The organism is Photobacterium alginatilyticum (genome assembly GCF_009910675.1).
Classification (GTDB): Bacteria; Pseudomonadota; Gammaproteobacteria; order Enterobacterales; family Vibrionaceae; genus Photobacterium; species Photobacterium alginatilyticum.
The window spans coordinates 173,014-230,684 of record NZ_RSEJ01000003.1; the positions used below are offsets into that span (position 1 = coordinate 173,014).

Consider the following 57,671-nt stretch of genomic DNA (forward strand, 5'->3'; position numbering starts at 1 on the left):
CCAAGCCGTTGTCAGTCCGTACAGCAGGCCTCCCACCAGAGCTGTAATTGTGGTTTCCGTTAGTGATTTCCCGCTTGCTTGCCAACCAAAAAAGTACATCAGTACTCCCCACACCGGTGTGAAAAATACAAATGAAGTGAAAAAATTTGATTGGAAGTTTCGATAGTAAGGAGGAGGAGATTCAACGCCTAGCTTTCTTAAAACCCGGAATAACGGAGAATTAAAGTTTGATTTCCAGATGCCCGCTTGCTCCAACTCTTTATGTGCTGCTATAAGCTTACCGTGATAAGACATTGAATCACCTGATGTATATTAGTATTGATAATGATTGGGTAAATATGTATGACAAAACATATCCCATCTCATCCTCAACAGTTTATGAGCTCAGTCACAAGTTTTTGATGCGGCATATGCCTGTGTGGGATATGTGGTGGATATAGTTACCTTTATTCAAGGCTCTTCATCCAGCGGATCACTTCGGCAACAGGTTCAAATAAGTGGGACGGGATCGATTCGTACAGTTCAGCCTCGGCATGAAGGGTGCGGGCAAGGGGAATGTTTTCCAGTACCGGGATACCTTGTTTTTCGGCCAACTTTCTGAGTTTTCTTGCCTGAACGCCACGATATTTAAGAGATACGGCGGGGATTTTACAGTCTTGGTCGTCGTACCACAGGCCGACGACCAGGTGGGTTGGGTTGGCTACCACGACCGATGTTTTCTTTAACTGCTTGGGCATTGTGTTGGCCTGTAGCTCGCGATGAAACTCTTTGCGTTTGCCTTTAATCTCCGGATTTCCTTCGCTGTCTTTGTATTCCCGTTTCACCTCGTCTTTGCTCATTTTAAGTTCTTTTTCGTGGTTGTAGCGCTGGTAGAGCAGATCCAGCATAGCGATCAAAATTAACGGTGTTATCACGAACAGGCACAGCAACAGAAATAGCTGCCCGGCAACAGGGAGCAATGCCTGAATCGGGTTGTAGGGCAGCAGCAATATATCCCGGAGATGAAAGCGCAGTACTAATGTCACCATGAGCCCGAGGATCAAGATTTTCAGCAGAGATATGACAAATTCGACGACATTCTTGACCGAAAAAATTCGTTTTGCCCCAGATGCGGGATTGAGCTTGTTCAGGTCGATCTTTAGGGCTTCCGGGGCAAATACGGGGCCGAACTGGCCGATATTGGCAATGATCCCGACAACGGCAATTGCTATTAGAAAGGGGGCGAGTAACTCGAAGATCAAGGTAAAAGTGTGTTCAAGAGCGATCTCGGCAGCTTTATTGAATGGCAGATCCAGCAGGTGGGTAGGAAGTGTGAACAAGGCCTTGAGCTTGCCCATGATCCTGCCATGGTCAATGACCAGCCACATCATAGTGACCAGCATGATTGCCAGCGATGGAATTTCCTTGCTCTTGGCAACCTGTCCTTTCTTTCGGGCGTCGCGAATTTTTTTGGGAGTCGGTTTCTCTGTTTTTTCACTCATGGTAGCCAGGCCTTAAGTTGCTCAGTAAGCAGGAAGATATCGGCCAGTTCGAGCAAGAAGGCATCAAAAAACAGGCTGATGTAGAGCAGCAGAACCAGCAGGGCAATCCCGCTTTTGATTGGCATCGCAAGAAAGAAGACATTCATTTGTGGTGTGAACCGGTTCATTAGGCCAAGGCCGAACTCACTCAGGAACATAGTGATGACAGCCGGTGCGGCCAATCGCCAGGTGATATTCATTAGCTCTGAGAAACTCTCGAAAACCAGTGTGACAGAGTGAAAAACCAGCTGTGGCGGGAAGTCGGTCATGGGCCAGAGCAGAAAGGTTTTGTAAAAAGCGCTGAGCCACAATAAGACACTGCCAGTGATGAAAAACAAACTGGTACCGGCATGGTTGAAAAGGATACCCAGCGGTGAGGTTTGGTCCCCCGAAAGCGGGTTAAGGGTGCTGGCCATCGAGGCGCCTCGTTGGTTGTCGATAACAAAGCCGGCACTTTCAATGGCCCAAAACGGTATCGCACTGATAAACCCGATAAAGAGGCCAATAATGGCTTCTTTGGCGATGAGTCCGATCAATATGGTGCCTGATTGTACCTCGTCAAGATGGGGGATCACGCTTGGCAGCAGCGGGAGGGCAAGTGCTGCGGCAATACTGTTACGTATAACGGCCCCACCGAGCAGTTGTTTGGCAAAGCCGGGTATTAGGATCAGGGCAACAAAGAAACGTGGCAGGCAGAGGCTGAAAGCCAGGATCAGATCGGAGAGTCCATTCATAGCCGACAATCCCTAGAGCACATCAGGAAGGGAGTCAAAGAGATGGAGGCTGTACTGATAGAGCTGTCCGCCGAGCCAGTGTGCCGTGAAGAACAACACCATGATCACTGCGATCAACTTGATCACAAACGACAGCGTCTGTTCCTGTACCTGAGTCAGCGCCTGAAGGAGGGCGACCAAGGTGCCCACTAATGCGGCTGCCACAATAGGAGGCAGTGAGAGCAGCAATACCAGCTGAATAGCCTGCGCCGTCATTGCAACTAATTCAGCTTGTCCCATGTTTTTCTCCTCGCATGATTAACATCAACTCAACTGATAGCTCAAAACAATGCCGTGAGTCAGGCGGGGCCAGCCGTCGAGCAACACAAACAGCAGTAGCTTAAAGGGTAGCGAGATGGTCATCGGGGAGACCATCATCATGCCCATTGCCAGCAGGATGTTCGAGACGATTAAATCGATGGCAATAAAAGGCAGATAGAGCAGGAAACCAGCCTTGAAGGCGGCGGTTAGCTCGCCGACGGTATAGGCCGGGATCAGCACCAGAAAGTTTTGTTCGGTGATCACATCTTGTTGATTGGCAGGCCACAGCTGCTTGGCGGTATCGGCGAAGAAGCTGACTTCCGACGGACTGACTTTATTGAGGAGGAACTGACGGTAGGGCTCGAGTATGGTGCCAATGGCACCTAAGGCCTGTTCGGTATTCTCCCAGTCGACAGTGAGATCTAACGCTTCGTAATAACACTGGTAGCCGACCGGCGCCATAATGAAGATAGTCAGGATCAGGGCCAGACCGTGCAGGGCCATGTTAGGCGGGACCTGCTGCACCCCCAGCGCGTTGCGGATCAACGAAAAGATGACAACCAGTTTGACAAAGGAGGTGGCCATCATGGCGATGAACGGAACCAACCCAAGCATTGCCAACCCGGCAATCAGAGTAAAGGGATCAGGTATATTGAGCATCTGTCAGCTCCTTGTTGTTCTGGTCAGTGGGTACCATTGGATGAGTTGCAGAGCTAGCTGACCGTTATACTCGACGATTTCGCCCTGCCCGCAGCATTGCTTATTGGTGCCTGAAACCAGATATAAATCCACGACGGTATTTGGACGCGAGTGATTGTTATTAAGAGGAGATGTTTCTCTTGTTTCTGATGTTAAGTGCTCAGCTTGCTTGGCTGTTAACAGCAATGGCGCTGACTCCATGAGCAGCCAGTAGCTGTCTGGCTCCGGGGGGCTCATTGAGAGATGAGAGAGATCGAGTACTTGTATGTTTGAGCTGCCAGACTGCTCTGACACTAAGTAGCCCTCTGAAACTAAGTACCCCTTGTAATTCCTTTCGCTGTTGTTCTTATTATTGTCTTCTATGCAAATAAGTGGCTGCGGGTAGAAGTACACTCCTTGGCACAATATGGCTCCGGCGTGTAGCTGCTCACACTCATGCTGTGTGAGCCATTGATATCCGGCCAGCAAGTTGGCCCGAACAGGAGGCTGAGGTTGATCTGCGATTGGTCGAGGCGGCCAACCTGAAAACAGCGCCGACAACAACGGGTTGGAGCTTACCTCGTCAGGCAAAAAGAAAAACTTCGCGGTGCTCGTTTGTACATTAACCGAAGTGTCTGTATTCAGTAGGGTTGCAGACAGGCAGAGAAGTGAATCTGTTGTGTGATCGCTGAGAGGCTGGCATGTTTCGACGATGACAGACTGTGGCTCCGATTGGGCTGGGACTGAGGCAGGGTTAGTAACGGTGGCAGTTGCAGTGGCACTAAACCAAATCTCGCAAGCTTGCTGTACCAGTAACATCTGAAATGCTGTCGGCAAGGCAGTGAACACATCATGAGTGACGGCGGGCTTGATAAAGCTGAGCAACGCTTGCGGATCGCAATGAATTTCAAAGGCTGCGTTATTGGCTGATCCGCTGACCAACCAGCATGGTGATTGCTTTGCTAACGAGAGCTGCCAATGCCATTGGGAGCCACTTGCTGTGATTTCGCTGCGATGGTTTTGGGCATATTGCGCGATCCACTGTTTGAGGTGCTGTTGGTTATTGCACTGAGATAGCCGACTCATACCTGTATTTCCTCAATATTACCTTCTGACGATAGCGAAGAATCATAGGCAGGCGGCTGTTGGTCTAGCTCTTGGTATCTAATGCTGGTTCTGACATGTTGGAGACTGGGCTTGCGATCCAAATGACGTTTTTCTGCTCGCATTTTGTCGGTGAATGTCGGATCGGCACAGTAAATCGTAATATTGACTAGGCCTTGCTCAACGGCTGATTTGACCGTGACTGGTGCCGAGCCAATCGATGTTGTCAAAATCAAATTATCCCGCTGGGCACTGAGCCACAGGCGATCAGCCCACTGCCTGATCTGTTGAATACCCTGATTTTCTCTTACCGCTTGATTGGCCGTTAGCGTGGTCTCTGCTTCACTTGGTGCGTTTACCACTGGCGCTATTGACTGTGGTGTCGTCACGCCTTCCGGACTATTGAGCAGCCGCGAAAAAAGGCCGATATCGGCAGGGTGATTGTCCATTGCCTCAATCTTTTTATCGCCCCGATTCTCATTATGTTGCTTGGCATCACATTGCTTTTGGTTATATTGCTTTCCCGTTTTTTTGCAGGCTGCTTTTTGATTAGAGCTCGAAGCCTGCTGAGCGTCGTCGAAAGGGGATCTCGTCGAGGGCGTTGTCTTCCTGCTGGCGTTGCTGGGCAATATCGGCATGTTCATATAGCTGTTTGATCTCTTTTGATTTCTCTAGCTTAAATTGTGCTTGTTGGTAATCAGCCCGACGCTGGTCTAACTGTGTTTGTAACCGGGAAATCTGCTGATGCTGTTCACTTATCTGCTGGGTAAGCGCATTAATATGTTGTTGCTCAATCGCCAGTTGCTGTCGCCAGTTATCAAGGGCATGTTGCGACATCAAGGCTTGTTCGCTGAACGGGGCAGCGGCCAGTGCCTGATAGCTCTGCAGTACTTGTGATTTCTGTTGCTCAAGTACTGCGAGGTTCGCCTGGGCCTCCGTGAGTTGGGAGAACGCTTGGCTAACCAGTAACTTGGCGGCTTGTTTGCGTCGGTCTTTGATATCAACAAGGGTTTGCCACATGGTTAGCGGCTCACATTGAGTAGTTGCTGCAGGCTATCGCTGAATGGAGTGCGCTCATGGGTGGCCTGGCATAACAAGCTCCGAATATCGGGTTGTTTGCTTATCGCTATATCGGTAGCAGGATCGGTACCGCGTTGATATTCACCCAGTCGAATTAATAGCTCGCTCTTTTCATAAGTCGCCATCCAGTTTCGAATTTTCTCGGTTGCCAGGCGGTGCTCTGGCGTGGTGATTTGGTTGATCACCCGGCTGGCACTTCGTAGTACATCAATGGCCGGGTAATGGGCTGCGGCGGCGAGTTCGCGAGATAAGATAATATGTCCGTCAAGGATGGAGCGTGTTTCGTCAGCAACGGGCTCTGTCATGTCGTCGCCTTCGACCAGCACGGTATACAGCGCGCTGATTGAACCTTGTTCAGTGTTGCCCGGACGCTCCAACAGCAGTGGCAACTGTTCAAAGACTGAAGGCGGAAAGCCACGTCGTGTCGGGGGCTCGCCTGCTGCTAATCCCATTTCACGCATTGCCCGGGCAAATCGGGTGAGTGAATCCATCATCAATAAGACTTTTCGCCCTTGCTCGCGGTAGTGTTCAGCAATGGTTGTTGCAACAAGCGCAGCCCGGGCTCGCTCCATAGAAGGGCGATCTGAGGTCGCAATCACCAATACCGCTTTCTTTCGTACCTCTTCACTCATGTGTAACTCGACGAACTCACGGACCTCACGGCCACGTTCCCCAATTAAAGCCAGTACGATGATGTCGGCTTCGGTGTTGGCAAGAATCATCGAGAGCAGCGTACTTTTACCCCCACCGGCAGCAGCAAACAGCCCCATTCGTTGTCCTTCGCCCATGGTGAGCATGGCATCAATCGCCCTGACTCCTAAGGCGAGTGGTGCTTTGATTGGGGGCCTTGCCATCGGATTGGGCGCGGCATTAAAAACCGGGCGCCATTGGCCGTTGGCATTGAGGTTTGAAGGGGCATGATGAAGTGAGCTGCCGTCCATCGGCATGCCTAGCCCATTGAGCATTTTTCCCAGTACGGCATCGCTGACCCAAATTTCATGCTGGCGTTTTTCATTGATGACCAGGGTTTGATTCGATATCCCTCGTGATTCACCTAGTGGGGTCAGCAGGGCATAAGGGGATTGGATCCCGACAACCTCGGCATACAGGGTTGGTTGGTGCGGTGTTTCAAGACGGCACATATGACCGATGGCTGCACCGGGCAGCACCGAGCGGATGATATTGCCGGTTACCCCCGTTACTTTGCCTGCACTTTGGCAAGAGTAGGGACGCGTAACAATGTGACGAAGAGATGTAAGTTGTTCAGCCAGCGTCTTTGGAAGTTTGTCTGCGCTTGGCCGATCACTCGGTATTGAGTCTGTGGGGTTCTGGTGGTTTGGCAATCGGTGATCCCATCAACAAAACGTGGTTCTTGGGCGCGATTGTGGCCCAGTTGGAAAATAGAGTCTTAATAAAACTGTGAATCACTCCTGAAGCGCAATAACAGTGATTTTTGAGGTTTTTTTTAGGCTTTTTACCTGCTTATTTCATACAACATGGAAGTTATGTAGAGGATATTGTGTAGATTGAGCAAGGGGTTGGCGTGGCAGACATTTCAGGACACATGCCGGGTAATTTTTCTGTTGCTGGCGGTGTACAGGCCGGGCAGCAAAGGGCTGTTTCTGGTAATCAGGCATCTGCTGGCAGTGTCGCAGTGTTAGCAAACACTAGCCTGGCTGACTCGGCCGAAGAGTTGAGCTTTGCTCTGGCGGAAAAACGCCCCAAGTCGATGGCGGAAAGAAAGTCGGATAAAAACGATCAGGCGCGTCTGGCTTGGATACAGAAAATTCAGCAGTATCTGGAACAAGCCCCCGATCTGCAAAAGCAGCATAAGTTGGTGGATTTTGTTTCTGCCAATCTGGGCCGTTCGCAAACGACAGAATCTTTCATTCAAAGTCTCAAGTCATTCAGCCAAGATGAATCGCTGCAGTATTTGGCCGGTCAGGTGCTGGTCGAGGCCAGTGATCCTCAAGATAAAGAGCATTATGAAAATGCCCTCAGTGATTTCAAGGCTAAAAATGCCAAAACCATCTTGGCTGGCCTGAATACCTCCCATGTTTTCGCCGATGCCCTACCTGTGGAGCAGCTGTCATCTGCGAGGCAGTCGTATCGGGATCTTATTGATTACCAGAGCCACGGTAAGGTGTGGCGTCAGCTTGTCGGTATGGTGAAGCAGCACGGTACCTTTGACAATGCTGTCGATATTCAGCAACGGGCCCTGTCGGCAGACTACCATGCACTGGAACCCAGCCAGGAGCGAGGTGTGCTGGCAATGGTAATGCAGAACCTTAATCAGCTTAAACAGCTAAAGGGGATTTTTGAGCAGGTGAATGATTTGGCTCGCCAGATACAAAATCAGTTTTTTTCTCCCGTAGAAGCCGAGCAGCTTATGGAGCAGGTGCTTTCTATTCCTGATAGCCAGTTTGTAACAACCCGTCAGATGGATCAGACGATGCAGCGTCTGAATGTTGCCTCTTTATCTGCACAGGTCGTGATGCAACAAGGTATCAAAACACTCGCCGCTGAATTGCCGGATGCCCTCTATCCCTCGCAAGAACAGCGGAGTCGGGTTATGGACAGTTTACAGCAGTGCATCGACGAGACCATAGATAAAGAAGAGATGTGGTTGGATGGACAGTAACGCTCAGCTTGCAGTTAAGGAGTTTCTGGCAGTATTGGAAAATGTTATTCCGGATCACCAGTCTGCACTATTCGACCAGCCCTCGGGCGTTCTTAGTATCACACTGCCTGATAGCTACTCGACTTGCCCTTCGGTCAATAATCATATCGAACTGCGTTGGGAGCAAAATTGGCTGTCTCTGGTGGCTCCCGTCAATAACAGCGGACCGGAAAAGAAAGCGGCAGATTTACTGCTCTTGCTTGCCGCTTCACCTCTGCCTGTCCAGGTTGTGATCGACAGGCAGGAGCGACTGTGGCTGGTAAGCCAACTTCCCTTAAAAAACTTGCGTACCAGCTTCCTTTGTCGCCATTTTAAATGGCTGGCCGAGAAGGCTGCCATTTTACAGAACAGGTCACACACGACGTATGGTTAACTTGCCTCTCCGGTTCCGCCTTTTCCGTTCAGATGCGCCTGGGCAAGTCGGACAAGGTGCGCCATCTGGCCAAGGTGTTACAGCAGGACACGATCGAATCAAGACGTTACCTGTTTCCCGCACGCCGTCTGCAGTACGCATCACTTCGATTCAAACTCAGGGCCAAGTTCAAAACCAGGCTCAACACCAGACTCAAAACCGGGTCAAAGCCAAAGCCCTCTCTCCGTTGTCCAGTATTGCTTTGGGCCAATGGTACCGGGCAGAGCAAGGCACAACCCCTGCCACGATAAGTGCTTTGCATTGCCAGCAGCTTGGTCAGTTTCTGACAGCCCAGACCACGCCAGAGGCCAAGCAGGCGCTTGAGGTTGTTCAGGCATTATGGCTTGTGCAACGAGAAATCCACTTGATCAAATCTGGCTTGATGGGGCCTTAGCTAATGGGAGTTAACGTGGTCACCAGTCAAATGGACTCTGAACAAGCAAAGTCTGCGATGCAAACCTTGCTGACAAACTTTCTCGAGCAGCAGCAATGGACGTTGGCGATGCCTGTTGCGCATTGGTTAGCCGCCAATGGTGATGACATGGCCTGTGCCTTGCGTCCACAGCTCCATAACTATCTTGATGAGTATGAGTCGGCGCTGGAAGCCTTGTCAGTGGTACCTGTTGTCTTGCGGCACAACCTTGTGGTTCGCAGGGCTGAAGCTTCTGCCCTATACGCACTGGGATATCACCAGTTGGCCAGAGAGGTATTGCTTCGTTGTCCCCCTGAGGAGCTGTTGTGAAAATGTTGCTTAGCCGCCTGACCGGCCGTAATGATCTGCTGTTGGCACTGCTGTTGATAGCCGTAGTCTTTATGATGATCCTGCCAATGCCAACGGAGCTGGTGGACGTACTCATTGCTATCAACCTGGGCATTGCAGTTATCTTGATGATGATGGCGATCTACATCCACACCCCGTTGGAATTTACTGTCTTTCCATCACTGCTGTTGCTGACCACATTGTTTCGCCTGTCGCTTTCAATTACCACCACGCGACTGATTCTGCTACAGGCGGATGCCGGGCAGATAGTCTATACCTTTGGCAACTTTGTGGTGGGTGGCAATCTGGTCGTGGGCGCTGTGATCTTTTTGATCATCACGATTGTACAGTTTCTGGTGATCACCAAAGGGGCGGAGCGGGTTGCCGAGGTGTCGGCACGTTTCAGTCTGGATGCCATGCCGGGCAAGCAGATGAGTATCGATGGCGATATGCGCGCCGGGGTTATTGATATGGAAGAGGCCCAGCTTCGGCGCAATCGAGTGGAGAAAGAATCGCAGTTATACGGTGCTATGGACGGTGCCATGAAGTTTGTTAAAGGGGATGCGATTGCCGGTTTGATTATTATCGTGGTGAACTTGCTGGGCGGGATCACGATTGGTGTCGTGCAGCGCGGTTTGCCTGCTGGGGAAGCCCTGTCTATTTATGCCATTTTGACCATTGGTGATGGTTTGATTTCACAGATCCCGGCGCTGTTTATTGCGATTACCTCCGGCATGATTGTGACTCGGGTATCGGCTGAGGTGTCGGCCGATTTGGGTAAAGATATCGGTAGCCAGATCACCAATCAACCCAATGCCTTGATGATTGCCAGTATCATCTTGCTGTTGTTTGCGTTGGTGCCCGGTTTTCCTACCGTCACGTTTCTGGTACTGGCGGCCGGGTTGGGAGTGGCGTCACAATGGCTAAAAAAACAATCAAAAAATGCTCAAAAGAGTGGCCAACACTTATCCTCTTCAGCGCCAGATTCACCGGCCAATGAAGGTGGCCAAGAAGGCTTCTCCCTGACCGTGCCACTGTCGCTATCTATTGTTGAGCTTGAGAGCCATGGATTTCAAGCTGAGGCTTTGTCGGCCTCTTTGGCTGAGCTGCGTCAAAACCTGACCCGGGAACTCGGCGTTCCTTATCCGACCATTCACTTGTATTGCCAGCCCGGCATGGCCGCCGATGATTCCTCTGAACAAAGTGTGAGGCCAAAAGGCGAGTTTCAACTGCATGTGCATGAGATCCCCGTTTTGTCGGGAGAGTTACTAGGCGATGCGGTGCTGGTGCATGCTGAAGAACAGCAATTGCAGATCCTCGGCCTGAATTATGAGCAGGCGCTGTTTAACCGCCGGCAGCTATTCTGGATAAAAGGAAAAACAGAGCAAGAAGTGGCAGGCCTCGGGTTAGTTTGTATGCCTGTTGTTGATGCTGTGCTGACTGATATTCACCAGGTGTTGATCAAGCATGCGCAGGACTTTATTGGCGTTCAGGAAACGCGTCAGTTGCTTGAGCACATGGAAGGCGAATTTGAGGAATTGGTTCGCGAGGTACAGCGACAGTTGCCGGTATTCAAGCTGACCGAGATCCTGCAGCGGCTGGTGTCAGAACAAATTTCGATCCGTAACCTGCGGGCTATATTGGAAGCTGTGGTCGAATGGAGTCAAAAAGAGAAGTCGGTGATACAGCTTACCGAGTATGTCCGTATTTCACTGAAGCGCTATATCAGCCATAAATACAGCAATGAACAAAATATGCTCCCCGCCTTTATGCTTACACCGGAAGCTGAGGAAACCATTCGCGCGGCGATCCGCCAAACCTCTGCCGGGAGTTATCTCGCGATGGATCCTGCCCAGTCTGAAACTCTTACCAATAACCTTGTGACAATTATCGGTGATCTTCAATCCCGTCCTCACATGCCGGTGGTCATCACAGCGATGGATATTCGCCGCTACGTGAAGAAACTGATTGAACCTAAGGCCTATGAGCTGCCAGTGCTGTCGTTTCAGGAGCTCAGCGATAGCGTCAATGTTCAGGCTTTAAACCGAATAGGGTTGTGAGCAGATTAATTCCTTAAATTTGCTTTTTTTCATGTTTTTCATTTCCCGATTCTGCACTGTTTTCGTGACTAAATATCTTTTGCTTTCTTGATAAATGAATCCAGATAAGCAAATCCAATTGATTTCAGGGAGGCCGAGAATGCCAATTGATGGGGCTAATTTTGAACCCGAACCGCTGGCTTCCACCTTAACCAGTAGCGAGAACTTGCTTGTTGAAGCTGCCCAACAGCTGAGACAAGGGGGAAGGGTTGTGGCGAATTGTCCGGTGACAGTTTCGCGTGCAACCCAACTACTAAACACTCACACCGCTTCGAACGACTTGCAACAGGCGACAGCACAGGTTGATGCAATGGCTGGTACTGAACCTGTCAGCGCAATGCAGCAAAAGACAGATCAGCAAAAGCCGGTTCGTCAACGCATTGGGCGAAGTGGCGCGCGAGTGTTTATCTAATTTTTCCATCCATAAAAAGGAGCACGAAATGGCAACTGTAAATGCCCTTGCTGGGGCGCAGTCCGTCAGCATGTATGCGAATGATCACAAACCGGAACTGAATGATTTGATGATGGCGGTGATGATTGACCGGACCAACATCTTGGACGGTCAGATTCGCGACGGGATCAGCAATATCAACGATCAGAACCAGAAAATGCGTGATCTGCAACAGCATATGGCTGAAGCACGTCAGGCTCAACAAGGTACCAACATTGTTGAAAACCCGACATGGTCGGTTGATGACAAAACCATCAAGCTGGATAACGGCTATGAAATTTCCCTAAGTGGATCCAGCCAGGAATGGACAATCAAAGATTCGGCAGGTAACTCGACCCGGATATGGGGCGACCCGCATGTGGCTGAAAAAGATGGCGGTACTTGGGACTTTAAGGACGGTGTGACGTTTGCCTTGGGTGACGGCACCAAGATTAGCGTTGGTACCACGGGCAATAATAATGGTATGACCTATTCGGATACGCTGACGATCACCAAGGGCAACCAGCATATTCAGGTGACAGGCATTGCTAATGATACCCCAAAAATATCGGGCCCTAGTCTTGACGGATTGAGTGTCGACAGAAATACCAATGACGGAACTGTCTTCTATGAAGCCGGTAATGCCAGTGATTGGAATACCAAAGCTGGTACGGAAATTACGTCGGATCAGGCTATGGCCGGGCGTACTGTCATTAATGAGGACACGACAATCGGGGCATCGCCGAAAATGAGCGAAGCAATGAAGAGCTTCCTCGAGGCGAACAATATTGAGATCCCGACCAATGAAGATGGCTACCTGAGCAAAGATGACTGGAAAAATGTCCTGAGCTCCATGCAGTCATTCGGTGACAGCCTGACCTCTGTATCACAGCTGGATATGGCCAAGCTGCAATCCTCGATGAACAAGTATAACCAGTCCTACGACATGCTTTCTAACTTCACCAGCAAGTACGCTTCAAGCATTGATTCACTGGTTGGTAATCTTCGTTAAGGTCACAACATGATGGAAGAAACACGTTCAATCGACGCTTTTCTCGCCGAACAAGATGCCCAATTAGCCGAGATAGCCGATACCTTGCAACAACACCAGACTCTGGTTGAACGGTACAAGCTGGATCGCCTCCAGGTCATTCTTGACGGGCAGTTGACAGCCAAGCAGAAAAAGCAGCGAGAGACCGAGCAACGTCAGTTCCTGCAGCAACTTGAAACGACAACGGTTATTTCAAGTACTCAATCTACAAACCATTTACCGCGTCGTATGCGTGGTATTTCAATTTAAGGAAGAAACATTATGTCTGCGATTACACCCACGTCGGGCGTTACCGGCAATACATTCAACCCGTCCGAAGCCTCGTTGGATTCTTTGATGATGATGGTAATGATGGATCGTTCGAACCTGCTCGATGCCCAGGTACGTGAAAAAATCGAGAACATTAACTCGAAGAACAAAGATCTTCAGGGCCTGAACGGCATCATGACCAAACTTCGCAACGATATGAGCAAGGTTGGCACCAAGGACGACGATACCGGCTCAATGAGCCCGGAAGTTGTGTCGTACCTGGAAAATAACTTCGCTAAGTTTGAAACCAAGGGAAGTTATACCCGTAAGGATATGGAGCTGCAGCTTTCTAACCTGAAAGACAAGGCCGAGAGTCTGACATCATCGTCTCAGCTTGATATGGCTCAGCTGCAATCGACAATGGGCAAGTACAACAATAGCTTCGAAATGCTATCGAACTTTGTGTCTAAGTATGGCTCTTCTATCGATTCTATTGTCGGTAACTTGCGTTAATTCGAGGTGAGTGAGATGACGACAGCAGCTGAAACAAATCAGGCTCTGCTTGGCGAGATCGAAAAGTACCTGAGCGGAGGTGGCACCTTCGGTGAGATATATGACCTGAGTCCGGAAACTATCGAGACGTTTTATCAGGTGGGCTATGGCCTGTATCAAGGAGGAAGCTATGCAGAGGCGGAAAAAGTCTTTCGTTTCCTGTGTCTCTTTGATCATTACGGCTTGCGCCACTTTATCGCGTTGGGCTCATGCCTTCAGATGCAGAAAGAGTATCAGTTGGCTATTGAGTCATATAGTTATGCCGGTTTGCTGGATGGCAAAGATCCAAGATCACCGTATCACGCAGCCGAATGCTATCTGGCGCTTGGGCAGCGGGAGAAGGCAAGCAGTGGTTTCTATGCGGCTAGTCAGTTATCAGAAAAGCACTCGAAATTTGATGAATTGTGCAACAAGGCTGCCACGATATACCAGCAGCTAAGTGCATCACTTCAGGAGACAGAGAATGAATCCAATGAATCCGCTGAGTGACAAGTTTGCGGCTCCGGGTTTGCAAACCAATCAACAAGCATTGGTTGAAAACCTCAAGCAAGCGGTGACTCAAGCATCTGTACCCCAGGCCGTTGAGGTGAGTCGGGGGACGGACAAGGCGCAGACACCCTCTGCGACTCGGCCGCCCATACTCGACATGCCGCTCGCCGATCAGGAAGACGTCAGCCGCGCGCTGATGGAAGTGCAGATGAAACTGCAAGATCAACAACTTAAACTCAGTACCAACGACATCAAAGGTATGCAGGCCAAGAACAAGGCCATGCACGAGCAACGCATTGAAAAGCTTCAAGAATCCATTGACAAAATGGCTGAAGCGAAGAAAGGCGGTCTTTTCGCCAAGATTTTCGGCTGGATTGCAACAATTGCAACAGTCATTGCTTCGGTTGCCCTGATTGCAACGGGAGTGGGTGCCCCTGCAGCGGCGATGATGCTGGCAGGTGCGGCACTGATGCTGACGCAGCAAATTTCCTCAGAGACAGGGAATTGGATGAACGATGCTGTGGCAGAGGTATTTCAGGCGTTTGGTATGGATGAGAAATCGGCGCAAATTGCGGCCAATGTGGCAATTATGGTTGCTGGTATTGCCCTGAGTCTTGGCGCGGGGGCCACGACAGCGGCGGCTGCAGCCACGACGACGGCGATGAAAGTTGCCAAAATTGTCAGCCAGGGGGCCAAGATTGCCGCCGGGGTGTCGGCTATCGGGCAAGGGACGGCGCAGGCTGTTTCGACAGAGGCAAAATACCAGTCCGATATGAGCAGAGCCGATGCCAAAGAGATGAGTGCCTACCTCAAGCGTTTGCAGCTTATGATGCAAGAGGAAATGGACCGGGTGCAGGAACTCCTTCAGAAAATGCAGGATAACGTTTCTGACGTGATGGCGATTCTATCCAGTGGTCAGGATTCACGCTCACAGATGGCGCGTTATATCAACGCTTAAGGAGGAAGGAATGATAACACCAGTAAATACACAGAGCCCAAGTCTCCATCAGCAGGGTTTGACTCTTGACGAAACAGCCTCCTTAACTGGGAGTAATGCGGCTAAGAAGGTTAATACCGTGCCTGTTCTGGTGCAGCAGGCGAGCACTGGGACGGCCAACCGGCCAGCTGGGGCTGTGTCGTTGGAGTTGCCAGTAGCGAGAAACGATGCTGACTACTCGCTGGCCATGAAGGACATAAGCAAACTGGATCATGAAGATACGATGGTCCAGATCAGTGATATCTTGACCTTGATGCACCAACTTGCGACGACGCAGCGCCAGCAGGCACGCGAAAGCAGGATGACTGAACGAGAGGCCGCTGTCGGTAGTATTCTGGGGCAGGCTGATAAGATACGCGAACAGGCTGAATTAGAGCGCCTGTCAGGCTGGATCTCAGCCGGTATTTCGATTGCTTCTGGGGCAATGCAGGTGAGCGGAGGGGTGAAAGCGCTGAAGATGAACATCTCTGATGCCAAGCTGCAGACGGTGAATAGTATTCAGCAGGCCAAAGCTCAGATCCTGACAGGTGTTGGCCAGTTACTGACGACGCAGATCGATTACCATGCCAAGCAGAAACAGGCTGACGGCAAGGTGCTGGAGGCTGATCAGAAGGTGCATGAGACGGCAATGGAAGACGAAGGCCAGCAAATGCAGTTCTATCTTGATGTCATTCGGGACGCCCGCCAAAAGCTGGAAGAAGTTATGCGAAGCCAGCAGGAATCGATGAAGAGTATCGTCAGAGCCTAAAGGGATTACTCACCAAGTTGTTGGTGAGTAGTTTTTGGCTAATAAGAGTGACAATGTTTCGTGACAGCGTCACATAAAAGACACCTCATTAGAGGTGTCTCGTTTTTTAGGCAGAATATTCACCTAGTTGATTTGGTAGCGATTCAGTGCCATTAAGTACCCGTCACCATGGTTGGTCGCAATTACAATGTAGTTATCTGTCGAGTCCACCACTTTCCATTTATTGTGGCCTGGAAGCTTCCTCGCTGCACTGAGTAAGTCATTGTACATACGGATGTCGCTTGCAGAGGCAATCAACCCTTTGCTGTAGTTTTCATCGATAATGTTCATTGAGTACTGACCATTGTTGTCCTTTTGGATGGTTCCCTTCGTATGCACTTCTACGATGTTTTTTAGCCCTGATTCTGAGAATATAGTTGTAATATCGATATTTTGATCTTCAATGAACACTTCGAGGTTTTTTTTACCGTGGTAAGAGCTTCCTGTTGTTTTTAAATCATAGGTACCACTATATGCCATCGCTGGTTTCTTATTCATGAAGTCCCAACTACTGACACTAAATACAGCCATTGAACTAACGAGAAATAAACTTTTAAGATACAAAACGACCGACCTCTTTAATTGTTAGCTTTTCTATTTCGGATATGGATTCATTGTTTTCAAGAAGGATAATCATATTGTGTGGTAATTTGTTACTATCAATAATTACGATTGATAGAGAGTCTTTTTTCAACATCAAATAAATTGATTTTGGCCTTTTTTTATTTGATGTTGAAATTAACACATTATTAATAGAGTCTGAAATACTATCAGTGAACTCATCATTATCTGAATAGATCTTTAATATGCTATCCGAGTAAACTTGTTCAGGTGTAATTGATTTACTAGGCTTAACTTCACGAATATATGGTAAGTATGGAGCATCTCCTATTAAATAAAATGAAATCATAAAAATTAGAGAACCAGAAAAATATGGCCACTTTTTCTTTGCAATATGAAGTGGCTCAATATTTATCTGTGATGAGGATGCCTTTATAGGTGAAGCAATGGCTGCACTATCGTTATTCTTATCTTCGCAAGTATCTTCTTTTGAGATGTCTTTGACTATTTCGCTCTCGAGTTTATAACCTACTTTTGCGATGGTTTTAAGCCACTTTTGCTCCTTGCCGTTGTCACCTATTAGAGTACGTATATTACTGATAGCCTGAGTAATAGAGCTGTCAGAGACTATCTTCCCTGGCCATGCCTTTTCAAGGATTGTTTCTTTAGAAACAACCATTCCAGCTTCAGAACAGAGTGCCAATAAGACGAGAAAGTCATGGCTACCAATACGCTTTTCTTCATTGGTCTCGGAATGGCGCAAAAGTGATGCATCTTTGATGAGAATCCAATCTTTTATTTTATACATTAAAGCTCTCACTTCTTGTTCAAGTCGCAACGTAAGAGTTACTTTTTGTTGCTTTATTAATCGTATGCCAACTGACTTGTTCGATAACAAGAGTGCCCAACATTACCATTATTAAATTAGTTTGATTGCTCCTTGAATCATAATTGTTAATTTTATCATGTTTTTTTGATACAAATAGGAGTAGAGTAAAAGCTTCATCTCGTTAGGTGTCATTGTTATTTGAGCTTTCTTATTCATAAATTTGAATTGTTCAAACATTTTAGTTTGAAGTTGTGGTAACTGTGATGCATATAAAGTAGATTCAAAAGTCTAACTCGGTGTTCAATGAAAGTGCTGTTTTTTTGAATGAGTGTCTTATATTAGCAATTGCAAATATTAGCGTTTCATCATTTATATAGCACAGACAGTTACCGCTGATAAGTGAAGTGGAATAGCACTATCGTTCTTTTATGTAGAAAATGAGTTTATTTATAAAAGTTGGATTTATTAAATGAAGCAAATAATAATATAATTTTTTTATGTCAACGTGATTTTTAACTTGGTAATATTTTTAACTTTTAATTCTTTAATACCATTTTGTTGTACTTAAATGTATATGCTTTAGCTCAAATATATTGATGAAATGTGTGTTATATTCACAACGTTTCTGTGATTTAAATCCGTCTCAATAGTTGAGTTGAAATTAGTCGGATATGCGTATTGAGAGTAATTGTCGCACGTCATCACGACGATGGATAATGGCACACGACCTATGCGCAATCGGAATATATTTATACTCAAGTTGCAGTGCTCTATGTTGCTTCGATGGAAATAAATTAATCAATGCACATTTATCCTGGCATATCCATACCTTGAAGCTATGAATCCAAAAAATTGTCTGGTCAGCGGAATTAATTTGAAGTCTGAATTAATTATAACGTGCATATCATTTAAATGTTTATGTCTGATAAATCAGGCTAATTTACCTTTGGTTAAGCTCTTGTAGTTAATAATTGAGCCGTGATTTTCTGTTTAATTGATTTTCATTGGCTAATGTTAGTGATGGGAATTGATATCAAAGAAAAATCTTACTTGTTAGCTGTTATCAACTAGATGCGAATTAGGGTGGGTGAGTAATGGAAATGGACTGGGCCAATGGGGTCTTAAAGCTAAGTTCTTTTTTTGCAGTGACGATAGGTATTCTTGTTCTTTTTGTCGGTCGTCGCCTCAACAAGATGTTCGCGTTGCTGCGCGAGTTTAGTATTCCCGAACCAGTTACTGGCGGGATCCTTTTTTCAATTTTGATCGCGCTAGTTTACGTCGTCGCTGGTATTGAAATTGAATTTGATCTGATGGCAAGGGATATCCTGCTGGTGTACTTTTTTACCACTATCGGTATCAATGCCAGCCTCAAGGATCTGCTTAAGGGCGGGATCCCTCTGGTAGTACTGCTAGCTATCACAATCGGTTACATGCTGGTCCAGAACTTTACCGGGATCAGTGTTGCCGCTATGTTTGGTCTGGATTCTGCCGTTGGTATGCTGGGAGGTAGTGTTTCTCTGATCGGCGGTCATGGAACGGCAATAGCCTGGGCTCCCCGCATTTCGGAGGGGTTTGGCATTAGCAACGCTATGGAGATTGGTATTGCCTGTGCGACCTTTGGTCTGATCCTTGCCAGTTTGATGGGGGGGCCCATCGCGAAATTCCTGATCACTCGCTACGATCTCAAGCCTGATCACAAAGAGCAGCTGGATGTCGGTGTTGCTGACGAGTCGCAAAACGGTGACGGAACAATAACCGGTTTCGATTTTCTCGATGCGATTTTTGCTATCCATGTCTGTGCGATCCTGGGTTTTATACTCAACGAAGCCATTGCTGAACTAGGTCTGCAGCTGCCATTGTTTGTCACCTGCTTGTTTGCCGGAATTGTGATCACCAATCTTATTCCTGATGCCTACCCCCGGATCTCCGGCACTAAGTGGCCATCACGTAAACCAGCAATAGCCCTAATTGCTGATGTGTCACTGGGTACATTCCTGGCAATGTCGCTTATGAGTATGCAGTTGTGGACTTTGGTGGACTTGGCAGGACCGATCTTTGCGATTCTCGGTGCGCAGTTCATTGTGGCGATTGTGGTTAATATCTTTATCGTATTCCCTGTTATGGGTAAAAACTATGATGCCGCTGTTGTGTGCGCGGGCTTTGGTGGTATTTCGCTTGGTTCGACCCCGACGGCAATGGCCAACATGTCTGCGGTATCTCAGCGTTACGGTAACTCGCATCAGGCGTTTATTATCGTGCCTTTGGTGTGTGCATTCTTTATCGATTTAGCCAATGCGCTGATCATTCCGTACTTCCTGGCGAACTTCTAATTTTGCTTTAGAAAGATAAGGTAAACAGCCACTCCATTATTGATGGGGTGGCTGTGTGTATAATTTTTATTACTTTTAAGATAAGGTCTGATGCTATTTTTTGTCAGATATATATGACAGAAATGAGATAATCAACACTGAATCAACAAATGTAGTTAAAACAAGATTGCAATTTAATTTTTATAATATTTAATTTGTATAACAATAATAATGAAAGCGGAGGCACTGAATACTTCAACTTACACTCCTATTTAATAACTCTGTTCTTGGCATGGAATTAAACTTATCTGTAGCCTGCTTCTAATATTCGATACGGTGCTTTTTAAAGTGAATCTTGAGATTATGTCAGTCCACTAGCTGGTAAGGGGTTGAACTAAGGTGTCGGTATAATAGTGTAAACAAACGGGTGGTTGTTATTTTTATTTTTGTAAGTGACTAATAAATAAGGGTAAAATCATATTCACCAATTTGCATTGATATGGTTGCATATATTGTGGCGGAAATTTAACGAGTTGATAGGATTAATTCGAATATTACTAAAAGCTTTATAAGTAATAGCTAAAGTTTAAAGAGAATTATATTTGTATACATAGTGTGATGCTTATCTTATTACTGTCGTATTAACATATACATGCGATTATTTGCTGTTATATTTCTGAAATCTACTATTTATGGCTGGTTTGAATGATTTCCTCGAAGATATAACCAACTAATAATTTATAAAGTTTATCGAACTGACTTGTAGCATATCTAAATTCCTGGTGCCTTCGATTTTGGGGGGTAATAGCTACTTGAAAAATACCCTTATAGTTGAGGTATCACATTTCAATCGCTGTATTGATAGCTTGCACAACAACCTTACATCACGAAAGTGATGTGAGGTGATTTATAAATTATAAGTATATATACAAATGAAAACGTTATTTGGATCATCGCATGACTCAGAATGTTTATATTCTGCTTTAGCTTGTAGTCGAATGTTGATACTGCTTTCTGGTGGGACTCCTTCAGATGTTGTACTTGATAATTCTCAGGCGAAAATACGAAAAGCAATAAATGAATATGGGAAAGACAACGGTGTTGAGCTTACATTAGGCCAACTTAAGCTGAGTCAGCTAACACCAGACAAATTACCGCTTGCCTATAAAAACAAACAGGGTGAATTTGTTATTGCTGCACGTATTTCTGGGCGAGAGGTGTTGGTTCAGGAGACCGAAAGTGCTTCACCGAAAATCCTTTCTCTAACAGAGCTTGAGGGGCAGTGGTGTGGTGAAGTGATCCGTATGCAGGGACCGTCACTTCGGTTTGATGTCTCCTGGTTTATTCCTGAGTTTGTTCGTCACCGTCGCTTGTTTACCGAAGTGTTGTTGTTTTCCCTGATGTTGCAATTGTTGGCGCTGGCAACGCCACTATTCTTCCAGGTGGTGATGGATAAGGTTCTGGTGCATCAGGCGTTGTCGACCCTGGATGTGCTCGTGGTGGTGTTGGTCGTCGTTGGGATATTTGAAGTTGTGCTCAAGGGGCTTCGCGAATACCTGTTTGCACACACCTCCAACCGGATTGATATCGGCCTAGGTATCAAGTTATTTCGCCATCTGCTGGGCCTGCCGTTGCTCTATTTCAAACACCGGCAGGTCGGCGCCATTATTACTCGGGTGCAGGAGCTCGATAGCATTCGTGAATTCTTGACCGGTTCAATGCTGACCTTGTGTGTTGATGTAGCGTTTACTTTTGTGTTCTTCGGAGTCATGGCCTGGTTGTCGCTGCCACTGACTTGCCTTGTTCTTGCGGTGCTTCCGTTTTACTTCCTTCTGGCATGGCGCAGTACAGGTCGGTTGCAGGCATGTATTGAAAAACAGTTTCAAACCTCGGCGCTGAATACGTCTTTTCTGAATGAGTCTGTCAGCGGAGCTGAAACGATTAAAAGCCTGGCTGTTGAACCTCGTATGCAGCGTCGCTGGGAAGCTCAGACAAGTGACATGGTGGAGGCGGGCTTTAACACCCAGAGCATTAATAATCTGATCAGCCACGGAGTTATGCTCCTGCAGAAGATCACCAGTGTTGGGGTGATCTGGTTAGGGGCAAACATGGTGATGTCACTGGAACTAACCATAGGTCAGCTGATCGCCTTTAATATGATGGTTTCCCATGTCAGCCAGCCTATCACCAAGTTAATAGAGCTGTGGCAGCAGTTTGTCCAGGTACGTGTTGCGGTCGACAAGCTAGGCGATATGCTCAACCTGCCTGTTGAGCAAGAGCAGGGCAATGTTTTTCCGGCTTCCCCGCTTAAAGGCGACTTAAAAATTCGTAATTTGCTATTTCGTTATCAGCCGAACTTAAATCCTGTTCTTCAGGGCGTCAACCTGCATATCAAGCCCGGCGAAACCCTCGGGATCGTCGGCCCTTCCGGCTCGGGGAAAAGTACCCTGACCCGGATCCTGCAAAAGCTGTACACCCCGGATGAAGGGGAAGTGCTTATCGACGGTAATTCGCTCTATAGCCTGGATCCCGGTTATCTGCGCAGCCAAATCGGCGTGGTACTGCAGGAGAATTACATGTTCAACCGCAGTGTGCGCAATAACATCGCGATTAAAGATACCACTGTACCGTTAGAGGCCGTCGTTGAGGCTGCCAAACTGGCCGGTGCCCATGACTTCATCCTTCAGCTCCCCCTTGGTTACGACACCGTATTGGCAGAAGGCGGCAGCTCATTGTCTGGCGGTCAGCGTCAGCGTATTGCCATCGCCCGTGCGTTGATGGCTGATCCGAGGATCCTGATCTTCGATGAAGCAACCAGTGCGCTGGATGACGAATCCCAGGCGCTGATCCAGGCCAATATGGCGAAGATCGCCCACGGCCGAACTGTCATCACCATTGCCCATCGTCTGTCAACCGTCCGTCATTGCGATCGGATTATTACCCTGGAGCAGGGGCGGATAACTGAATCAGGCAGCCATTCGCAGTTATTGGCCCTGAAAGGCTGTTATGCCCGCCTCTGGCAGCTACAGCAGGAATTACGTAAGGAGTCTGCCGCATGTTAATCAAGCATTTCAAAACGGCCCGGAAGGCATTGCAGCAGGAGCGTCAGGCACCGTCGGCCTTGAAGCGTTCGCGGGACGAATATGAGTTTCAGCCCGGGTATCTTGAAATCGTCGAACGCCCGCCAGCTCCGTGGACCCGGCGGACGGCGATGGCATTGACGCTTCTGTTGGTTATAGCGTTGCTCTGGTCTGTTATCGGCCGGCTCGATATCCATGCAAGGTCCGCAGGACGGTTGATTGTTTCCAGCCATTCCAAGGTGATCCAGTCGCTGGAGTCAGGGGAAATTTCGGCGATTAATGTCCGGGATGGCCAGCGAGTTAGGGCCGGCGACATCCTTATCACCCTCAATCCCATCGGCGTCGAGGCCGAAGTGCGCGAGCTACAGGAGAAACTGGTTTTCCGCCAGCTCGAGCAGTCACGGCTGCAGGCTCTGCTGACAAGCGATCCGCTCGCGTCATTCAAATTACCGAACGGTGTTTCTCCGGTTCAGGCGCTTACTGCTCATGAACACCTTCAGAGCGAGTGGCTGGAGGTTACCAATAACCTCGACAGCCTCAATGGTGAAATGAGTGTCAACCTGGCCAACCAGCAGGCTCGGCGTGCCGATATCGCGGGGTTGGAGATGCTGATGACAAATATCCGTGCTCGCCTTCACGCTCGCCAGACTTTGGCGGCCAACAAGCTGATCCCCCGAATGGAGCTTCTGGAGCAGGAACGTGAGCAACTGGAAACAGATCGCGCCCTTTCCAAGCAACATGCAGAGATTGATGTGTTGAAAGCGCAATACCTGAGCCTGAAGGAGCAACGTGAAAGCTATCTGTCCAAAATCCGCCGAGAGTACTACGACAAACTGAACCAGGCGCAGGGGGCGATAGCCGAGATCCGGCAGGAACTGGTCAAGGCGAACGAGAAACACCGGCTGCAAACCCTGCGATCGCCAGTGGATGGTGTGGTTCAGCAGTTGTCAGTTCATACCCTCGGGGGCGTTATTCAGGCTGCTCAGCAATTGCTGGTGATTGTACCGGATGATGCCGCGCTTGAGGCAGAAGTGATGATATTGAACAAGGATGTCGGTTTTGTTCAGGCCGGGCAGCCAGTGGAAATCAAGGTGGATTCGTTTCCATATACCCGCTACGGCACGATTAGCGGAGAAGTGGCCCATGTGTCGCGAGATTCAGTGGAAGATGAGCAGATGGGGCTGGTCTTTCCTGCCCGGGTACAAATAGATCGCCATACGATTGCTGTAGATGACAAAGAAGTCCCGCTACAGGCGGGGATGAGCATCACCGCAGAAATTCGTACCGGTGACCGGCGAGTGATTGACTACCTGCTGAGTCCTTTGCAGCAGTATCAGTCTGAAGCCATGAGGGAGCGATAATGGCTGTAGCAGAAGCGATTGAGACAGAAGCTCTGGCTGTGAATGTTGACCGAGCTACAGGGGATCCGGCGCTACTTGCCTTGGTGCGGGCTGCACGTTGCTTTGATTTAGCGGTAGAGCCCGAGCAGTTGGTACACCAGCTTGGCCGTAGCGAGGGGGCGGTGGACAGCCTTGATCTTTGCCGGTGTGCGCGCTGGATAGGGCTTCGGGCGCGGTGTATCTCCACGCAGTTGGAACGCTTGTCGGCGCTGCCGTTACCGGCGTTGCTCAATACAGAGCAGGGTTGGGTGGTGCTGGAAGCTGTTACAGACGATATGGTTACCCTGTATCACCCTTCTACCGAGAACAGTCGGAGCTACCCGATTGGTGTGTTTGGTCAGCACTGGCACGGTGAAGCCCTGTTGCTGGCCGATACCGAGGAGCGGCCCAAAAAGCAAAAGTTTGGTTTCGGATGGTTTGTCCCCTCCATTCGCAAACATGTGATCCAGTTTCGACGGGTGTTGCTGGTGTCGCTGATGTTGCAGCTGATCGCCCTGGTGACTCCGATATTGTTTGAGAACGTGATTGACAGGGTACTGGTCAGCAGAAGCCTTTCCAGCCTTCAGGTGCTGGGGATTGCGATGCTGGCGCTGGCCGTGTTCGAGCCCATTTACGGCTTCCTCCGATCCTGGCTGTTTGCCAACCTTGCCAGCAAGGTCAATTCAGAGCTGTCCAGCCGTTTGTACGAGCATTTAGTCGCCCTTCCTCTCGGTTATTTCCAGCAGCGACAAACCGGGCAAATTATCGCCCGAGTGAGAGAGATGGGCCAGATCCGTCAGTTCCTTACCGGGTCGGCATTAACCATGGTGCTGGATCTGGCTTTCATCAGCTTATTTCTTGCCGTGATGTTTGGCTATGCCCCGAAGCTGACTTGGCTGGTACTCGGTTCGTTGCTGGTTTATTTCTTTTTCTGGCTGGCTGTCGGCCCGGTACTGCGAGCTCGCGTGACCCGGGAGTACGAACTGGGTGCCGACAATACCGCCTTTCTGGCCGAGTCTGTTACCGGGATTGAAACCATCAAGACAACCGCTACTGAGTCCGGCTTTCTCCATCAGTGGGAGCGCCAGCTGGCAAGTTTCGTGAAAGCCTCGTTCCGGGCCAAGGTGGTTGGGGTTTGGGCCGGACAGGGAATCGGATTGATCCAGAAGCTGACGTCGGCACTGCTGCTGTGGTGGGGCGTCACGCTAGTGATGGACGGCCTGCTGAGTCCGGGCGAGCTGGTTGCGTTCAATATGCTGTCGGGTCATGTTACTCAACCTATTCTGAGGCTGGCACAGGTCTGGCAGGATTTTCAGCACACCCTTATTTCCTTGCGCCGGATTGGCGACATTCTTGACGAGGATGATGAGGACGGCAACGGCGGATTGGCCTCCGTTCCCAAGCTGCGCGGTGGTGTGTGTTTTAGCGGCGTGCGTTTTCGCTACAGCGAAGACAGTCAGGAAGTGCTGCGCAACTTGAATCTGGAGATAAAGCCCGGTGAGTTTGTGGGGATCACCGGCCCTTCTGGGTCGGGCAAATCAACGCTTACCCGTTTGTTGCAGCGCCTGTATGTGCCCCAGCACGGGCAAGTGTTGGTGGATGGTATCGATTTGGCCATCGCCGATCCGGTGGCATTGCGCCGTAACATGAGCGTAGTGCTGCAAGAAAGTCTTTTGTTCTCGGGTACCGTAGCCGAGAACATCCGTCTGTGTTGTCCGCAGGCGACTGATACCGAGGTGGCCGAGGCCGCAGCCCTGTCAGGGGCCGATGAGTTTATCCGCGAATTGCCGCAGGGCTATGAGACCCAGGTGGGTGAAAAGGGCGGGCGACTATCTGGCGGCCAGCGCCAGCGTATTGCCCTTGCCCGGGCGCTATTGACTGATCCCGGTATTTTGCTGCTGGATGAGGCCACCAGTGCATTGGATTACGAGTCGGAAGCGGCGGTGATGGCAAATATGGAGGCTATCACCCAAGGCCGCACGGTGATCAGTATTGCCCATCGACTCAATACCTTGCGTCATGCTGATCGCATCCTGGTGATCGATGGCGGACAGATTGTCGAGCAGGGAACCCATGATTGGCTATTGGAGCAAGGAGGCACCTATGCCCGGCTCTGGAAGCTGCAGGTAGCTTCATAGCTGCTCTGTTGATGTGGGTGCCTGATCTCGCATCCATTTCGTCTACTGAATGTTCTCATCACTGTGTATATCTGTGATGGGCCATGCCTTGCCTTGGTTTTAAGGCGAGGATCACCTGCCTCAGGTTGAAGAACAGGAAGCAACCGGGGTGCAAACTTAACAATAAGAGGATTGAGCACGATGGAGCAAGTTACTTCATTCGGTAATGCAATCAACAATACAGGCGACAGTATAAATACCGCGATGCAGGCCAACTTCATGGAGGGCTTTACTGAGTACCTGACAACGGCAATTCGGGGAATGGTATCAGGCCAGGGAGACAGCTCATCGCTGAGCCCGACAGATATGGCTGATGTGGTGGCGGAGGCTGCCCGAAAGTCAGGCGCAGATCCTGAGGTTGTCAGCCAACTTAAGAGCCTGGCAACGGATCCTGAGATCTTGTCTGCGCTGACGGCTTTTGATCAGGGGCTGGAGGGTACAGCTGATATGGCTGATGTCGGTGCATCTGGTGAGCTGCTTCCTGATTTTGAGTCGGCGATGCCGAATCCAAATCCAGGTCCTACCATTGATCCCGGCCTGAACGGCAACGTCAAGACCCTCAACCAATACAGCGATTATATCTCCGGAGCAGGCTCGACCTTCGGAGGAACTATGGTTGGGCTGCCTTCCGATCTGAATGATGGCGCTTCCATTGTACTCAATGGAATGCTGCTGAAGCACGATAACCTGGTCAATGAACTGGACGGGCACCTGAAGAAGTACCCTACGTCAGTAACGGCTCATAATTTGCTGAAAAACGCTGTCAACGAAAGTACCGAGTTAAATAGCAGTCGTCTTTCAGCCCGAGGTGTATTAAACAACATCGGTACCGGTACCACGGTTGCCGGCTCCTTGTTCAGCGTGGTGCATGGCGGCATTAATATTGCGGCCGGGGCAGATATGGGAAAGGACCTGCGTATTGCCGGTGGGACGATCGGCATGGCAAAGGGGCTTTACTCCTTAACCAACGTTGTTGCGACTCAGGTTGCTAAGCGAGCAGGAGGAGGGACGGCGAAAAATGTAGCGACCTTCCTGAGTAAGACCATGGTGGCGAAGGAAGTGGCAGACGTGGGACTGGATGCTGCTTCTGGTCTGACTAAAGCCGGTGTCGGTTTTGCTATTGGTGTTGGTAGTGCGTTGGCTATCGGTATGGGGGCTGTCAGTATTGCAAAGAATGCGATGGTCGCCGATGAGGCACGTCGTGGCGGGAATCATGGCCGTGCCGCGATGTATGGTGTGATGGCCGCGCTCGACGGCGTTGGCATGGTCCTCGATGTCGTTAGCTTGGTGTGTGATTTTATCCCTGTGATCGGTAACTTGGCCTCCTTGGTGTTGGATGTTGTTAATTTCGGTTTGAGTCTGATTAACACCGTGTTGGGATTCTTTGCGGACATGGTCGATACCCGTACGCCAGAGGAGAAACTGCAAGCGGACTTCGACAGCTATCTGGACTCCGATGCCTTCAAGGAGTTTATGACCAAGCAAGGTGAGTTCTACAAAGAAAAAGGCTACGACATCTTTAAGTATATGGTGGATGCCGAATCGGCTGGTCTCGGAGAGGAAGGTGTTGATGGTTCAAGCATCTGGAAGGAAGAGACACGTGCGCTGACTGATCAGGCTAAGAAAAACCTGGAAGATCAACAACTGAGAATAGCCTTGATTGATGGCTCGAGCATTGGTCGTACCTTAAATGGCCGGGAAAATGACGATTACCTGGATGGGCGCAGTGGCAATGACATCATCAATGGGCATGGCGGCAATGATATCCTGATGGGTGGAGCCGGGAATGATGAGCTTAATGGTGGCGACGGTAACGACAACTCCAATGGTGGCAGCGGTGACGATACGATCAACGGCGGAGAGGGTAACGATACTGGACGCGGTGGTCTTGGTGCTGATGTGATCAATATGGGACCAGGTGATGACGATGTCATCGGGTTGCTGGGTAGCGATAGTATCGATGGTGGTGATGATACAGATACTTTGTATACGGAAGATTTGTTCAAGAACCTTGAGTCCCGCGAGCTGAATCCGGATTGGAAGTCTTCTCAGGATCAGCTTGCCGAAAAGGTGGCAAATCAATCCAACTGGTCGGCCTATGCGCCGGACCATGAGCCCGCAATTGGCTATAACGTTGATCTACAGGCCGGAACAGCGTCGGGAAATCCGAATCAACAAGCGATCAGTGCGTTGGATGCCGGGCTGTATAACACTTCTGTCTTTGCGAAGAAGGATGGTGCCTGGAATGATTATCACCGTGATTTTTCCAGCCACTATCTACTGGACAGCCTGCCAGATATTTCTGTGATGACCCAGCTCCGGGAAAACTCGGTCGACAGCTATATCGCCTATAACCATCATGACAGCTGGAATACCTACTTATTCTCCAATAACCCAGATCCGCAGATTAAGTCCGCTTATGACAGTTTTGTGCGTCAGGCGAAAGAACAAGGGCGTGAGGTTTATCTGCTAGGGGAGGCTCTGACTAAATTTGATCCAACCTTCGGTTACATGAAAATGGAAGTGCTGACCGATGGTAAAGAGGTGATGCTTTTTGATCCTGTTATGGGTTATGTGAAGCTCGATGCATCCAATTTGCAGCAGATGTTGGGGGGCGAAGAAGGCAATTACCGTTCAGCAGCAGGGTTCTTCCTTTATTTGATGGAGAAAGTCGGCGCGAATGCAACGCTGACGGGAATGGAGAATGTCGCTGGGTCGGAGTTCGACGATGTGTTGAAGGGAGACGACAACAATAACCAGTTGTTTAGTCGAAACGGTAACGACAAGTTGTATGGCCGCGGTGGTAACGATTTGCTGGATGGCAGCGGTACCGGCAACAATACCCTCGATGGTGGTGAAGGTACTGATACTGCAAGTTATGCTGTTCATAACCAGGGAGTAACAGCGAACTTGCAAAGCGGCCAGGCTCTCAAAGGCAATAATAATACCGATACTCTGGCAGGGATTGAAAATCTGATTGGCTCTGCACATGGCGATACGTTGACAGGTAATGACTCAAACAATCAAATTTTTGCCCAGGACGGAAATGACACGGTACGCGGTGGTGGCGGCAACGATCTGATTGATGGCGGTAAAGGTGCCGATGACTTAGATGGCGGTGCCGGAGTCGATACGTTGGCCTATACGGATCGTGACGGAGTAACCGTTGATCTTGAAACCGGTGAAAACAGCGATGGTGATAGCCTTAAGGGGTTTGAAAACCTCATGGGAAGTAACGGTGCCGATACCCTCAAGGGAGATAATGAGAGCAATATTCTGTTTGGCAACGCTGGTCAGGATACCCTAGAAGGACGAGGAGGTAATGATACTCTGATTGGCGGTGATGGCGCGGATACGTTAAGAGGTGGCAGCGGCAATGATCGTATCTCGGCGGGTGAAGGGGTGGATGTTATCGATGGCGGCGAAGGCGCTGATATTCTGGACTATAGCCTGAATGGTCAAGACAGTAAGAACGCCCTATATGTCGATCTTGCAGAAGGGATCTCTTATGCCGTTAAAGATGGACAGAAAACCGTGCTAGACCGTTTCAGTCATATTGAAGGGCTGGTCGGTGGCGAGATGGAAGATACTCTCATTGGTGATGACGGCAAAAATGTGCTCTATGGCGGCAAAGGAAACGATATTCTGCGCGGTGGTGGTGATAACGATGTGCTGGTGGCGGATGGAGATGTAGATCACTTGTTTGGCGGGACCGGTAAGGATATCTACCAAATCAAAGTATCAGAGGGTGGCAGCGCGATCATTGATGACGCGGACGAAGGGAATGCCATTATTCTTGAAGGCATCAGTAAGGCCGATGTTGGTTTGAGGTTTGACGGGCAATCACACCGGATTCAGTTGTTTGACCGCCGCAATGGTCAAACGTTGGTGGAAGATGTTGCCTCCGGCGACCAATTAGCAGAGTGGGGTGGCCAAGCGTCCAGCGAACAGACGGTCGAGTTACTGAGTGGTTTCATTCGTCGCTTCTCTACAATCCGTATTGGCGATCGGGTACTTTCGAGCCAGCAAACGATTGACTGGTTGAGCAGCCAGTTGGTTGAAGCACATGCCGGGCAAGCGGATTCCACCCTTCGTGGTAACGAGCTGTCGAATATACTGACTGCTGGCGTTGCCCTGACGAGTATCAATGCCGGCGGTGGAGATGATCAGCTGCTAATTGGTGCGGGAACGCCGGAGGTTCATACTGGTAGTGGCAACGATTACGTTGATTTCAGCGGTAATACTGATCTGGCATCTGCGCCGCAGACGGGAGAGCGCTTTATCGAACTGCTAGATGATCCTAATTCACTGAACGGCTGGCAGGTTCAAAATGGTGGTAATGGTTTTGCGGTTGATGCCAACGGCCTGACATCTTCTTATGGTTGGTGTAGTCGGACTCGCCGTTTCGATATTTCTAATCTGGTTAGTGCTTATGGTAACAATGCCATCAATATCAAGGAGACTTTCCGTAAGGTCGGTTATACCGCCGATAGCTATAAGTTGACGGTTAGGCTACTGGACAGTGACGGTAATGAGTTACATCAATGGAGCACCGGGGAGCAGACGGTTACCGATGTTGCCGAGGTGAGTCACACATTGCAAAACTACAGCAGCCAGACTCACTATGTTGAAGTGACGGATGCTGGTAAAGATCAGGAATATTGGGCTGGTCAGTGGGGAGCACGTCTCGAAGGGCTGTCATTGCAATTTGATTCAGGTGCCACTAATCAGGCAAAAGTTTATATTGAAGGTTTCGATGCTATCGAAGTGGATGCAGGAGCGAACCTGGAGGTGCTTAAATCAAAGCCTGATGCAACTTTCTCCTTGGTACTCAATGCCGATCTTAACGAATGGACGCCGGGACAAGATGGCCTGTCACTGATCCATCAAGACGGCGGTCAACTGACGTTGCCGCAAAAACCAGAGAGTCTGATCTTCGAAGATAACGGACGCCGAATATTAGTTAAGGATGTGAATGCTTACTATGCGGCAAGAACAAAGGGCGAGGCGTTTACTCACCGCTGGGAACTGACGCCGGATAATAGTGCGATCCTGAACTTAGCTGGCGTCGATGCAGCATCGGTGACTGTTCATCAAGACATTGTGGAGGGTAAAAAGTATGTCCGTCTGCAGGCCGGAAGTGACGTGCTTTTCTCTGAAGCGATACCTACAACCAGTGACGGTACCTCACAAACTGCGGGTCAATACCTGTCAGGCATCCTCGCAGGAGTTCGCTTTGGTGATGTCGGGCTTCACGGCGATGATCTGGCTAACTTTATCGACCATGGTGAGTTACCTGGTAATGAAGAGGTTAGCAGTAATGCCTTGCTCTCTGAGCAGAGCGCGAGCGTAGCGAATAGCGATGCTGATAGCATTCGTCTGGCCAAACTGACTGGAGCTATGGCTGCCTTTGATAGCAGCAATGACGGGACATCGAGTGGCAACGAAGCGCTGGATGGCCGTTATATTTTGCAGCCGGAACTAACCGCTGCAGTTGTATAACTAGCCTATAGGATAATGGGGAGGCTTGCCTCCCCTGTATTTCAGCGAATGAAATTTGGTTTTCCCTCCAGATCCCTTGACTATCTCCACCGGATCGAGACAATCATCTTAAACACCGTTATCTATAGAGAATTTATGAGAATTGTTGCGGTTACAGCTTGCCCGACCGGGATTGCCCATACTTACATGGCAGCTGCAGAGCTAAAGAAGGCGGCGCAGCCATTGGGTATCCAGATCATGGTTGAAACACAAGGCGCGATGGGGATAGAAAATCAACTGAGCTTTCAGGATATTGGCCGGGCCGATGTGGTGCTGATTGCCTCCGACATCGAAATTGAACACCGTGCCCGCTTTACCGGCAGCAAGATCCACTGCGTTACCATTGAAGAAGTGCTGACCGATCCGGCGAGCGTGTTGCGCCGTTGCCAAGAACTTTGATTCAAACTCCTGACTAACAAGTTATGACTTAATCGCTATGATCGAACGTCGTATTACCTTCATTATTGGTGATGAAGGTATTCCTTCCTGGAAACTCAATCAGCTGAAAACATTGGCTGGGTACTTTCGTGCCGTGGTGGTGATGCAAAATGTCACTCGTTTGTGCCAGGCTAATGCCGAGCAGCCGGTTCGGATCATGAGTTTGGGTTGTATGCCGGGAGATTTGTGCCAGCTGGTTATTGAGGGCTCTGATGCCGAACTGGCCTACATGGTGCTAACTGACTTTGTCGCCGAGCAATTCCTGTTGGTGAAAACCAGCGGTAAGAAAAAGAACCGTAATGCCTGCAGTGTCGATAGCTGCGATAAGACCAATACGGCCTTTTATTTGCCGTTTGAACTGGTAATTTCAACTCGTGATTTGTCAGTTAAGGAGTTAGGCCTCGTACAGTCAACAGAAGCAAAAGAGATGGTTATGGCCCGTCTTTGCAGGATGCTTAATCCGGAAAATCCAGACTTGTTGCTTCAATTGATGCAAGAGCGTGAGCGCGTCTCGTCGACCTGCATGGGAAACGGGATTGCATTGCCTCATATCATGTCATCAGAAATTAAGCAGCCTGCAATGGCGTTGATTCAGTTACCACATGCCATTGAGTGGGGCTCAAATCGTGGCCCGGTGACGAGAGTGATCGCCATGGCCTTGCCTTTTCCTGCTCAGCGCCCACATATCGAGGCGTTTGCGCATTTCTCACAGGCGTTATTGGCCCCCGAGTATTGTCGTTTGCTGACGGAAAATATTCAGGCCGAGGCGTTGAAAGCACTGTTGCTGCATACCTTGTCTCGCCCGTTTACAGCGAACTGCGATACTCCGAAGGAGTAAGTCCTGTTTTGTTCTTAAATACCCGGTAGAAATAGTTCACATCCTGAAATCCGCATCGGGTCGCCACTTCGTGCAATCGGAAGGTGTATTTCTTTAGCATGAACTTGGCTCGTTCGATCCGTACCCAGGTAATGTAATCGGCCAGTCGCATGTGTCCCTGTTGACGAAACAGCCGCGAGAGGTGATTGGGGCTGATATTGAATCTTGTGGCAATGCTGTCACGGCTGATTGCCCGGTGAAAGTTTTCCTGGATGTAAATGCAGATCCCCTGATAGAGATCCTCGCTACGCTTTTTAGTTGAATTTTCCGGTACCGACAGCATGCTCTGGCAATAACTCATCAGGGCCAATAGCAGATGCTCGTCCATTGGTTGCTGGAGTGGCTCTTTGGACAGGGCATTAAGTGCCGACAGTATATGGTCAATGGCATGACCGGTACGTGTCTGGATGCTGTGCTTTTGAATATCATGAAAGTTGGTTTGATCTTTTGCCTTACTAACCAAGCTAAAACCTAGCTGGCGACGACCGAATAATAGACTCAATACTGAACAATCCGTATCCCAATTGGGCTTGTTCCAGCTGTTTGGCGGGATATAGATCGCATCACCAGCCATGATTTTGACTTCTGTGATCCCAAGTTCCGGATCTTCCAGCTCGTTAATGTACTCACCGTTGATCACCAGTTCCAGGCGCGGGAAGTTAACCTGATAGCTAAACGGAGGCGGCGTGACCTGATCCCCGGCAAACCAAATGCGGTTGAAGTGCTCCCGTTCGGAAAGCAGGGTATCGATAAGGTCATGGAATACCTTGCCCATGGTAATGGTACCTCCTGATGGGATTGGCTCAGCGAATAGGTTAGATCATTGTCGGCATTATTATTCATTGTCCGGTATAGAGTTACTACCCGGAAAATAGAATTGAATATTATCCGTGAGCTAGGTCACGTAAATTATCCGGTTGCCCTCGTTTTTATGGTTACCACTGTCTAGTGTTTCACTGTTTTTGAAGTAATCGAAATTGGCGTTTTCGTTGTGAAAAGTGGAAGAAATATGCCTTTAACCCACTAATTAATAACAAATATCATGCTATTTCCATTTGTGTTGAACTGAGGTAGGTGAGGTGAGGGTTAGATCACAAAATGGTTTTGATGTTACAAATATCCAGTAAATGCCTCTCTGGTACACTATAAGAGTGGAGCCGGATCGCTGAAAATATCCCCAACGGCAACACGAATGCTGAACTTAAAAGTATAAATACAGGGGGAACACTCATGATCACCAACTTGATTAATGAGCAGTTGATTTGCCTGAACCTTCAGGCGACGACCAAAGAAGAGGTTTTTGTCGAAATGATCGACTTGCTGCACAAGCAAGGCCGAGTGAACGACAAGGACCAGTTTTTAGCGGATATCCATGCTCGTGAAGAGCTGGGGAATACCGGTTTTGAAGAAGGTGTTGCGCTGCCTCATGCCAAAAGTGGTGCAGTGTCCGAACCTGCGGTAGCCATTGGTATCAGCCGCAGCGGTATTGAATACGGTGCGGAAGACGGCCTGCCATCCAAACTCTTTTTCATGATTGCCTCTCCAGACGGCGGCGCAAATCACCATATTGAAGTGCTGGCCGAATTGTCTTCGAAGCTGATTGAGGACGGTTTTATTGATGAATTTATGTCGGCGAAAAGCGCGCAGGAGGCACTTGGTCTGTTGCTGGCAAAAACAGAGCCGAGTGAAACAACACCGGTAGCTGACAAAGGGTTGCTGATTGGTGTGACTGGCTGCCCTGCAGGCGTTGCCCATACTTACCTTGCTGCGGAGGCGTTGGAAAAAGCGGCTGCCGAGCTTGGTTACGAGATGAAAGTCGAAACTAATGGCTCAATTGGTGTAAAGAACAGCCCAACAGCGGAAGAAATCGAGCGCGCAGAAGCGATTATCGTCAGCTGCGACAAGCAGGTAGATATGAGCCGGTTCGCTGGCAAAAAGCTGGTTAAAACCGGAGTGAAAGCGCCGATCAAAGATGGCAAGGGGCTCATCAACCAGGCTCTGCAGGCTGCGACTTACCAAGTGTTTGGCGACGATGCGCCTGCACAGACTGAGAGTAAAGTCTCTCAGGCCCGCTCAGATCTATACCGCTATCTGATGAACGGCGTATCGCACATGATCCCGTTCGTGGTTACCGGTGGTCTGCTTATTGCCTTGGCGTTGGCCTTGGGCGGGCAGCCATCTGAAGCGGGAATGGCTATTCCTGAAGGCAGCATGTGGCAGAAAGTGCTCGATGTCGGTGTGGTGGCCTTTACGCTGATGATCCCTATCCTGGCCGGCTATATTGCCTATGCGATTGCCGACCGACCTGCACTGGCACCGGGCCTGATTGGTGGCTGGATTGCCAATAACGGTTCGTTCTACGGTGCCGAAGCGGGTACCGGATTTATCGGTGCGATAGTCGCTGGTCTGCTGGTGGGCTACTTTGTTAAGTGGCTGGTGAGTATCAACTATCACAAGTTTATCCAGCCTTTGGTGCCAATCATGATTGCGCCGATTGCAGGTAGCCTGTTTATCTCCAGCTTGTTTATCTTTGTTATCGGCGCCCCGATTGCCAGCTTGATGGATGGTCTGAACGCCATGCTAACCAGCATGAGCACAGGTAACGTGGTTCTGCTGGGTATCGTACTGGGTGGTATGGCCGGTTTTGATATGGGCGGTCCGTTTAACAAGGTGGCCTTCCTGTTCTCGGTCGGCATGATTGCCAGCGGCCAAACACAATTCATGGGTGCGATGGCGTGTGCTATCCCGGTTGCACCGTTGGGTATGGGTCTGGCAACTATTATTGGCCGTAAGCTTAACCTGTTCGAAGAGTCTGAGCTTGAAGCCGGTAAAGCGGCAAGTGCCATGGGCTTGGTAGGTATCTCCGAAGGTGCAATTCCGTTTGCTGCACAAGACCCGATGTCTGTGATCCCGGCCAACGTACTGGGCTCGATGGTAGCTGCAGTAATGGCATTCTCTTTCGGTATTACCAACAGTGTGGCGCACGGTGGTCCGGTTGTGGCCCTGCTGGGTGCGATGAATAAACCGCTAATGGCCATCGTATGTATGATTGCGGGCTCTGTGGTAACGGCACTGGTAGCAATTTCTCTGAAGAAAATGCGTCAGGCCAAAGCGCAGGCAGCTCTGGCCTAAGTCAAGATTCGCTTAAGTCAATAAAGAGCAAACCATAAAAGTGTAATAAGAGCATGCCAGTACACTGAGTGAACTGTACTTAACCCCCACGCTGGCATGTATGCTCCCTTCTTTCCTCTCTTAATGGGGCAAGAAGGGCGTTTTTTATCTGGTAATTTACTCGGTATGAGTGCTCAACAATTGACAGACAAATCCCATTTCAAAATCATCAGATTCTGCTAGAATTTCGCGTTGCTTAATAGCGCTGTAGAATAGCGACTGATACTGATCCCATGAGTAATTGTACTGATGAAATCAGTATTTAACGTAAGGTAAAACAATGACCGTTTCCACATCTCCTTGTTTTTTCCGCATGCACAATGTTATCCAAGATTATGCATGGGGAAGCACGACATCCATTGAATCCCTGTTTGGGATTGCCAATCCTGAGGGTAATCCACAGGCAGAAATCTGGATGGGTGCCCATCCAAACGGTTGTTCCCAGATAGACGTTGAGGGTGAGATTACCCGCCTTGCCGATTTTATCGCAGCAGATAAAGCCGCGACTATTGGCGTGGAGACCGATAACCAGTTTGGTGAGCTGCCGTACCTGTTTAAGGTGCTGGCTGCCGAGAAAGCGCTGTCGATCCAGGTTCACCCAAGCAAGGCACAAGCCGAGGTCGGTTTTGCCAAAGAGCAAGACGCAGGCATCCCCCTGAGCGCAGGTCACCGTAATTACAAAGATCCTAACCACAAACCTGAGCTGGTCTATGCGCTAACTCCTTATCAGGCAATGAATGGCTTCCGCGAGATTGGTCAGATTGTTAGCCTGTTCCGTTGTCTGGAAATTGCTGACTTGCACGAGTTGGTTGTTGCACTGGAAGAAAACCAGAATGAAACAGGTTTGCGCCAGTTCTTCGAGGCAATGCTCTCGCTTCAGGGGGAAGTGAAAGAAACTGCTTTAGCCGGGCTTCTGGCATACGCCGAGCAGCATAAAGACGATGAACTGTTTGCTTTAATCTTGGAACTTGCCGGGCAGTACCCGGGCGATATCGGCCTGTTCTCGCCGCTAATGCTCAATGTATTGACCCTGCAACCGGGTGAGGCTATGTTCCTGCATGCCTGTACGCCGCATGCTTATATCAATGGCACGGGCCTGGAGATCATGGCGAACTCCGACAACGTATTGCGAGCAGGGCTAACCCCTAAGCACATCGACATTGCCGAGTTAGTGGCAAGTACGCGTTTCGTACCGATGCTGGAAGATAAACTGTTGCTCGCTCCGGACGTATCGGAAGGTGGTTTGCATTACCCGATCCCGGTTCCTGATTTTAAATTCAGTGTTTATCACAGCCAGCAGGATATTGCGTTGACAACTACCAGCGCTGAAATACTGTTCGCGATTGATGGGGCGGTAACTGTTACACATGCAAGCGGTGAGACTCTGACTTTCGAGAAAGGGGAGTCTGTGTTTATTCCGGCGAATGCTCAGGGTTATACAGTGCATTCAACGGGACGATTTGCCCGTGCTTACAATTGATTTTTAGAAGATATTACTCTTAATAATCGATTGTTTTTTATATAGAAACCGATTCAAAGCCAGTCAAAGTGACTGGCTTTCTTTAGCTTGTCGTTCAGGTGTTTCTTACTGACTTATCCATACCGATACGGACCCACCGTTGACTGGGAAATACGCCCAGCCATCGCTATTGGTCCAGACACTTTCCGTTCTGTTCGAAAGGTGATCTTTGAATTCGGTACTTGGCTTGCCGGCATACATCCACTTGCCGCCCCCTGCTGCATCCGTCATGATAACTGCCATCGATTTAGGATGTTCAGCATCGCCTTCACGGGTCCAGCCAATGATGTTTGGATCATCCATGTAGCTATGTTGTTTGCCGTACGCATAATTCTTCCTGGCCGTGATGAGCTCTTTTAAGTGACGTACCGGGGCCATATTAATGTCGTGTCCCTTGTCGGAGTATTGCGCACCGTAATAATCGGCGTAGAAGACATTCGGGTATCCTTCCTCCCTTAGCAGGATGAAGGCGTAGGCTAATGGTTTGAACCACCAGTCAACCGGTGACTCTAGTGCTTGTAGTGGCTGGGTATCATGGTTTTCTACAATTGTGACAGCTTTGACGGGGTTGTCTTTCATCAGGGTGCCATCCATCAGGCGTCTCATATCGTAGTGACCACCAGAACGTGACGCCTGATAAAAGTTCATGTGTAATGGTGCATCAAATAACGACATCGTGCCCTGGGTTTTACTGATGAAGTTGTGCAGGTTGTTGACGTCATAGTTCCAATATTCACCGACGGTGAACAACTCTTTACCCGTCTTGCCTCTGAGGTATTGGATCCACTCCTGTAGATACTGATATTTAATGTGCTTCACGGCATCTAGTCTAAAGCCGTCGACGCCCGTCGTAGTGAGATACCACTCTCCCCAGTCTTTAAGCTCTTGTTTTACTTCTGGATGGTCCATATCTAAATCAGCATACATGAGGTAATCATAATTGCCTTTTTCGGAACTGACATCCCAGTCCCATGCCTTGCCGATGCCTTTAAATTTGAAGATGGCTTTCTCTTTACCGGCATCATCCCAGTCTACGCCGTCAAAGTGATACCAGGTCCAGTGGAAACTTGAGTATTTGTCGTTTCTTCCCGGGAAGGTAAAGTCGACCCAGGCCTCGATCCATTTATCGCCTAGCTCTTTGTTTCTGTCATCCCAGTCGACCCTGACGGTATCAACCCAAAGCTTTTTGTCTGCGCCACCACGGTGGTTGAAAACAACGTCACCATAGATTTGAACATTGTTTTTGTGTGCTTCGTTAATTGCAGCAAGGTATTGTGCCTTGGTGCCGTACTTGGTGCGTACCGACCCTTTTTGGTCGAACTCTCCAAGGTCATACATATCGTAGACCCCGTAGCCAACATCATTACTACCGCCTGCGCCTTTGTATGCCGGTGGGAGCCAAAGTGAAGTAATACCATTTTCAGAGAGTGAAGCGGCATTGTCTTTAACCTCGTTCCACAAGCTACCGTCATTGCTGTTGTACCAATGGAAGTACTGCATCATGGTGCCATTTTGTGATGCACAGGCGTCATGGATATTAAGCGATAACAGTAGAGTGACGGATAGGGTGAGGCCGTGTTTTATTTTAAAGCATGTCATGTTCTATACCTTTGTTTTTTATTATTAAGGCGCTTTATAAGTCATTGTTTTTTTCTTTCATATATCGCCGTGGGAAATGCTTGATAGATCAAACATTCGGTGAGGGGATTGAAAGCAAGTTTTTGATCTTAGTGCAAATTTTGACCAATGTGCGGTAGGGCTACGGAATGTGATGTCAGTGTGAAATATAGTCATTTGCACACTTGCCGTGGACAGGCTTTGAGCGTCTATCTGGGATGTTGCTAAAATTCATTTCAAATAGATCTTGATCACACTTTTAAGCTCGTATATAGTTATTGTGTAATTTAATTACGGAATTGAGTTACATAATCGAACTGTTAAGAAAGAATGCCAATCAGTTTGAACTATTAGTTACAGATTAATACTAGGAGCTTAAAATGAAAAAACTACGTAACTTCATGTCACTGTTTTCAACTCAGCTTAACTTTGACCGTAGCCAGTTTGCGGTTCGTGCGAACAGTACATTTCAGCAATAGTATCCCGTTGTATTTCTACTGTTTCTGATTGAACACAGAAATAGTAAGCCGTCAGGTCAGTGAAAACTTGATTCAGTAAATGCCCAGCATAGAAGTGGGGGATTTATGATCAAGGTTTTCATAGACTTGATGAAAAAGCGTTCTTTCCCCTATCTCAATTTCTCCTTTATCTGATCCCAGATAATCTATCCCCAGCTTCTGTTGATAACTCACGAAAGCCACGAGTTTCGGGTCGGTATAACTTTTACCGCTCAAAGTCTAAGTGGATAACGTTATGCCTTTAATAGGCTATGTTTGACCTAAGATAAGAGGTCGTTATTCATGGTCTATCGCATATTGGCTGATCTGGTTGTTATCTTTCATCTCGTATTTATCGTCTTCGCGTTATTGGGTGGGTTGCTGGTGATCTGGCGAGGCTACCTGTTACTTTTTCATATTCCTGCCGCGCTGTGGGTTGCAGTGATCAGCTTCAAAGGGTGGATTTGCCCATTAACGCCGTTGGAAAACCGGTTAAGGCACTTAGCTGGTGGCGAGGGATATTCTGGAGGCTTTGTCGAACATTATTTGATCCCCATTATCTACCCGGTCGGGCTGCGTATTGATGTTCAGGTTGTACTGGGTGTTGTGGCTGTCGGGATCAATATTGCAATCTACTTGCTCGTCTATTATTGCTATATGAACAGGCGAGCAGGGTAGGGGAATGAAAAGTATATTGGTAACCGTTGTGGTGCTCTATGCACTTTTCGCTCTCACTTTCTGTTCCCTGCAACGGAAATTTCTGTATTTTCCTCAGCCTGCCAGCAATGTATATGGTGAGATGAATGTCAGCTTTGTCGTAGATGGGGTACAACTCAGTGGCTGGGCGTTAAACAAGGGGCAACCGAAGGCGTTAATCTATTATGGCGGCAATGCCGAAAGCATAGAAGCGAACATCCCCTTCTTCGAGGCAGTGGTGCCCGACTATACCGTTTACCTTATCCCCTATCGAGGCTACGGCAGCAATGCAGGAAATCCTACTGAGCAGGTGCTATACAGTGATGCTGTTCATATTTATAAGACAATAAAGAGTCAGCATGATTCGATATCCCTGATGGGACGAAGTCTTGGTTCCGGTGTGGCGACTTATGTGGCGGCAAACCGGAACGTGGATACGCTTATTTTGGTGACCCCGTTCGACAGTATTGAGAATGTGGCAAAGGATATTTACTGGATGTTTCCTGTCTCTCTGATGCTCAAGGATACATTTCGTTCAGCGGATCGGGTTAAGGATATAACTGCCCAAACCTACATTTTCATAGCCGAAAATGATCGGGTGATCCCGCGAGCCAGAACCGACCAGCTAATCGCTCACTTTGGCGATCAGCTGGTGGAGGTAGTTATTGTGGACAATGCAGGCCACAACACAATTTCTCAGTTCCCTGATTATGTATCAGGGCTTAAGCGGGCGCTGGACTAGCATTCGGCTTTTTCTGGAGCTTCGGTGTCAGGTGCAGCCTTTTCCGGTGTCACAACAAGAAACTGCTTTAGCAACTGTTCGCACTGACTTTGGCTCAAGTAACCCGGAACAGGGTAGGTACCATGGGCTTCAGCCAGTGCCCGTTGACTGATAAGTGTTATATCTTCGGCTTTTAATTCAGGAAATCCATTCGAAATGTTGAGTTTTTTATTGAGCTCAACCACCGCTTCAATGAACTCACTGCCGCTGCTTAGGCCAATGACATTCGCCAACTCTTCCAAGCGCACCTTACAGTATGGGTGCAGCAAGCGTAGTACTTCGGGCAGTAGGATCGCGTTCGCCTGTCCGTGCGGGATATGGTACATACCGCCGAGCTGGTGGGCGATAGCGTGAACATAGCCAACAAATGCGCGGGTAAAGGCGCAGCCAGCCTCATAAGATGCCATCGCCATTTGCTCTCGCGCTTCGAGATCTTGGCCATTGCTATAGGCTTTCGGTAGGAATTCGAAGATTTTCTCTATAGCCTGCTTGGCATATTTGTCACTCAGTGGCGTGTTATACGTACCGATGAATGCTTCTACTGCGTGGGTGAGTGCATCCATACCGGTTGCTGCTGTCATATCTTGCGGTAGCCCAATCATCAGCTTGGGATCGATGATCGCATAATCAGGCAGCAAGGCAGGATCGACGATCGCAAACTTTTGCCGTGCTGCCGGATCGGAAATAACTGCAGCGACAGTGGCTTCCGAGCCGGTACCGGCCGTGGTTGGAATCGCAAGAAATGGCGGTAGTTTTCTTCTGATTTTGAGTTTTCCGGCCATGGTTCTCACTGGCCTGTCTCTGACCACTTTAGCTCCGATCACTTTGGCGCAATCGATGGGTGATCCACCGCCGAGGGCGATAATTGAATCGCAGTGAAATTGCTTATAGAAATCGGCACCGGTTGCCACTGTTGCGATTGTCGGGTCGGGCATCACTTGGTTGAAGATAGCGTAGTCGATGCCATGTTCATCCAGTGAATCGCAAAGTGCAGGAATGATGGCTGCAGAACTGCTCCTGCCGGTAACAATCATGGCCTTCTTCGCCCCGGCCGATGCCATCAGTTCGCCCGCTTTTTCGAGGCTGTTTATCCCAGCCTCAAGATGAGGGAAGGGGATGGTAACGAGTTTGTTGAGCTGTTTGTTGACGCTTACCATTGCTTTATATATCAACATATCAAAATCCTTTTAAACAGACGTTTGAATTATAGGGAGTAAGCATATCTTTGTATTGGAGCTGGTTCATATAATTGAGCAATGGCAATAACGAAAGTCACCTGGGGTCGATACAGTGCCAGAGGAACTGGCATTTATAATGAACATTGGCTGGCACTCATAAAAGCGTGATTAAGCGCGCTGATTTTTATGCTGAATTGTTATATAAGGTTTTGAAAGTAGAGTGTTTTTAAAATCAGTTAGTTTAGGCGTTATTTATAATGAAGTGTACAAGCTGCAAAGTCGGTGTTTTATCTCCAAGCTTTATTGATGATTTATTCCGTGCTCATACCTGCACGCATTGTGGCGGTAACTGGGTACTTGTTGAAGACTACGTGTCTTGGAAGGAAAACAACCCCGAGTTTAAATTCTCTGACAGTGTTACTTGTGAAGCCGAGGATACCGAGTCTGCGTTGCTTTGCCCGCAGTCGGGTAAAATTATGCGTAAGTTCCGTATCACATCGGAGAGTGCTCACCGCCTGGATTATAGCGCCAGTGTTGGCGGTGTATGGCTGGACAAAGGTGAGTGGGACCTGATGAAAAAGAGTGGACTTGCCGGCTCATTGAATGCCGTGCTGACTGCTCAGTGGCAGAAAAACATCCGGATGAACACGGCTAAAGACAATTTTGCCGATCTGTATGCTGACAAGTTTGGCAAGGAATCTTATGAGAAGGTGAAAGAGATCCGCCAATGGCTCAGTGAGCAACCGAACAAGGCCGATCTGAGAGCCTATCTTTTGGCAGAAGACCCGTATTCGGCTGAGCGGTAACCTCGAGAAATATCTGTCTTGAACAGTTCTTTAATGAAACCACATAGGGCAGTTGTACTATTATGTGGTTTCATTCCTTTCTAAAAGGCATTCTATGATTTTAATTACAGGCGCAAGTAGCGGCTTGGGAGCGGCATTGGCTCAGCTGTATAGTGCTGAAGGAACCCCGCTGGTACTGACTGGCCGTAATGAGCAGCGACTCTCCTCCGTGGTTGACAATTTGCCGGGGCCAGTGCAGGCGACACCGGTTGATCTTACCGCTTCGGAAAAAGTGGCTGAGTTATTCGACTCACTGGATCAAGTGCCAGATACCGTTATTCACTGCGCAGGCAGCGGGTATTTTGGCCCGATTGAAGAGCAGAACCCAAGTGAAATCAACAAATTGATTGAGAATAACGTCACGTCTTCGATTTTCTTGCTGCGTGAGTTGGTTGCACGCTATCGTGACCATAAGGTTAATGTGGTGGTGGTGATGTCGACGGCAGCGCAGCTTGCCAAGGCAGGAGAGTCCACCTATTGCGCGGCTAAGTGGGCTGTACGCGGGCTCGTTGAATCGGTACGCCTTGAGCTGAAGGGAAGCCCGATGAAGCTGGTTGCGGTATATCCCGGTGGTATGGCGACAGATTTTTGGAAAACCAGTGGCAAAGCGCTTGATACATCCTCATTTATGACGGCGGAAGAAGCCGCGAAAATGCTCAAACAAGCGCTAGTCGCCACAGAGCATGGCTTTGTTTCGGATATTACGATCAATCGGCACTAGTTAGTGCGTTGATTTTAAGGTTATTTGCTGTTGTTGCACTGAGTCTCAATGATAGTTTTTGGGAGTAAGATCAAAATATCGCTGTACAAAAAATAAACAACTGGTATTATCTTGGCCAGTTCTACAGAGAGTTATTGAATGCAACATCAAGTACAAGTTAAACCTTCAGCTACTTATACGCTAGCGTATAGTACCTATGTGTTTCCTTATATTTCTCGTAACATTAGATAATTCAATAGATTAGCATATCGCTTTTCGCGATTAATTCATGAATATATAAGGGGCATCATATGTCTAATTCAGCTACTGGTATCGTAAAATGGTTCAACGAAGAGAAAGGTTTTGGTTTCATCACGCAAGATAATGGTGGTGCCGATGTTTTTGTTCACTTCCGAGCAATCGCTTCTGAAGGTTTTAAAACACTGGCTGAAGGCCAGAAAGTTTCTTTTGACATTGAGCAAGGCCAGAAAGGTCTTCAAGCTGCAAATGTTGTAGCGCTATAAGTCTGAAAGTAAAGACAATAAAAGGTCGCCATTGGCGGCCTTTTCTGTTTTCTTCCAGTTTAGTCCTCTGTTCTCAAATCAATTTCACGCCTGATAATCTCCAGTCCAGTTTTTAGCTGGTTCCGGCTGGTAGGCCCGGTCAGCGAAATCCGTATCGCCGCTGGGGGCGGGTATCGACCGACTGTAAACATTTCGGCCTCGCGCACGTGAACGCCTTTGTCCTGAAGCCGATGGCTGAAACGGTAGCCGGTTAGAGGCTCGGGCAAGGGAATCCAGCTGTTGAAGCCCGGTACGACATTGTTACTGTGCTGAGGGAAGTACTGGTTCAGCAATCGGTGCCGGGCATTGAGTTCGAGGGCGATTTCCTTGTCGACGTGCTCCATAGCGCCATTGGTTAGCCATCGGCATACCAGATCAATCATGAGCGGACTGATATGCATACAATTTGCCCGCAGTGCTTTTTGCATTTCTCCTCGTAAAGAGAGTGGCACGATAAGGTAGCCGACGCGCAAACCGCCTGCGAAGTATTTGGAAAAGCTTCCGACATATAACGTGATATCAGGAGCGATGGCTACAAGTGGTGTTTTACGGTGGCTTGGCGGGCAGTAAAGGACATCATCTTCGATGATCAGAACATGGTGGCGGCGACAGATTTCAATGATTTTCAAGCGACGGCTGTCACTCGTCTGTATCCCTGTCGGGTTTTGAACCGCGGGGGTCAGGTAGAGCAGCCGAGGCTTGTGGCGTTTGCAGTGAAGTTCCAAATCTTCAGGAATGATCCCCATTTCATCAAACTGTACCGGCACGAGCTTGCGCTCGGATTGCTGGCAGGTATGGACGAATTCGGCGTAACACAACCCTTCGACCAATATGGTTTCTTTTGGGCGCGTTAATGCGTGAACAATAATCGCTAAGCTATGTTGCCCGCCGTATGTCCAGATCAGACGACGATTATCAATATCACATTGTAGGCGTTTTGTGAGCCATTGCTGCAAGGTGTGGTTATGCCCCTGCAATCCTTCGGTACTGTAATAATCCAGAACGGCTTTTTGTGCCGTCGGTTCATCGGACAAATCTTGTAAAATAGCGGAAAGATGCTGTTGCTGGCTTAATAGCAGTGGTCGGCAAATAGCGAGATCAATGCCTTCCCGGGTTGTGATCGGATGGTAGAAGGTATCCTGTTCTGCTTGCCGGTCTTTGACATAGGTACCGCTGCCAACCTTGGGCTCTATCAGTCCTCGTCGCTCAAGTTCTTGATAGGCACGAGTGATTGTCCCTACCGTAACACCCAGTCGATATGAAAGAATTCGCTGAGGCGGAAGCTTGGTGTTTGCCTTTATCTCATTGCTTTCTATCGCTTCGGCAAATGCATCGGCCAGTGCAATGAACTTGGGGCCGAGACGGCCTGAGAGATCGGGAATGAACATTGTCACCTTCTCAAGGGGGACATTTACTTGTTGAATACAGAATAGATAAGGGAGAAAGAGAAGGAAATAAAAGAATTGTCATGGTGACGCATAAACAATAGGTATTAACGCGATTCTCTCGTTACGCTGAGTTCATTGAGTGACACAGTGTGAAGGAAAGTAAGATGGATACTGTTTGGGAGTTGCTGCCAGCAATGAGTTTGTTTGCGTTTGTTACCGCGATGACACCGGGTCCGAATAATTTTTTGCTGGCAAGCTCAGGGGCGCAGTTTGGTGTTCGTCGGTCCGTGAGGCACTTGGTTGGTATTCGATTTGGTATCGTCTTCTTATTGTTGTTCTGTGCCGGAGGGGTGGCAATTGCACTTGAACAGCATCCGACGTTATATCGTGCGTTACGCTATCTGGGGTTGGGATATATGTTATGGTTGGTAGCAAAATTGATCGTACTCAACAGCATGGCTAACAACCAAGAAGGGGGACGTCCTCTGTCTTTCCTGCAGGCAATGTTTTTCCAGCTTGGCAATATTAAAGCGTGGATGGCTTGCTTGGCACTGGTAACGAGCTATAGCTTACCCGGAGATTACTGGCTGTCTGTTCTTGCGATTATTGTTGTGTTTACGGTATTTGGCTTTTTTGCCAATAGCTGTTGGACATTGCTCGGGCGCTGGATAAAAACGCATTTAGACACCCCTGGAAAACAACGTGTTTTCAACCTTGGCATCGGTTTGCTGACGATTGTTTCGCTTGCTCCGGCCTTTACGGCTGGTATATAGAGTGGTTAATGACTGTCTAAATTTGCGATAACTGTTTGAACGTTCGACAGTTGGAAAATATATGCAAAATTAGACCTTTACAAGCTTAAGTTAGCCCCGTATTATTCGCGCACTTACGGAGAGATGGCTGAGTGGTTGAAAGCACCGGTCTTGAAAACCGGCATACGTTTGTAGCGTATCTAGGGTTCAAATCCCTATCTCTCCGCCATATTCAAAAAAGCCAGCTTAATTGCTGGCTTTTTTACATCTGTGGCTTGGCAACGAATGAGATAGGGTGAAGAAGCCTAGATGGGGGTTCACCTGAGCGAAGCGAAAGCACATCGGCTCCGCCGATAGCCCGAAGGGCGCGAGCTTGCGAGCAGTAAATCCCTATCTCTCCGCCACATTAGAAGGCCCAGCAGAAATGCTGGGCTTTCGTCGTTTAGGGTGTTAAATTTTGATAGGGATTTGAAAATCCCCCTATACCTAGAGCGCTCCGCCGCATTCAAGAAAACCGCTGAACTATCAGCGGTTTTTTTATACCCAGAATCTAGGGGGCAGCCGAGCGAAGCGAGACAACGTTGCTAGCCGAAGGCGTTTTAGAGTGACGGCCCGTAGGGCGAAGTAAATCCGGGCCGACTATTCTAGCCCGGGGATAACGCTTAATAATATAACATTAAAGCTATTTAAAATTACTTTGGTATGGGCCGAGACTGGCAGCTTCGCCACTTTCATTAATAAAGCGGCCAGATGCTTCAGATCCAATCGCTTGGCCTAAACTTGGGGCATCCATACCACCAAATAACCACTTGATTTCACCATCGTTATGGGAGGCGGCTGCCCAGCCTTGCAGATTAAGTGTTGAATTGACGCTAACCTGTCCAATTCTAATCCACTCTGAGCCATTAATTGAATAGCTGGCGACGCCCCGTTTCCCATCACTCTGAATATCTAACCTTAACCAGATTGGTGTATTGTTGCTAACAACTGATTTGCCATTGACTCCATGAGGTATCATCGCATCAATTTTGTGGCTATTGTCTCCATCATTTCCCCGGTACTGGATACGGATTTTATTATCCCCTGTTTGGAAAACCGCTATATAGGCTGAGTCATCGGCAATGCTGCTCCGAGCCATAAGGCCACCTTTAATAAAGTTGTTTACATGGGATTGTGGATTCGCAGTAAAGGCCGTCAGTACATTGTTCGATGTGTTGTCGAACTCATCATACTGAAAATAGAAGCTATCCTTACTATTCCAGATATCCCCCGAATTAACGTTAATTGCAAATAACTGCCCTGGCTCCGTTAGGTCAGAATCCAATGAGGCATCAATTCCGGTAAATGGATAGCCGGTTTCAGGCAGGTCTGTTCGTGCCCACTTATCAGTAAAGGTGTTAACCTTATCTGTGCCCAAGTGATTGGCATTGCTACTCCAACCACGACTCCAGCGGCTTTGGGAGTTTAAGCCGTAGGCTCGACTGATAAAACCTGCATTAAATACATCCTGAGCCAGAGTGGTGTGGCTCGAAGAGAGGTTAAACATTACCGCGTAGTTATGATTTAAAAGATCGCTTGGTTTTGTGATTTCTGGGGCTACAAAGCATAGTCGTTGGCTGGCTGTAGCGCCGTTGTCAACGTACTGGTTCAGTACCGAATTGGGGCTGGATAGGTTTCCTGTCGTGCAGCCGAAGATAAACTTTCCCTGCAAACTCTTAAGGGGTGGCCATTGGTGGCTTGCAACAGCTGCTTGAAGATTGGAGGAAGAGCCGATCAGGTCGGATGGTCCCCAGATATTGTCACGGCCCAGCGTATCACTGATTAAACGGTCAAGAGATTCTGGCGTTTGGTTTCTGTTAGAGTCAAAGTCATCCTTTAAATCCAGCCAGATAGTGATCACTTCGTGGTTCGGTACAGCCTGGTGAAATGCCTTGAGCGCATCAAGGGCATCACACAGAGTATTAACTGTTGTCCCCTGGTCAATGACGGATGCATGGTAAACATACCAGTCGCTGTTTAGCTGCGGCCAGCCAGAACCGTTGTTTCCGCTATGAATATCAATTTCCATCGATCGTATCCGCCAATAAAGCGCCTGAGTTGGATAGCCTTCTTTACGTTGATATGAGTTGTGGGAACTTTTTTGTCTGATTTGGTTATAACGAACATTTGCATCATTCATAGTACAATCCTTGTTCTCTTGGGTGATGCTCAGCCAACAATTGTCACGTTGACTGAGCGTTATTACTGGGGGGGGTTATTGAGAGCTGGTATTCCAGTAGCTAGGGTCCAATACCAAAGCCGTTTCCAGTCCCACACTGCCACTCATAGAAGGGTTACAGGCTATCTTGCCATAGTAGCTTGTCATTAGATTCAGACCGCTTTGGGTTGGTGTTAAGTCATTACTGGTACCTTTGCTGATTTCCGAAGATGGTAATAGTGGGGTTATTGCTTGCTTGGCGATGGCTCCAACGACACTGCTGATGGTTGGCATACTAAACTTGCTCAGGACAAAAGACTGAAGTCCCCCGACTATTGGTAGGTTGACATTGGGTATGCGACTGACAGCGGAGGGAAGAGGAACAACACCCATTTGGCCAAAAGAGCTGTACGCTTCGCTTACCTGAGTTAGTGAACGAGGGCTATAGGCCCAGCCATTATTGCCAGTTATTTCCATATAGCGGGCAGCTTGCTGAGTGGCTAAAGCTCCGCCTGCGCCGGCCACGCCACCGGCAATAGCTCCACCAATGGCACCTGTAATAGTTCCGGATAGCAGGGACTGCTGCCAGCTGCCTGTATTGGCAACGCCAAATGCATCGTTAATAAAGTGCTGGCTTACCCCTTGGGTTGCTCCTATAGCTGCACCTGCTGCACCTCCAACTGCAGCACCAGCGGCGACACCAGCGGCGATACCTCCAGCCGTGGTCGTTGCGACACTAGCGGCTGCTGAACCGGCGGCAAAGGCTCCCACACCACCAGCCGCAGACAGGGCACCAGCCGCTGCACCTAGAGCGGCTCCTGAAAAGATATACCCCGCAAGCTTACGTCCATTTAAACCCGATTTCACCCCCGTATAGGCTGCTGCCCCAGCCCCCACTCCAGCCCCTACAACGGCACCGACAATCAGTATGGTCAGAAAGGTTGCAATCTGACCTGATGGATCAGTTCTGTTTACTGGATTGTTATTACAGTACGCAAATGGAGTGCCGTATTGAAATTTTGGATCACAGGAATAGAACCGACTTAGGGTCGGATCGTAGAAACGTGCTCTATAGTTGTAGAGACCTAGTTCTTCATCAGTCTCCTGGCCAGTAAAACGGTAACGGATAACACTGAGATCGCCGTAGCAATTACCGATCAACTGACCAAACGGCATATAATCCAGCATGGTTTTTATTGTGCCGCACTCATCAACAACGGCCCGGGTCGAGCCTTGTTGGTCCTTCAATATGTAATGGGGGGTGTTGTCTTCGATCATCAAGAGCAGGCCGCCCACACCATAAATATACTGAACAGCTTTATCCGGACTTTTCTCATCGCGCATGATTTCCAATAACGGGTAATCGCTAAAGCCATGAACATAAAGGGTTTGCCCTGACGTACTATGGTGTTTAAGTACTCTCTGGTTGATGCCGTTGTAGGCGAAGTTGAGAATACTGCCATCCTCTTTGGTCACTTGAGTCGGTAGGTTGCTCAATGCGCTATAGGTGATAGAGCGGATTGCCCTGTAGCTTGATTGGTTAACGTTACCCACAGCATCGTAGGTGAAGCTCTGCAAGGTAGTACCATCAATTGCGACCTTTGTAACTCTGTTGGTGTTTACCTGGTAGTCATAGCACTGAAGGTTATCTCCCTGTTGCAGAGTTAGGATATTTCCATTGGCATCGAAGGCAACCGGATTACCAACACCGATACTATAGGTTGGATCGGAGCTATGCTCTGCGATGCTTACCTGCCCCCGTGTATCGTAGCGATAGTGGTAGTCGTAAGAACGTTCAGGGGCAATACTATTTTGATTGGCTACGCTGGCAATGTTGCCATTAAAGTATCCTGCATCATCGTAACCACCAGTGGTGTAGCTGAACTGCTGTCTTAGGATGTCACTATGGTCAGCATATTGATTATTAATTTCCGTGACCCAGCCTGGTGAGTTATAGGACAGGGTGCGTAGTAAGGGGCGGCGGCCTTGCTGGTTTAACTCTTCGCTAGCCAGACTACCGTCGGCATTGTAGCGGTAGCGAGCAAACTTATCAGGCTCATCTGCCGTTCCGATAGCCGTATTCTGGCCTATAGCGTTGTAGCTATAGCAGACTAGGGAAACTGGCGCGGTGATCGGGTAACGGATTTGAATCACGTTGCCCAGATTATTGTACTGGTATTGAGTGGTTTGCTCGGCTTGATCAGACACTATTAAAGTGCAGCTAGTTGCATTTCCGTTAAGGTCATAGGTGTAGCGATTCTCCGTAAGGCTCTCGCTCCCTTTGAACAGGTTAAGCTTTTGGGTTGTCCAGAGGCGTCCACGTAAGGTAATGTCATCACCATTGCCATCGTAGCGATTAACCGTTTCTCTGTTGCCGTTGTGCGGGTAGTCGGGATCACTGTCAGCAATTGCTTGTAGCTGGGCTCCATTTCCCCAGTCGTGGGTGACTTGTCCCTCTTCAGTAATGCGTCCTAGAATATCGTACTTCTTGTAGAGAACCGTCCCTGTCTTCTTGGTAAGAGCGTTGGAACTGAAGCGTATTCGCCCCGCAGGATCGTAGATATATTGAGTTTCTCCCGTATCCTGGCTGGTACGAGTGGTTAGTTGACCAAGGAAGTTATATCGGTTCTCTGTGACAAAGGCACTGGCGTCACTGGTACCTGAAAAGTAATTGGGATGAAGAATTTTCTGGATATTGCCTGCGCTGTCAAATACTTGCTGGACCGCATCAAGACGGATGTCTCCCTCATTGGTTTGTTTTCCCAGGATTTGCCCGCGTCGGTCTTTGATCGATAATACAAGAGCACCGTTGGCATCTGTGATTGACGTGACTAGGAATTGACCTGCTTGAAACGAAATATCCGCAATGTAGGTCTGGTCAGTTACTTGGTAGTTGAGTTGAGTGATATGGCTGTTACTGCCGGTGATGGCAAAAGGTTTACCTGGTAGCCCTTTCTGTAGCGGACGGCCTAAAGGAGAGGCCTCGTAACGGGTGCCATTATAGGGGTAACCTTCATCATCCGGGTAGTAGTCGCTGATTTCTCCTGACATTATCCCGTTAGCAGCATCAAGTCCTGTGACAAACTGGCTACGATAGCCAAAGAGGGTATTGTCAAATGCTGCGATACGGGTATCTGCAATTTGATTGCCTATCGTGTCGTAAATGCTTTGTTTCACAAGGCACTGAGTATCGTTGAGTACCTGTGATTGGATCTCATTATCACTGGCATCGCGGTAATTCATCGAGGCTTGAGGCGCTAGCAGCGTTACCGGGTTGGCAAACTGAAGTACCCCCTCGGCGGTCAGAGCAAAAGTGCCACTAATTGTCGAATGGCTGGTTACGGCAAACACCTGGCGGCCATCTGCAAATAGCAAAACAGAACCGTTTAGCGGCACTAACAATAAGTTGCAGGGAACCTGACCATTGACCTGAGTGTTAGTGTAAGTGGTTTCATCCAGTGTCAGGCTCCAGCCATTCTGCGGGTCCCAACTGGCACTGAGGTTTTCTCCGATGGCTAGTGTCAGGGCCACTTTGGTGGGGGTAGGGGAACTCAAGGTTAAACCGATGGCATAAGGGATGCTGTCGCTGGTTGCTGTCCAGCAGATGCTATTGGTACCTGTACCATCATGACATAGCTGGCCATTTCGTATCTGCCATGCCCCGCGGTTGTCTCGCTGCCACTGCTGCCAGATTTGGTCGCCATCCGTAAAGGTTTCGTAGATGCCTCCTTGTGCAGCCATCAGTACCAGATTACTGGTGGGATTATCTTGAGGGTATTCATAGTTGCGGGGCGAAACATACTGCCAGGATCTGGGGTTGAAGCTTACCATTGCCTGTTTAGTCATCAGATTTGGACCCACTTCGGCAAATGTTTCCCGCATGGGCCCGTAGGCTATGCGCTGGGTGTTGGAATTGTTGCCGATTGAGGCGATTTCGTCACAATAGATCACATCGTAGAACTTGGCATCCATCTCGCTGGCCAGCGGGGTGATGGTAATATTGTTAAACAATAAGTATGTGGATGACTTGGTATTGGTAAAGGAAACGGCAAGCGACTGCGTATCATTGCTATCATGGTTGACTACCGCTTGCCAGTAGCTCCAGGTTTCCTCGCTGTCAGGTTCAATCGTAATGCTTTGGTTGGAGTTAGCGTTCGAGCAGGCTTCTAGGTAGACCGCTCCGCTGTCATCGAGATAGCCTTTAGAAGCTTTGAACCAACCGGATATTACTACCGTTTGCGATTGTAGCAATGGACTGACCTTCATTAGGGTCTGGTTGCTGATCAGCTTGAAACTGCTACTTCCAGTATAAGCATCACCAGTGACAATATAGTCGGTGAGCTTTTGGTCGGATGACGAAAGCTGCCAAGTTGCCTGGTAGTCCTCGTAGGGTTCGAAGCCGACAAAATCACAGCTATTTTGCTGGTTACTAGTAAAGCTGGCTATGGGTAGGATTTGGTTCCGATCCCATAACGTGGTTTCAACTTTACCTGTCACATCCTGTTGACTGCTGATCATGCCGTAGAATGTTCGTGATAGGACCGTATTAATCTGCTGCCAGGTATCGCCAGGGTCGTTTTGTACCATTTTTGACGGTGTTAAAGTGGCAGGAGCGGTTTGGGCTTTCAGTATATAGGCGTTGGATGCCGCATAGACGGTAGGGGCAACGGAAAGTGTTTCTTGGTCGTTACGGGGGTGGGCAGCATATTGCTGCAGGCTGCCGGCGATCTGAGTTTCTTGACTGCCCTGTTCTGAGCAACAGACGGTTTCTAATTGGCTGAATGGCACATCTATAACGTTCTTTTCAAGGAACCAACGATATGCCTGGAAGCCGTAGCCGTAGGCCTTCGTTATAATCTCTTCCTGACCATCCCGGGTGATATTGGTGAAGCTTTCTTGGCTGACTTTGCCAAACTGACAGTCGTACTGAAAGTCAGTAGTAATTTCCAGTCCGTCACTGGTATTGACACTTTGAGTACAGCGGGTATAGCCACCAAAAAGGGGATATTCAACATCTCCAGCGTTAACCGCAATAAATGCCTCAATCTGTTTCTGCTCATGAATAAGTAAGTTGCCATCGGCGTCAAAGACTTTCTGTTCGATCTGTTGGCCATCCAGTAAACCAGAGGCGATTGGATCACCTGTGAATAGCTGAGTATTGTTGTGGTTAAGTCCGTTAGCATTGGTTAGGCCATTAAAATAATGGTTCTCTGTATATCCAAAACTCGGTGTTGCTGGGTCATTAGTGCCTGGAAAAAAGGTACTTTTATAGTATTTGAAGACGGAGCCAGTTGGATCGCAAGTGGCGCTTCCAATATCAAATACATAGCAGGTTGTGTTGGTGTCATAGCCGTTGTTTATCTGCATGGATTCCACACAGTAATCCACCAGTTCACCCTGTAACGTATTATCAAGATACCGATTGAGGGTAATACCCTTGGCATCGTCAAAGTCTTTATTCATTGGCAAATAGGTGATAAAGGTCGAGAGACCAGAAGGATATTGGCCATTGGTATTTGCCTTCACCGAGCCATCGCTGTTGATCTGGGTGAAGTAGCGTTGATCGAGAATATCCTTGCCGGCAAGACTCTGATTGCGCAGGCCCCAGATACTGGTGTTTTTCGCGGTGGAACCATCAATATTAAGACAGGAGAGAAAACGCGGCCCTTGGTTAATCATGGTGGTACTGTCGATTGCATAGGGGCCCTCTTCGAAGTAGCTAACCGCCTCTCCCCAGTTAGTTTGTGAACCCCGGTGGTAGATACGGTTTCCCATGGTGGCAATATCCGCTCCGGCAGTGGGGAAGTAGTGGCGTTTGCGGTCAGTGGTGGGATCGTCTTTGCTATAGAGATCTATAGCAGGGTTATCCCAGCTATTGTTGTTGGTGGTAGCATCAAAAGCCACCAGTTTGGATTGAACCGCATACTCCCGGTTGCTGGTGTGGATTGCGTAGTCATGGCCGTAGGCAAACCAGTTGATATCGGTATCGTTGAGAGTGTCACGAAAATCCAAGTCACTATTGGCCAGCCACCTTTCACCATTGTAACGCAGCAGATTTGGACCGGAAGCTATCATACTGTTGTCAACAAACTGAGCGATAAATGGAATGGTGATAACTTTGGAGGGGTTACTTTTGGGTAGCGTATAGTTGAAATCATGACTGGTTAAATTGCTGAAATTATTATTCCAACCAATCACTGTCACATTGTAGTCAAAGCTGAGTGAAACCTCGCTGGTAATATAAGTAAGGGCGATAAACGAGGCGCTGGTATGAAAGCCGAAGGAATTTTCCGGATTATATCCACCCATGGAAAATATCATGCTCTCAGAGGCACCGTTATGCCACTGATAATTTCGGCTTGGATCATCGGAACCGTCTGTTTGATAGTAGAGACTCAGTTGGTTGTGGTGTTCGCCTCCACTTTGCGCACCGTAATCGAGAATGGCGTAATGTTTGTTGGTGGCTGCCAGGTAAGGGATGCCGTTTGGGTCGCCGCTGGCCAGAACGTCAGAGACATTGTCTATCACCCAAGCCTTATTGAAACAGTCCCAAGTATAGCGCCAAAGAATGCGGTTATCCTGATCACAGGTAACAAAGAAGTTATCGCCAGCAGCGAGTTGTAGCTTGTTGCTGTAGAGAGTGATCGGATCAGTATCCAGCCAGGCTCCCCACTTGCGGTTATCTTTATGGTAGATGTGCACATAGGACTTGACGCTTTGTGGGGTGGTATAACTTAGACAGGCAAAATTCTCTGTGGTTACTACGTTAATGCTGTCGATATCGAATGCAGCATCGATAATCTGTTCATTCGGTACCCACTTCTGCCAGCGTCCCAGCCAGGTGTAGAGGGTGACATGGATCTGATCTGTGGATTCGTTTAGCCAGAGGTTAACCACATAATCAGAACCAAACCAGATACGGGGTTTGGCCACATTAGGCCAGGGGTTGGTAATCTCAAACTGTCGGTCACACTGGGGCAGGGATTGTTGTTTGTACTGGTATTCTACGTTCGCCCCGTTGGGTGTAATTGCACTGCGCAAGGCCCCTGAATTGACTGCTCCCGCTCCCCAATAAGCCAGCTCTAGGCCGGGAGCTGAGCAGTTATTGGTGAAAATGCGTTGAATACCAGTAAGGGTCCGTTTTACCGTATCGCCGTATAGGGGCTCGTCTTTGTTATAGCCACTAAAGTTGGAATCAGTATCGTAGCTCAGTTGAACTTTGTACAGCATGATCTGCTGTGGGTTGTTGACGACAATATTATCTAGGTATCGGGTTTCGTAGCGATCTTGGTAGGGGCTTGGGTTATTGTTTGGGACTTGTTCGTAGGGGGTGCTCCAGTTGGGTGCAAGATACTCTCTGGCTCCAGCAGGGGTGTCAACTACATATTTCTTCTCTGCGTAGTTGAAGTTAACTGTGCGACTAAACATATCGGTAATCGTGGTTAGATAGCAGGCCTTGGTAAATGCGAGCCCCTCTTCACCCACCTGTTGCTCTACAGTGTCATAGCTGAAAGTGATGGTATCTCCCCAGATGTCCTCTACGATGGCCAGGTTCCAGGCGATAGGTGTGCGGCTTTGCAGTTTAGTGCCAGCAGAATTCTTAGCAAGGCTGGATTGGCCCTTCCAGTTGTCCCATTTTACTTGCCATTGAAGGGTATTGTTTCGGTTATTTCTGTCGCCAAAAAAGTAGGTGGTGCCATCATCTTTCACCAGCTCCCAGCGCTCAAATTGGGCATAGTAGAGAATCTGGCTAAAATCATACTGAAAGGCTTCAAAGGCCACCCCCCCGGCCAGAACCGTTAGATCGTTGGTGTTATTTTTGATGGTAAAGATCCGCTGGTTTGTGGCGTCAATGATTTGCCAGTGTTGATTGGCGGTAAGCACATTAACATTGGCATTGAGATCAAGCGCAAGTCCAGACTCGATAAAGCTTGCCTGAATGGTATTATCTATTTTGCCCTCATTTAAGGTGTTGGTTGCAGATATTGGTAGCGTGGCTCGACGCCAAGGCTTTTGGGTCACGACTAGCTCAATGGCACTGTTTTGAGTATACAGGTAGTATTGATTGTCTCCGGAGGATGCATTGTCCCGACTCTGTACTTCAATACGTTCAAATGGCAGTTGCCAGCCTAGACCGAGTATGCTTGTCGGAGCGCTGACATTCGAGTTGTAGACATCCCCTTTGACGTTACTGCCATAGGTAGCAGTGACTTTAACATCCAGTCCGTGGCGCCCCTTGAGGGAAATCAAGTCCAAGGATAGGTTTACATCACCGCGAAACAGGTTAACGCTATCGCTGAAGATACCGTTGATATCATTTTCGAATTGGCTGGGACGGACCTGTGGTATCTGGTTGTTGTCATTATTACTCATGATTTTTGCATCCTTATCTTAATAAACTCCCCGGCAATTAGTTGCTGATAGTTTGATAAGCGGGGCAGTGTCTTTGTTGTTTGAACGTGAAGGATCTACAGCGAACTGATAGCTTGGCCTAAGCCTAAGGGAGGATAAGAGATAATCCCCGGCCTACTTGAATAAGCTGCCGGGGTAGGCAAAGGTCAACCGGTATATATCCACATCCCTGTGCACTTTCCTTTAAAACCGATTGGGCTGCATGTCTAGGTTTAGGATTCGCACACTGCAATTACTAGCAC

At 48.6% G+C, this 57,671-nt stretch carries 45 protein-coding genes and 1 tRNA gene (2 of these 46 only partly in view); 28 read left to right on the forward strand and 18 right to left on the reverse strand.

What is annotated here, in order from left to right; translation table 11 throughout:
- The 9 genes from EIZ48_RS04530 to EIZ48_RS04570 all read right to left on the reverse strand — a co-directional run.
- On the reverse strand, window positions 1–294 hold the 5' portion of the coding sequence (locus tag EIZ48_RS04530) for a DUF6404 family protein (RefSeq protein WP_160648899.1). 54 nt of this gene lie to the left of the window's left edge; 294 of the gene's 348 nt are visible here — the first part of the coding sequence; the start codon lies at window positions 292–294; its stop codon lies off the left edge, out of view.
- A gap of 152 nt (window positions 295–446) precedes the next feature.
- Window positions 447–1,481, reverse strand: a complete 1,035-nt coding sequence (gene sctU / locus EIZ48_RS04535; protein ID WP_160648900.1) for a type III secretion system export apparatus subunit SctU — start codon at window positions 1,479–1,481, stop codon at window positions 447–449.
- The gene (gene sctT, locus EIZ48_RS04540; RefSeq protein WP_160648901.1) at window positions 1,478–2,254 is read right to left on the reverse strand and encodes a type III secretion system export apparatus subunit SctT; all 777 of its coding nucleotides are present in this window, start codon (window positions 2,252–2,254) and stop codon (window positions 1,478–1,480) included. Before sctT ends, sctU begins: the two co-directional genes overlap by 4 nt.
- Window positions 2,255–2,266: 12 nt before the next feature.
- Window positions 2,267–2,533, reverse strand: a complete 267-nt coding sequence (sctS, locus tag EIZ48_RS04545; RefSeq protein ID WP_075766738.1) for a type III secretion system export apparatus subunit SctS — start codon at window positions 2,531–2,533, stop codon at window positions 2,267–2,269.
- A 24-nt stretch (window positions 2,534–2,557) separates the two neighbouring features.
- Window positions 2,558–3,214, reverse strand: a complete 657-nt coding sequence (gene sctR, locus EIZ48_RS04550) for a type III secretion system export apparatus subunit SctR (protein WP_075766737.1) — start codon at window positions 3,212–3,214, stop codon at window positions 2,558–2,560.
- A 3-nt stretch (window positions 3,215–3,217) separates the two neighbouring features.
- A complete protein-coding gene (locus EIZ48_RS04555) occupies window positions 3,218–4,318 on the reverse strand; it encodes a hypothetical protein (RefSeq protein WP_160648902.1) in 1,101 nt (366 codons plus the stop codon).
- On the reverse strand, window positions 4,315–4,785 hold the full coding sequence (locus EIZ48_RS04560) for a hypothetical protein (protein ID WP_160648903.1): 471 nt from the start codon (window positions 4,783–4,785) through the stop codon (window positions 4,315–4,317). The genes EIZ48_RS04555 and EIZ48_RS04560 overlap by 4 nt, the downstream gene beginning before the upstream one ends.
- A gap of 100 nt (window positions 4,786–4,885) precedes the next feature.
- Window positions 4,886–5,356, reverse strand: a complete 471-nt coding sequence (locus tag EIZ48_RS04565; protein ID WP_160648904.1) for a flagellar FliJ family protein — start codon at window positions 5,354–5,356, stop codon at window positions 4,886–4,888.
- A gap of 2 nt (window positions 5,357–5,358) precedes the next feature.
- Window positions 5,359–6,687 carry a FliI/YscN family ATPase gene (locus EIZ48_RS04570; RefSeq protein ID WP_160649015.1) on the reverse strand — a complete coding sequence of 443 codons (1,329 nt, stop codon included), beginning with the start codon at window positions 6,685–6,687 and terminating at the stop codon, window positions 5,359–5,361.
- Window positions 6,688–6,959: 272 nt separating this feature from the next.
- Between EIZ48_RS04570 and EIZ48_RS04575 the strand changes: the two genes are divergently transcribed.
- The 12 genes from EIZ48_RS04575 to EIZ48_RS04630 all read left to right on the forward strand — a co-directional run bounded on the left by EIZ48_RS04575 (window position 6,960) and on the right by EIZ48_RS04630 (window position 15,883).
- Entirely contained in the window at window positions 6,960–8,057 is a 1,098-nt protein-coding gene (locus EIZ48_RS04575; RefSeq protein WP_160648905.1) for a TyeA family type III secretion system gatekeeper subunit, read from the forward strand.
- Window positions 8,047–8,469 (forward strand): hypothetical protein, encoded by a 423-nt coding sequence (locus tag EIZ48_RS04580; protein ID WP_160648906.1) that lies wholly within the window; start codon window positions 8,047–8,049, stop codon window positions 8,467–8,469. The genes EIZ48_RS04575 and EIZ48_RS04580 overlap by 11 nt, the downstream gene beginning before the upstream one ends.
- On the forward strand, window positions 8,462–8,902 hold the full coding sequence (locus EIZ48_RS04585) for a hypothetical protein (RefSeq protein ID WP_160648907.1): 441 nt from the start codon (window positions 8,462–8,464) through the stop codon (window positions 8,900–8,902). Before EIZ48_RS04580 ends, EIZ48_RS04585 begins: the two co-directional genes overlap by 8 nt.
- Before the next feature lie 3 nt (window positions 8,903–8,905).
- A complete protein-coding gene (locus EIZ48_RS04590; RefSeq protein WP_160648908.1) occupies window positions 8,906–9,250 on the forward strand; it encodes a hypothetical protein in 345 nt (114 codons plus the stop codon).
- 2 nt (window positions 9,251–9,252) lie between these two features.
- On the forward strand, window positions 9,253–11,328 hold the full coding sequence (gene sctV / locus EIZ48_RS04595; protein ID WP_192928463.1) for a type III secretion system export apparatus subunit SctV: 2,076 nt from the start codon (window positions 9,253–9,255) through the stop codon (window positions 11,326–11,328).
- A 139-nt stretch (window positions 11,329–11,467) separates the two neighbouring features.
- Entirely contained in the window at window positions 11,468–11,779 is a 312-nt protein-coding gene (locus EIZ48_RS04600; protein ID WP_160648910.1) for a hypothetical protein, read from the forward strand.
- A 28-nt stretch (window positions 11,780–11,807) separates the two neighbouring features.
- On the forward strand, window positions 11,808–12,809 hold the full coding sequence (locus EIZ48_RS04605) for a DUF1521 domain-containing protein (RefSeq protein WP_160648911.1): 1,002 nt from the start codon (window positions 11,808–11,810) through the stop codon (window positions 12,807–12,809).
- 9 nt (window positions 12,810–12,818) lie between these two features.
- The gene (locus tag EIZ48_RS04610; RefSeq protein WP_160648912.1) at window positions 12,819–13,097 is read left to right on the forward strand and encodes a hypothetical protein; all 279 of its coding nucleotides are present in this window, start codon (window positions 12,819–12,821) and stop codon (window positions 13,095–13,097) included.
- Window positions 13,098–13,109: 12 nt separating this feature from the next.
- Window positions 13,110–13,610: an EscF/YscF/HrpA family type III secretion system needle major subunit gene (locus tag EIZ48_RS04615; RefSeq protein ID WP_160648913.1), complete on the forward strand. Its 501-nt coding sequence runs from the start codon at window positions 13,110–13,112 to the stop codon at window positions 13,608–13,610.
- A 15-nt stretch (window positions 13,611–13,625) separates the two neighbouring features.
- On the forward strand, window positions 13,626–14,138 hold the full coding sequence (locus EIZ48_RS04620; protein WP_160648914.1) for a SycD/LcrH family type III secretion system chaperone: 513 nt from the start codon (window positions 13,626–13,628) through the stop codon (window positions 14,136–14,138).
- A complete protein-coding gene (gene sctE, locus EIZ48_RS04625; protein ID WP_160648915.1) occupies window positions 14,113–15,096 on the forward strand; it encodes a type III secretion system translocon subunit SseC family protein in 984 nt (327 codons plus the stop codon). Before EIZ48_RS04620 ends, sctE begins: the two co-directional genes overlap by 26 nt.
- A gap of 10 nt (window positions 15,097–15,106) precedes the next feature.
- Window positions 15,107–15,883, forward strand: coding sequence for a hypothetical protein (locus EIZ48_RS04630; protein WP_160648916.1), 777 nt, complete (start codon window positions 15,107–15,109; stop codon window positions 15,881–15,883).
- 123 nt (window positions 15,884–16,006) lie between these two features.
- Here EIZ48_RS04630 and EIZ48_RS04635 read toward each other — a convergent pair whose 3' ends face one another.
- Both EIZ48_RS04635 and EIZ48_RS04640 read right to left on the reverse strand, forming a co-directional pair.
- Window positions 16,007–16,420 (reverse strand): hypothetical protein, encoded by a 414-nt coding sequence (locus tag EIZ48_RS04635; protein ID WP_160648917.1) that lies wholly within the window; start codon window positions 16,418–16,420, stop codon window positions 16,007–16,009.
- 55 nt (window positions 16,421–16,475) lie between these two features.
- Window positions 16,476–17,321 (reverse strand): winged helix-turn-helix domain-containing protein, encoded by an 846-nt coding sequence (locus tag EIZ48_RS04640; RefSeq protein WP_205298571.1) that lies wholly within the window; start codon window positions 17,319–17,321, stop codon window positions 16,476–16,478.
- A 1,091-nt stretch (window positions 17,322–18,412) separates the two neighbouring features.
- On the opposite strand from EIZ48_RS04640, the gene gltS reads away from it, so the two are divergent.
- The 7 genes from gltS (at window position 18,413) to EIZ48_RS04690 (ending at window position 33,074) form a co-directional block, all read left to right on the forward strand.
- Window positions 18,413–19,642: a sodium/glutamate symporter gene (gene gltS, locus EIZ48_RS04645; protein ID WP_160649016.1), complete on the forward strand. Its 1,230-nt coding sequence runs from the start codon at window positions 18,413–18,415 to the stop codon at window positions 19,640–19,642.
- 977 nt (window positions 19,643–20,619) lie between these two features.
- On the forward strand, window positions 20,620–22,683 hold the full coding sequence (locus EIZ48_RS04650; protein ID WP_160648919.1) for a type I secretion system permease/ATPase: 2,064 nt from the start codon (window positions 20,620–20,622) through the stop codon (window positions 22,681–22,683).
- Window positions 22,677–24,062 (forward strand): HlyD family type I secretion periplasmic adaptor subunit, encoded by a 1,386-nt coding sequence (locus EIZ48_RS04655; protein WP_160648920.1) that lies wholly within the window; start codon window positions 22,677–22,679, stop codon window positions 24,060–24,062. Before EIZ48_RS04650 ends, EIZ48_RS04655 begins: the two co-directional genes overlap by 7 nt.
- Window positions 24,062–26,218 (forward strand): type I secretion system permease/ATPase, encoded by a 2,157-nt coding sequence (locus EIZ48_RS04660; RefSeq protein ID WP_160648921.1) that lies wholly within the window; start codon window positions 24,062–24,064, stop codon window positions 26,216–26,218. Before EIZ48_RS04655 ends, EIZ48_RS04660 begins: the two co-directional genes overlap by 1 nt.
- 180 nt (window positions 26,219–26,398) lie before the next feature.
- Complete coding sequence (locus tag EIZ48_RS29175) at window positions 26,399–31,759, forward strand: hypothetical protein (protein WP_205298572.1); 5,361 nt, start codon at window positions 26,399–26,401, stop codon at window positions 31,757–31,759.
- A 135-nt stretch (window positions 31,760–31,894) separates the two neighbouring features.
- Complete coding sequence (locus EIZ48_RS04685) at window positions 31,895–32,197, forward strand: PTS fructose transporter subunit IIB (RefSeq protein ID WP_075766716.1); 303 nt, start codon at window positions 31,895–31,897, stop codon at window positions 32,195–32,197.
- 37 nt (window positions 32,198–32,234) lie between these two features.
- Window positions 32,235–33,074, forward strand: coding sequence for a PTS sugar transporter subunit IIA (locus tag EIZ48_RS04690; RefSeq protein ID WP_160648922.1), 840 nt, complete (start codon window positions 32,235–32,237; stop codon window positions 33,072–33,074).
- On the opposite strand, the gene EIZ48_RS04695 is transcribed toward EIZ48_RS04690, so the two are convergent.
- Entirely contained in the window at window positions 33,043–33,888 is an 846-nt protein-coding gene (locus EIZ48_RS04695; RefSeq protein ID WP_160648923.1) for an AraC family transcriptional regulator, read from the reverse strand. The two genes, EIZ48_RS04690 and EIZ48_RS04695, sit on opposite strands and share 32 nt — an antisense overlap.
- 455 nt (window positions 33,889–34,343) lie before the next feature.
- Between EIZ48_RS04695 and EIZ48_RS04700 the strand changes: the two genes are divergently transcribed.
- Both EIZ48_RS04700 and manA read left to right on the forward strand, forming a co-directional pair.
- A complete protein-coding gene (locus tag EIZ48_RS04700) occupies window positions 34,344–36,245 on the forward strand; it encodes a PTS fructose transporter subunit IIABC (RefSeq protein ID WP_160648924.1) in 1,902 nt (633 codons plus the stop codon).
- A 319-nt stretch (window positions 36,246–36,564) separates the two neighbouring features.
- Window positions 36,565–37,764, forward strand: a complete 1,200-nt coding sequence (manA, locus tag EIZ48_RS04705) for a mannose-6-phosphate isomerase, class I (protein WP_160648925.1) — start codon at window positions 36,565–36,567, stop codon at window positions 37,762–37,764.
- A gap of 105 nt (window positions 37,765–37,869) precedes the next feature.
- On the opposite strand, the gene amyS is transcribed toward manA, so the two are convergent.
- Entirely contained in the window at window positions 37,870–39,402 is a 1,533-nt protein-coding gene (gene amyS / locus EIZ48_RS04710; RefSeq protein WP_160648926.1) for an alpha-amylase, read from the reverse strand.
- Window positions 39,403–40,220: 818 nt separating this feature from the next.
- On the opposite strand from amyS, the gene EIZ48_RS04715 reads away from it, so the two are divergent.
- Both EIZ48_RS04715 and EIZ48_RS04720 read left to right on the forward strand, forming a co-directional pair.
- Window positions 40,221–40,595 (forward strand): DUF2784 domain-containing protein, encoded by a 375-nt coding sequence (locus tag EIZ48_RS04715; protein ID WP_160648927.1) that lies wholly within the window; start codon window positions 40,221–40,223, stop codon window positions 40,593–40,595.
- A 4-nt stretch (window positions 40,596–40,599) separates the two neighbouring features.
- The gene (locus tag EIZ48_RS04720; RefSeq protein ID WP_160648928.1) at window positions 40,600–41,355 is read left to right on the forward strand and encodes an alpha/beta hydrolase; all 756 of its coding nucleotides are present in this window, start codon (window positions 40,600–40,602) and stop codon (window positions 41,353–41,355) included.
- Here EIZ48_RS04720 and EIZ48_RS04725 read toward each other — a convergent pair.
- Window positions 41,352–42,569, reverse strand: coding sequence for an iron-containing alcohol dehydrogenase (locus EIZ48_RS04725; protein ID WP_160648929.1), 1,218 nt, complete (start codon window positions 42,567–42,569; stop codon window positions 41,352–41,354). The genes EIZ48_RS04720 and EIZ48_RS04725 overlap by 4 nt on opposite strands.
- A 260-nt stretch (window positions 42,570–42,829) precedes the next feature.
- Between EIZ48_RS04725 and EIZ48_RS04730 the strand changes: the two genes are divergently transcribed.
- The 3 genes from EIZ48_RS04730 (at window position 42,830) to cspE (ending at window position 44,641) form a co-directional block, all read left to right on the forward strand.
- A complete protein-coding gene (locus EIZ48_RS04730; RefSeq protein ID WP_160648930.1) occupies window positions 42,830–43,378 on the forward strand; it encodes a zf-TFIIB domain-containing protein in 549 nt (182 codons plus the stop codon).
- 94 nt (window positions 43,379–43,472) lie between these two features.
- On the forward strand, window positions 43,473–44,138 hold the full coding sequence (locus EIZ48_RS04735; RefSeq protein ID WP_160648931.1) for an SDR family NAD(P)-dependent oxidoreductase: 666 nt from the start codon (window positions 43,473–43,475) through the stop codon (window positions 44,136–44,138).
- 290 nt (window positions 44,139–44,428) lie between these two features.
- Window positions 44,429–44,641 carry a transcription antiterminator/RNA stability regulator CspE gene (gene cspE / locus EIZ48_RS04740; protein ID WP_075766705.1) on the forward strand — a complete coding sequence of 71 codons (213 nt, stop codon included), beginning with the start codon at window positions 44,429–44,431 and terminating at the stop codon, window positions 44,639–44,641.
- 59 nt (window positions 44,642–44,700) lie between these two features.
- Here the strand turns inward: cspE and EIZ48_RS04745 are convergent, their stop codons facing one another.
- Window positions 44,701–46,068, reverse strand: a complete 1,368-nt coding sequence (locus EIZ48_RS04745) for an aminotransferase-like domain-containing protein (RefSeq protein ID WP_160648932.1) — start codon at window positions 46,066–46,068, stop codon at window positions 44,701–44,703.
- Window positions 46,069–46,232: 164 nt separating this feature from the next.
- On the opposite strand from EIZ48_RS04745, the gene EIZ48_RS04750 reads away from it, so the two are divergent.
- Complete coding sequence (locus EIZ48_RS04750) at window positions 46,233–46,841, forward strand: LysE family translocator (protein ID WP_160648933.1); 609 nt, start codon at window positions 46,233–46,235, stop codon at window positions 46,839–46,841.
- Window positions 46,842–46,958: 117 nt separating this feature from the next.
- Window positions 46,959–47,049: transfer RNA gene (locus EIZ48_RS04755), tRNA-Ser, on the forward strand.
- A 453-nt stretch (window positions 47,050–47,502) separates the two neighbouring features.
- On the opposite strand, the gene EIZ48_RS04760 is transcribed toward EIZ48_RS04755, so the two are convergent.
- The 3 genes from EIZ48_RS04760 to EIZ48_RS04770 form a co-directional block, all read right to left on the reverse strand.
- Entirely contained in the window at window positions 47,503–48,999 is a 1,497-nt protein-coding gene (locus tag EIZ48_RS04760; RefSeq protein WP_160648934.1) for a Ca2+-dependent phosphoinositide-specific phospholipase C, read from the reverse strand.
- 75 nt (window positions 49,000–49,074) lie between these two features.
- On the reverse strand, window positions 49,075–57,390 hold the full coding sequence (locus EIZ48_RS04765) for an RHS repeat domain-containing protein (RefSeq protein ID WP_160648935.1): 8,316 nt from the start codon (window positions 57,388–57,390) through the stop codon (window positions 49,075–49,077).
- A 251-nt stretch (window positions 57,391–57,641) separates the two neighbouring features.
- A protein-coding gene (locus tag EIZ48_RS04770; RefSeq protein ID WP_160648936.1) for a hypothetical protein crosses the window boundary here: on the reverse strand, window positions 57,642–57,671 show its 3' portion. Its footprint extends 252 nt past the window's final position; the window shows 30 of its 282 coding nt (coding positions 253–282); its start codon lies off the right edge, out of view; the stop codon is at window positions 57,642–57,644.

Excerpts from the sequence above, each read along its gene's own strand:
- sctU (WP_160648900.1), bottom strand. The coding sequence starts at position 1,481 with ATGAGTGAAAAAACAGAGAAACCGACTCCCAAAAAAATTCGCGACGCC.
- sctT (WP_160648901.1), bottom strand. The coding sequence starts at position 2,254 with ATGAATGGACTCTCCGATCTGATCCTGGCTTTCAGCCTCTGCCTGCCA.
- sctS (WP_075766738.1), bottom strand. The coding sequence starts at position 2,533 with ATGGGACAAGCTGAATTAGTTGCAATGACGGCGCAGGCTATTCAGCTG.
- sctR (WP_075766737.1), bottom strand. The coding sequence starts at position 3,214 with ATGCTCAATATACCTGATCCCTTTACTCTGATTGCCGGGTTGGCAATG.
- EIZ48_RS04555 (WP_160648902.1), bottom strand. The coding sequence starts at position 4,318 with ATGAGTCGGCTATCTCAGTGCAATAACCAACAGCACCTCAAACAGTGG.
- EIZ48_RS04560 (WP_160648903.1), bottom strand. The coding sequence starts at position 4,785 with ATGGACAATCACCCTGCCGATATCGGCCTTTTTTCGCGGCTGCTCAAT.
- EIZ48_RS04565 (WP_160648904.1), bottom strand. The coding sequence starts at position 5,356 with ATGTGGCAAACCCTTGTTGATATCAAAGACCGACGCAAACAAGCCGCC.
- EIZ48_RS04580 (WP_160648906.1), top strand. The coding sequence starts at position 8,047 with ATGGACAGTAACGCTCAGCTTGCAGTTAAGGAGTTTCTGGCAGTATTG.
- EIZ48_RS04585 (WP_160648907.1), top strand. The coding sequence starts at position 8,462 with ATGGTTAACTTGCCTCTCCGGTTCCGCCTTTTCCGTTCAGATGCGCCT.
- EIZ48_RS04590 (WP_160648908.1), top strand. The coding sequence starts at position 8,906 with ATGGGAGTTAACGTGGTCACCAGTCAAATGGACTCTGAACAAGCAAAG.
- sctV (WP_192928463.1), top strand. The coding sequence starts at position 9,253 with ATGTTGCTTAGCCGCCTGACCGGCCGTAATGATCTGCTGTTGGCACTG.
- EIZ48_RS04600 (WP_160648910.1), top strand. The coding sequence starts at position 11,468 with ATGCCAATTGATGGGGCTAATTTTGAACCCGAACCGCTGGCTTCCACC.
- EIZ48_RS04605 (WP_160648911.1), top strand. The coding sequence starts at position 11,808 with ATGGCAACTGTAAATGCCCTTGCTGGGGCGCAGTCCGTCAGCATGTAT.
- EIZ48_RS04610 (WP_160648912.1), top strand. The coding sequence starts at position 12,819 with ATGATGGAAGAAACACGTTCAATCGACGCTTTTCTCGCCGAACAAGAT.
- EIZ48_RS04615 (WP_160648913.1), top strand. The coding sequence starts at position 13,110 with ATGTCTGCGATTACACCCACGTCGGGCGTTACCGGCAATACATTCAAC.
- EIZ48_RS04620 (WP_160648914.1), top strand. The coding sequence starts at position 13,626 with ATGACGACAGCAGCTGAAACAAATCAGGCTCTGCTTGGCGAGATCGAA.
- sctE (WP_160648915.1), top strand. The coding sequence starts at position 14,113 with ATGAATCCAATGAATCCGCTGAGTGACAAGTTTGCGGCTCCGGGTTTG.
- EIZ48_RS04630 (WP_160648916.1), top strand. The coding sequence starts at position 15,107 with ATGATAACACCAGTAAATACACAGAGCCCAAGTCTCCATCAGCAGGGT.
- EIZ48_RS04635 (WP_160648917.1), bottom strand. The coding sequence starts at position 16,420 with ATGAATAAGAAACCAGCGATGGCATATAGTGGTACCTATGATTTAAAA.
- gltS (WP_160649016.1), top strand. The coding sequence starts at position 18,413 with ATGGACTGGGCCAATGGGGTCTTAAAGCTAAGTTCTTTTTTTGCAGTG.
- EIZ48_RS04650 (WP_160648919.1), top strand. The coding sequence starts at position 20,620 with ATGTTGATACTGCTTTCTGGTGGGACTCCTTCAGATGTTGTACTTGAT.
- EIZ48_RS04655 (WP_160648920.1), top strand. The coding sequence starts at position 22,677 with ATGTTAATCAAGCATTTCAAAACGGCCCGGAAGGCATTGCAGCAGGAG.
- EIZ48_RS04660 (WP_160648921.1), top strand. The coding sequence starts at position 24,062 with ATGGCTGTAGCAGAAGCGATTGAGACAGAAGCTCTGGCTGTGAATGTT.
- EIZ48_RS29175 (WP_205298572.1), top strand. The coding sequence starts at position 26,399 with ATGGAGCAAGTTACTTCATTCGGTAATGCAATCAACAATACAGGCGAC.
- EIZ48_RS04685 (WP_075766716.1), top strand. The coding sequence starts at position 31,895 with ATGAGAATTGTTGCGGTTACAGCTTGCCCGACCGGGATTGCCCATACT.
- EIZ48_RS04690 (WP_160648922.1), top strand. The coding sequence starts at position 32,235 with ATGATCGAACGTCGTATTACCTTCATTATTGGTGATGAAGGTATTCCT.
- EIZ48_RS04695 (WP_160648923.1), bottom strand. The coding sequence starts at position 33,888 with ATGGGCAAGGTATTCCATGACCTTATCGATACCCTGCTTTCCGAACGG.
- EIZ48_RS04700 (WP_160648924.1), top strand. The coding sequence starts at position 34,344 with ATGATCACCAACTTGATTAATGAGCAGTTGATTTGCCTGAACCTTCAG.
- manA (WP_160648925.1), top strand. The coding sequence starts at position 36,565 with ATGACCGTTTCCACATCTCCTTGTTTTTTCCGCATGCACAATGTTATC.
- amyS (WP_160648926.1), bottom strand. The coding sequence starts at position 39,402 with ATGACATGCTTTAAAATAAAACACGGCCTCACCCTATCCGTCACTCTA.
- EIZ48_RS04715 (WP_160648927.1), top strand. The coding sequence starts at position 40,221 with ATGGTCTATCGCATATTGGCTGATCTGGTTGTTATCTTTCATCTCGTA.
- EIZ48_RS04720 (WP_160648928.1), top strand. The coding sequence starts at position 40,600 with ATGAAAAGTATATTGGTAACCGTTGTGGTGCTCTATGCACTTTTCGCT.
- EIZ48_RS04725 (WP_160648929.1), bottom strand. The coding sequence starts at position 42,569 with ATGTTGATATATAAAGCAATGGTAAGCGTCAACAAACAGCTCAACAAA.
- EIZ48_RS04730 (WP_160648930.1), top strand. The coding sequence starts at position 42,830 with ATGAAGTGTACAAGCTGCAAAGTCGGTGTTTTATCTCCAAGCTTTATT.
- EIZ48_RS04735 (WP_160648931.1), top strand. The coding sequence starts at position 43,473 with ATGATTTTAATTACAGGCGCAAGTAGCGGCTTGGGAGCGGCATTGGCT.
- cspE (WP_075766705.1), top strand. The coding sequence starts at position 44,429 with ATGTCTAATTCAGCTACTGGTATCGTAAAATGGTTCAACGAAGAGAAA.
- EIZ48_RS04745 (WP_160648932.1), bottom strand. The coding sequence starts at position 46,068 with ATGTTCATTCCCGATCTCTCAGGCCGTCTCGGCCCCAAGTTCATTGCA.
- EIZ48_RS04750 (WP_160648933.1), top strand. The coding sequence starts at position 46,233 with ATGGATACTGTTTGGGAGTTGCTGCCAGCAATGAGTTTGTTTGCGTTT.
- EIZ48_RS04760 (WP_160648934.1), bottom strand. The coding sequence starts at position 48,999 with ATGAATGATGCAAATGTTCGTTATAACCAAATCAGACAAAAAAGTTCC.
- EIZ48_RS04765 (WP_160648935.1), bottom strand. The coding sequence starts at position 57,390 with ATGAGTAATAATGACAACAACCAGATACCACAGGTCCGTCCCAGCCAA.